The sequence below is a fragment of the Paracoccus angustae genome, assembly GCF_042648745.1.
GTDB classification, from domain to species: Bacteria; Pseudomonadota; Alphaproteobacteria; order Rhodobacterales; family Rhodobacteraceae; genus Paracoccus; species Paracoccus angustae.
The window spans coordinates 55,705-111,859 of record NZ_JBHRXY010000007.1; the positions used below are offsets into that span (position 1 = coordinate 55,705).

The 56,155-nt window shown below is 67.9% G+C and carries 51 protein-coding genes and 2 tRNA genes (2 of these 53 running past the window's edge); 22 read left to right on the top strand and 31 right to left on the bottom strand.

Going from position 1 to position 56,155, the window contains the following annotated elements:
* Positions 1–1,532, top strand: partial view of a cytochrome c oxidase subunit I gene (ctaD, locus tag ACFOM8_RS10755; protein WP_377761356.1) — the 3' portion only. The gene continues 145 nt to the left of window position 1, outside the view; 1,532 of the gene's 1,677 nt are visible here — the last part of the coding sequence; its start codon lies beyond the left edge, outside the window; it ends in the stop codon at positions 1,530–1,532.
* Entirely contained in the window at positions 1,532–2,026 is a 495-nt protein-coding gene (locus tag ACFOM8_RS10760) for a DUF2244 domain-containing protein (RefSeq protein ID WP_377761357.1), read from the top strand. Before ctaD ends, ACFOM8_RS10760 begins: the two co-directional genes overlap by 1 nt.
* Here the strand turns inward: ACFOM8_RS10760 and ACFOM8_RS10765 are convergent, their stop codons facing one another.
* Entirely contained in the window at positions 2,027–2,215 is a 189-nt protein-coding gene (locus ACFOM8_RS10765; RefSeq protein WP_377761358.1) for a DUF3008 family protein, read from the bottom strand.
* Between the two features lie 41 nt (positions 2,216–2,256).
* The gene (locus ACFOM8_RS10770) at positions 2,257–2,718 is read right to left on the bottom strand and encodes a GatB/YqeY domain-containing protein (protein WP_377761359.1); all 462 of its coding nucleotides are present in this window, start codon (positions 2,716–2,718) and stop codon (positions 2,257–2,259) included.
* A 132-nt stretch (positions 2,719–2,850) separates the two neighbouring features.
* Here ACFOM8_RS10770 and carA point away from each other — a divergent pair, with 132 nt between their 5' ends.
* Entirely contained in the window at positions 2,851–4,005 is a 1,155-nt protein-coding gene (carA, locus tag ACFOM8_RS10775; protein WP_377761360.1) for a glutamine-hydrolyzing carbamoyl-phosphate synthase small subunit, read from the top strand.
* A 54-nt stretch (positions 4,006–4,059) separates the two neighbouring features.
* Complete coding sequence (locus ACFOM8_RS10780; RefSeq protein ID WP_377761361.1) at positions 4,060–6,114, top strand: glycosyltransferase; 2,055 nt, start codon at positions 4,060–4,062, stop codon at positions 6,112–6,114.
* Here the strand turns inward: ACFOM8_RS10780 and ACFOM8_RS10785 are convergent.
* The gene (locus ACFOM8_RS10785) at positions 6,111–8,903 is read right to left on the bottom strand and encodes a [protein-PII] uridylyltransferase family protein (protein WP_377761362.1); all 2,793 of its coding nucleotides are present in this window, start codon (positions 8,901–8,903) and stop codon (positions 6,111–6,113) included. The genes ACFOM8_RS10780 and ACFOM8_RS10785 overlap by 4 nt on opposite strands.
* 206 nt (positions 8,904–9,109) lie before the next feature.
* On the opposite strand from ACFOM8_RS10785, the gene ACFOM8_RS10790 reads away from it, so the two are divergent.
* The 3 genes from ACFOM8_RS10790 (at position 9,110) to ilvN (ending at position 12,466) form a co-directional block, all read left to right on the top strand.
* A complete protein-coding gene (locus ACFOM8_RS10790) occupies positions 9,110–9,949 on the top strand; it encodes an arginyltransferase (protein ID WP_377761363.1) in 840 nt (279 codons plus the stop codon).
* Between the two features lie 144 nt (positions 9,950–10,093).
* Positions 10,094–11,848 (top strand): acetolactate synthase 3 large subunit, encoded by a 1,755-nt coding sequence (locus ACFOM8_RS10795; protein WP_377761364.1) that lies wholly within the window; start codon positions 10,094–10,096, stop codon positions 11,846–11,848.
* A gap of 57 nt (positions 11,849–11,905) precedes the next feature.
* Positions 11,906–12,466 carry an acetolactate synthase small subunit gene (gene ilvN, locus ACFOM8_RS10800; protein ID WP_377761365.1) on the top strand — a complete coding sequence of 187 codons (561 nt, stop codon included), beginning with the start codon at positions 11,906–11,908 and terminating at the stop codon, positions 12,464–12,466.
* Between the two features lie 34 nt (positions 12,467–12,500).
* Here the strand turns inward: ilvN and ACFOM8_RS10805 are convergent, their stop codons facing one another.
* Both ACFOM8_RS10805 and ACFOM8_RS10810 read right to left on the bottom strand, forming a co-directional pair.
* Positions 12,501–12,824 (bottom strand): hypothetical protein, encoded by a 324-nt coding sequence (locus tag ACFOM8_RS10805; protein WP_377761366.1) that lies wholly within the window; start codon positions 12,822–12,824, stop codon positions 12,501–12,503.
* Between the two features lie 322 nt (positions 12,825–13,146).
* Positions 13,147–13,899, bottom strand: coding sequence for a M48 family metallopeptidase (locus tag ACFOM8_RS10810; protein ID WP_377761367.1), 753 nt, complete (start codon positions 13,897–13,899; stop codon positions 13,147–13,149).
* Between the two features lie 154 nt (positions 13,900–14,053).
* Between ACFOM8_RS10810 and ACFOM8_RS10815 the strand changes: the two genes are divergently transcribed.
* Genes ACFOM8_RS10815 through ACFOM8_RS10825 form a run of 3 tightly spaced genes read left to right on the top strand, consistent with a single transcriptional unit; the run spans position 14,054 to position 15,628 of the window.
* Complete coding sequence (locus ACFOM8_RS10815; protein ID WP_377761368.1) at positions 14,054–14,293, top strand: hypothetical protein; 240 nt, start codon at positions 14,054–14,056, stop codon at positions 14,291–14,293.
* Positions 14,294–14,342: 49 nt separating this feature from the next.
* Entirely contained in the window at positions 14,343–14,915 is a 573-nt protein-coding gene (locus ACFOM8_RS10820; protein ID WP_377761369.1) for a nitroreductase family protein, read from the top strand.
* Positions 14,912–15,628 carry an EI24 domain-containing protein gene (locus tag ACFOM8_RS10825; protein WP_377761370.1) on the top strand — a complete coding sequence of 239 codons (717 nt, stop codon included), beginning with the start codon at positions 14,912–14,914 and terminating at the stop codon, positions 15,626–15,628. Before ACFOM8_RS10820 ends, ACFOM8_RS10825 begins: the two co-directional genes overlap by 4 nt.
* Here ACFOM8_RS10825 and ACFOM8_RS10830 read toward each other — a convergent pair.
* A complete protein-coding gene (locus ACFOM8_RS10830; protein ID WP_377761371.1) occupies positions 15,585–15,854 on the bottom strand; it encodes a DUF1467 family protein in 270 nt (89 codons plus the stop codon). The genes ACFOM8_RS10825 and ACFOM8_RS10830 overlap by 44 nt on opposite strands.
* Entirely contained in the window at positions 15,854–16,258 is a 405-nt protein-coding gene (mce, locus tag ACFOM8_RS10835; protein WP_377761372.1) for a methylmalonyl-CoA epimerase, read from the bottom strand. Before mce ends, ACFOM8_RS10830 begins: the two co-directional genes overlap by 1 nt.
* A gap of 126 nt (positions 16,259–16,384) precedes the next feature.
* Here mce and ACFOM8_RS10840 point away from each other — a divergent pair, with 126 nt between their 5' ends.
* On the top strand, positions 16,385–17,119 hold the full coding sequence (locus ACFOM8_RS10840; RefSeq protein ID WP_377761373.1) for a response regulator: 735 nt from the start codon (positions 16,385–16,387) through the stop codon (positions 17,117–17,119).
* Here the strand turns inward: ACFOM8_RS10840 and ACFOM8_RS10845 are convergent.
* From ACFOM8_RS10845 to ACFOM8_RS10880, 8 genes are all read right to left on the bottom strand, one after another.
* Positions 17,116–17,820 (bottom strand): GNAT family N-acetyltransferase, encoded by a 705-nt coding sequence (locus tag ACFOM8_RS10845; RefSeq protein WP_377761374.1) that lies wholly within the window; start codon positions 17,818–17,820, stop codon positions 17,116–17,118. The two genes, ACFOM8_RS10840 and ACFOM8_RS10845, sit on opposite strands and share 4 nt — an antisense overlap.
* Before the next feature lie 19 nt (positions 17,821–17,839).
* Positions 17,840–19,018 carry a DUF1501 domain-containing protein gene (locus ACFOM8_RS10850; RefSeq protein ID WP_377761375.1) on the bottom strand — a complete coding sequence of 393 codons (1,179 nt, stop codon included), beginning with the start codon at positions 19,016–19,018 and terminating at the stop codon, positions 17,840–17,842.
* Between the two features lie 4 nt (positions 19,019–19,022).
* Positions 19,023–20,366: a DUF1800 domain-containing protein gene (locus ACFOM8_RS10855; protein WP_377761376.1), complete on the bottom strand. Its 1,344-nt coding sequence runs from the start codon at positions 20,364–20,366 to the stop codon at positions 19,023–19,025.
* 63 nt (positions 20,367–20,429) lie between these two features.
* The gene (gene aspS, locus ACFOM8_RS10860; protein ID WP_377761377.1) at positions 20,430–22,205 is read right to left on the bottom strand and encodes an aspartate--tRNA ligase; all 1,776 of its coding nucleotides are present in this window, start codon (positions 22,203–22,205) and stop codon (positions 20,430–20,432) included.
* Between the two features lie 59 nt (positions 22,206–22,264).
* Positions 22,265–22,921, bottom strand: a complete 657-nt coding sequence (locus ACFOM8_RS10865) for a CPBP family glutamic-type intramembrane protease (RefSeq protein WP_377761378.1) — start codon at positions 22,919–22,921, stop codon at positions 22,265–22,267.
* On the bottom strand, positions 22,894–23,685 hold the full coding sequence (locus ACFOM8_RS10870; protein WP_377761379.1) for a glycoside hydrolase family 25 protein: 792 nt from the start codon (positions 23,683–23,685) through the stop codon (positions 22,894–22,896). Before ACFOM8_RS10870 ends, ACFOM8_RS10865 begins: the two co-directional genes overlap by 28 nt.
* A gap of 104 nt (positions 23,686–23,789) precedes the next feature.
* Positions 23,790–24,068 carry a hypothetical protein gene (locus ACFOM8_RS10875; RefSeq protein WP_377761380.1) on the bottom strand — a complete coding sequence of 93 codons (279 nt, stop codon included), beginning with the start codon at positions 24,066–24,068 and terminating at the stop codon, positions 23,790–23,792.
* Positions 24,069–24,113: 45 nt separating this feature from the next.
* Positions 24,114–25,493, bottom strand: a complete 1,380-nt coding sequence (locus ACFOM8_RS10880; RefSeq protein WP_377761381.1) for an FAD-binding oxidoreductase — start codon at positions 25,491–25,493, stop codon at positions 24,114–24,116.
* A gap of 145 nt (positions 25,494–25,638) precedes the next feature.
* Here ACFOM8_RS10880 and ACFOM8_RS10885 point away from each other — a divergent pair, with 145 nt between their 5' ends.
* Both ACFOM8_RS10885 and ACFOM8_RS10890 read left to right on the top strand, forming a co-directional pair.
* A complete protein-coding gene (locus tag ACFOM8_RS10885) occupies positions 25,639–26,532 on the top strand; it encodes a glycosyltransferase (protein WP_377761382.1) in 894 nt (297 codons plus the stop codon).
* Positions 26,532–27,362, top strand: coding sequence for an NAD-dependent epimerase/dehydratase family protein (locus ACFOM8_RS10890; protein ID WP_377761383.1), 831 nt, complete (start codon positions 26,532–26,534; stop codon positions 27,360–27,362). Before ACFOM8_RS10885 ends, ACFOM8_RS10890 begins: the two co-directional genes overlap by 1 nt.
* A 55-nt stretch (positions 27,363–27,417) precedes the next feature.
* Here the strand turns inward: ACFOM8_RS10890 and cobT are convergent, their stop codons facing one another.
* A complete protein-coding gene (cobT, locus tag ACFOM8_RS10895; RefSeq protein ID WP_377761384.1) occupies positions 27,418–29,283 on the bottom strand; it encodes a cobaltochelatase subunit CobT in 1,866 nt (621 codons plus the stop codon).
* 156 nt (positions 29,284–29,439) lie between these two features.
* Between cobT and ACFOM8_RS10900 the strand changes: the two genes are divergently transcribed.
* A complete protein-coding gene (locus ACFOM8_RS10900) occupies positions 29,440–30,021 on the top strand; it encodes an NADPH-dependent FMN reductase (protein WP_377761385.1) in 582 nt (193 codons plus the stop codon).
* Between the two features lie 45 nt (positions 30,022–30,066).
* Here the strand turns inward: ACFOM8_RS10900 and ACFOM8_RS10905 are convergent, their stop codons facing one another.
* Genes ACFOM8_RS10905 through ACFOM8_RS10915 form a run of 3 tightly spaced genes read right to left on the bottom strand, consistent with a single transcriptional unit; the run spans position 30,067 to position 33,028 of the window.
* Positions 30,067–30,948, bottom strand: coding sequence for a hypothetical protein (locus ACFOM8_RS10905; protein ID WP_377761386.1), 882 nt, complete (start codon positions 30,946–30,948; stop codon positions 30,067–30,069).
* A gap of 23 nt (positions 30,949–30,971) precedes the next feature.
* Positions 30,972–32,378 (bottom strand): TolC family outer membrane protein, encoded by a 1,407-nt coding sequence (locus tag ACFOM8_RS10910; RefSeq protein WP_377761387.1) that lies wholly within the window; start codon positions 32,376–32,378, stop codon positions 30,972–30,974.
* Positions 32,375–33,028: a protein-L-isoaspartate O-methyltransferase family protein gene (locus ACFOM8_RS10915; protein ID WP_377761388.1), complete on the bottom strand. Its 654-nt coding sequence runs from the start codon at positions 33,026–33,028 to the stop codon at positions 32,375–32,377. Before ACFOM8_RS10915 ends, ACFOM8_RS10910 begins: the two co-directional genes overlap by 4 nt.
* Positions 33,029–33,152: 124 nt before the next feature.
* Between ACFOM8_RS10915 and ACFOM8_RS10920 the strand changes: the two genes are divergently transcribed.
* A tRNA-Cys gene (locus ACFOM8_RS10920) sits at positions 33,153–33,226 on the top strand.
* Positions 33,227–33,250: 24 nt separating this feature from the next.
* Here ACFOM8_RS10920 and opgC read toward each other — a convergent pair.
* The 12 genes from opgC to ACFOM8_RS10980 form a co-directional block, all read right to left on the bottom strand.
* Positions 33,251–34,384: an OpgC domain-containing protein gene (opgC, locus tag ACFOM8_RS10925; RefSeq protein ID WP_377761389.1), complete on the bottom strand. Its 1,134-nt coding sequence runs from the start codon at positions 34,382–34,384 to the stop codon at positions 33,251–33,253.
* The gene (gene mdoH / locus ACFOM8_RS10930) at positions 34,381–36,480 is read right to left on the bottom strand and encodes a glucans biosynthesis glucosyltransferase MdoH (protein WP_377761390.1); all 2,100 of its coding nucleotides are present in this window, start codon (positions 36,478–36,480) and stop codon (positions 34,381–34,383) included. Before mdoH ends, opgC begins: the two co-directional genes overlap by 4 nt.
* On the bottom strand, positions 36,477–38,054 hold the full coding sequence (locus ACFOM8_RS10935; protein WP_377761391.1) for a glucan biosynthesis protein: 1,578 nt from the start codon (positions 38,052–38,054) through the stop codon (positions 36,477–36,479). Before ACFOM8_RS10935 ends, mdoH begins: the two co-directional genes overlap by 4 nt.
* A 157-nt stretch (positions 38,055–38,211) precedes the next feature.
* Positions 38,212–40,458 carry a phosphoenolpyruvate--protein phosphotransferase gene (gene ptsP, locus ACFOM8_RS10940; RefSeq protein ID WP_377761392.1) on the bottom strand — a complete coding sequence of 749 codons (2,247 nt, stop codon included), beginning with the start codon at positions 40,456–40,458 and terminating at the stop codon, positions 38,212–38,214.
* A gap of 64 nt (positions 40,459–40,522) precedes the next feature.
* Complete coding sequence (locus tag ACFOM8_RS10945) at positions 40,523–41,779, bottom strand: aspartate kinase (RefSeq protein WP_377761393.1); 1,257 nt, start codon at positions 41,777–41,779, stop codon at positions 40,523–40,525.
* Between the two features lie 299 nt (positions 41,780–42,078).
* On the bottom strand, positions 42,079–42,486 hold the full coding sequence (locus tag ACFOM8_RS10950; protein WP_377761394.1) for a DUF1178 family protein: 408 nt from the start codon (positions 42,484–42,486) through the stop codon (positions 42,079–42,081).
* Between the two features lie 39 nt (positions 42,487–42,525).
* Positions 42,526–43,716: a 3-deoxy-D-manno-octulosonic acid transferase gene (locus ACFOM8_RS10955; RefSeq protein ID WP_377761395.1), complete on the bottom strand. Its 1,191-nt coding sequence runs from the start codon at positions 43,714–43,716 to the stop codon at positions 42,526–42,528.
* Between the two features lie 366 nt (positions 43,717–44,082).
* A complete protein-coding gene (locus ACFOM8_RS10960; protein ID WP_377761396.1) occupies positions 44,083–47,367 on the bottom strand; it encodes an error-prone DNA polymerase in 3,285 nt (1,094 codons plus the stop codon).
* A complete protein-coding gene (locus ACFOM8_RS10965; protein WP_377761397.1) occupies positions 47,367–48,896 on the bottom strand; it encodes a Y-family DNA polymerase in 1,530 nt (509 codons plus the stop codon). Before ACFOM8_RS10965 ends, ACFOM8_RS10960 begins: the two co-directional genes overlap by 1 nt.
* Positions 48,787–49,419: an ImuA family protein gene (locus tag ACFOM8_RS10970; RefSeq protein ID WP_377761398.1), complete on the bottom strand. Its 633-nt coding sequence runs from the start codon at positions 49,417–49,419 to the stop codon at positions 48,787–48,789. Before ACFOM8_RS10970 ends, ACFOM8_RS10965 begins: the two co-directional genes overlap by 110 nt.
* Positions 49,420–49,882: 463 nt before the next feature.
* Positions 49,883–49,959, bottom strand: a tRNA-Arg gene (locus tag ACFOM8_RS10975).
* 77 nt (positions 49,960–50,036) lie between these two features.
* Positions 50,037–51,455, bottom strand: coding sequence for a sensor histidine kinase (locus ACFOM8_RS10980; protein ID WP_377761399.1), 1,419 nt, complete (start codon positions 51,453–51,455; stop codon positions 50,037–50,039).
* A gap of 265 nt (positions 51,456–51,720) precedes the next feature.
* Between ACFOM8_RS10980 and rpmH the strand changes: the two genes are divergently transcribed.
* The 7 genes from rpmH to yihA all read left to right on the top strand — a co-directional run.
* On the top strand, positions 51,721–51,855 hold the full coding sequence (gene rpmH, locus ACFOM8_RS10985; RefSeq protein WP_089386361.1) for a 50S ribosomal protein L34: 135 nt from the start codon (positions 51,721–51,723) through the stop codon (positions 51,853–51,855).
* A 44-nt stretch (positions 51,856–51,899) separates the two neighbouring features.
* Positions 51,900–52,301, top strand: a complete 402-nt coding sequence (rnpA, locus tag ACFOM8_RS10990) for a ribonuclease P protein component (RefSeq protein ID WP_377761400.1) — start codon at positions 51,900–51,902, stop codon at positions 52,299–52,301.
* Complete coding sequence (gene yidD, locus ACFOM8_RS10995; RefSeq protein ID WP_377761401.1) at positions 52,298–52,561, top strand: membrane protein insertion efficiency factor YidD; 264 nt, start codon at positions 52,298–52,300, stop codon at positions 52,559–52,561. Before rnpA ends, yidD begins: the two co-directional genes overlap by 4 nt.
* Complete coding sequence (ttcA, locus tag ACFOM8_RS11000) at positions 52,545–53,417, top strand: tRNA 2-thiocytidine(32) synthetase TtcA (RefSeq protein ID WP_377761402.1); 873 nt, start codon at positions 52,545–52,547, stop codon at positions 53,415–53,417. Before yidD ends, ttcA begins: the two co-directional genes overlap by 17 nt.
* Before the next feature lie 109 nt (positions 53,418–53,526).
* Positions 53,527–55,365 carry a membrane protein insertase YidC gene (gene yidC / locus ACFOM8_RS11005; protein ID WP_377761403.1) on the top strand — a complete coding sequence of 613 codons (1,839 nt, stop codon included), beginning with the start codon at positions 53,527–53,529 and terminating at the stop codon, positions 55,363–55,365.
* Complete coding sequence (locus ACFOM8_RS11010) at positions 55,362–56,123, top strand: MOSC domain-containing protein (protein WP_377761404.1); 762 nt, start codon at positions 55,362–55,364, stop codon at positions 56,121–56,123. Before yidC ends, ACFOM8_RS11010 begins: the two co-directional genes overlap by 4 nt.
* On the top strand, positions 56,120–56,155 hold the beginning of the coding sequence (gene yihA, locus ACFOM8_RS11015; protein ID WP_377761405.1) for a ribosome biogenesis GTP-binding protein YihA/YsxC. Its footprint extends 615 nt past the window's final position; the window shows 36 of its 651 coding nt (coding positions 1–36); its start codon is at positions 56,120–56,122; the stop codon falls past the right edge of the window. Before ACFOM8_RS11010 ends, yihA begins: the two co-directional genes overlap by 4 nt.

The window sequence follows — 56,155 nt, forward strand, 5'->3', positions numbered from 1 at the left end:
TCACCGTCTACATGCGGATGGAGCTGCAAAATCCCGGGGTGCAATACATGTGCCTGGAAGGCGCGCGCTTCATCGCCGACGCGACCGCCGAATGCACCCCGAACGGGCATCTGTGGAACGTGATGATCACCTATCACGGCGTCCTGATGATGTTCTTCGTGGTGATTCCCGCGCTGTTCGGCGGCTTCGGCAACTATTTCATGCCGCTGCACATCGGCGCCCCGGACATGAGCTTTCCGCGCCTGAACAACCTGTCCTACTGGATGTATGTGGCGGGCGTGGCGCTTGGCGTGGCGTCGCTTTTGTCGCCGGGCGGGTCCGACCAGCTGGGCTCGGGCGTCGGCTGGGTCCTGTATCCGCCGCTTTCGACGACCGAGGCCGGCTATTCCATGGACCTGGCGATCTTCGCGGTTCACGTGTCGGGCGCGTCCTCGATCCTGGGCGCCATCAACATCATCACCACCTTCCTGAACATGCGCGCCCCCGGCATGACGCTGTTCAAGGTGCCGCTGTTCGCCTGGTCGGTCTTTATCACCGCCTGGCTGATCCTGCTGGCCCTGCCGGTGCTGGCCGGCGCCATCACCATGCTGCTGATGGACCGCAACTTCGGCACCAACTTCTTCAACCCGGCCGGCGGCGGCGACCCGGTGCTGTACCAGCACATCCTGTGGTTCTTCGGCCACCCCGAGGTCTACATCATCATCCTGCCGGGCTTCGGCATCATCAGCCACGTGATCTCGACCTTCGCCAAGAAGCCGATCTTCGGCTATCTGCCGATGGTTCTGGCAATGGCCGCGATCGGCGTGCTGGGCTTCGTTGTCTGGGCGCACCACATGTACACCGCGGGCATGTCGCTGACCCAGCAAAGCTACTTCATGCTGGCCACCATGACCATCGCCGTGCCCACGGGCATCAAGGTCTTCTCGTGGATCGCGACGATGTGGGGCGGCTCGGTCGAGTTCAAGACGCCCATGCTCTGGGCCTTCGGCTTCCTGTTCCTGTTCACCGTGGGCGGCGTGACCGGCGTCGTGCTGTCGCAGGCGCCGCTGGACCGCGTTTACCATGACACCTACTATGTCGTGGCGCACTTCCACTACGTGATGTCGTTGGGCGCGGTTTTCGGGATCTTCGCGGGCGTGTATTACTGGATCGGCAAGATGTCGGGCCGCCAGTATCCCGAATGGGCGGGCAAGCTGCATTTCTGGATGATGTTCATCGGCGCGAACCTGACCTTCTTCCCGCAGCACTTCCTGGGCCGCCAGGGGATGCCGCGCCGCTACATCGACTATCCGGTCGAGTTCGCCTATTGGAACTACATCAGTTCTCTGGGCGCCTACCTGTCCTTCGCGTCGTTCCTGTTCTTCATCGGCGTCGTGTTCTACACCTTGTTCGCAGGCAAGCGCGTGACCCAGAACAACTACTGGAACGAGTACGCCGACACGCTGGAATGGACCCTGCCCTCGCCCCCGCCGGAGCACACCTTCGAGCAGCTTCCCCGGCGCGAGGACTGGGATCACAGCCACGCCCACTGATGCCCTATGAATGGATCGACACGGCCCCGGATCACACCGGGGCCTTATCATATCGGCTGAGGCTCTGGCCCTATCAGTCGCTGCCCCGCCGCGGCTTTGTCTGGTTCATCGGGGTAACGGCGGGCTTCATGGCGCTGCCGGTGGTGGCGATGCTGGGCACCGCCGTTCTTTGGGGCCTTCTGCCCTTTGTGCTGCTGGTGATCGGCGGGGTGTGGCATGCGATCCAGCGCAGCTATGCCCGGGGCGACATGGCCGAGGAGCTGGTGCTGGACCGCAGGACCGCCCGGGTCTCGCGCCGCGATCCGGGCGGGCGGCTGCGGGAATGGACAACGAACAGCTATTGGCTGCGCCCGACGCTGCGGCGCGGGCCGGTCGAATCCTACCTGACGCTTACCGACGGGCAACGAGAGATCGAACTGGGCGCCTTCCTCACGCCCGAGGAACGCCGCAGCCTGCACGACGACCTGCAACGGCGGCTGGCCAGCCTGCGCTGATCAGTCCTTCTTCACATGCTCGGGCTTGCCCTTGCGCGCGGTTTGCGCAAGATCCTTCAGCTGAGCCTCGCTCATGCTGTCATGCATGTCCTTGGACGCGCCCTGGAGGTCCGCCACCTTTGTGTCGCCACGCTTGGCGGACAGGGCGGCCCCCGCGGCTTTCTGCTGGGCTTTCGACTTGGCTGGCATCGCTGTCGCCTCCTGCCGCGTTCAACGCCCTGCCACCCTTTTCAGTTCAACAGCCGCGCCTTGACCAGCGGCCCCACGGTGCCGAAATCCATCTGCCCCGCATGGCGGTCGCGCAGTTCCGCCATGACGCGGCCCATGTCGCGGATCCCGGTCGCCCCCAGATCGGCGATGGCCGCGTCGATGGCGGCGGCGGTTTCCGCCTCGGACAGCTGCCGGGGCAGGAACTCCTGAATGACGGCGATCTCGTCCTCCTCCTTCTGGGCCAGCTCCAGCCGGCCGCCTTCCTCGTAGGCCTTGGCCGATTCCTGGCGTTGCTTGACCATCTTGGACAGGATGGCGATCAGATCGGCGTCGCCCAGCGTGCCGTCGCCGTCGCCCGTGCGGGCGGCGATCTCGCGGTCCTTGATGGCGGCGGTGATCAGCCGCAGCGTGGACAGCCGCGCGCTGTTCTTGGCCTTCATGGCTTCCTTTGTGGCGGCTTGCAGGGTGGCGCGCAGGTCCATTGTCGTCTCCCGGGGACGCGAAAACCTGGCGTTTAGGCCAGCCCCCCGCGCAAATCAAGATGGGGCGATGTCCTTGACCTTGCCAGCCCCGGCCCTTATTGACCGGCAGATTTCACGCAAAGGGTGCTTGCCATGGCCAACAAACCGACCGCCTGCCTTGCGCTTGCCGACGGGACCGTCTTCTACGGCCAGGGCTTCGGCGCCCCCGGGGAAGTCGTGGCCGAGCTGGTCTTCAACACCGCGATGACCGGCTATCAGGAGATCATGACCGATCCCTCCTATGCCAGCCAGATCGTCACCTTCACCTTTCCCCATATCGGCAACACCGGCATCACGCCCGAAGACGACGAGGCCCCCGATCCCGTCGCCAGCGGCATCGTTGTCCGCTGGGATCCGACCGAGCCGTCGAACTGGCGCGCCGCGGGCGATCTGGCGGACTGGATGGCCCGGCGCGGCCGCATCGGCATCGGCGGCGTGGACACCCGCCGCCTGACCCGCGCGATCCGTCAGCAGGGCGCGCCGCATGTGGTGCTGTCCCATGACCCCCAGGGCAATTTCGACATCGCCGCCATGGTCGCCAAGGCCCGCGACTGGACCGGCCTTGTGGGTCTCGATCTGGCGCGCGACGTGACCTGCCGCCAAAGCTATCGCTGGGACCAGGGCGCTTGGGAATGGGGCAAGGGCTTTGGCACCTCGCCCGAGCCCAAGCCCTTCAAGGTCGTGGCGCTGGACTACGGCGCGAAGCGCAACATCCTGCGCTCGCTGGTGGCCTTCGGGGCCGACGTGACTGTGCTGCCCGCCACCGCCACCGCCGAGGAGGTTCTGGCCCATGACCCCGAGGGCGTGTTCCTGTCGAACGGCCCCGGCGATCCGGCGGCGACCGGCGCCTATGCCGTGCCGATGATCCAGGGGCTGCTGAACCGCGACATGCCGATCTTCGGCATCTGCCTGGGCCACCAGATGCTGGCGCTGGCGCTTGGCGCGAAGACCGTGAAGATGGGCCACGGCCACCATGGCGCGAACCATCCCGTGCGCGACACGGAAACCGGCAAGGTCGAGATCACCTCGATGAACCACGGCTTCGCGGTGGACAGCCAGACCCTGCCCCGCGGCGTGATCGAGACCCATGTCAGCCTGTTCGACGGCAGCAATTGCGGCATCCGGGTCCAGGACAAGCCGGTCTTTTCCGTGCAATATCACCCCGAGGCCGCGCCCGGCCCTCAGGACAGCCTGTATCTGTTCCAGCGTTTCGCCGACGCGATGCGCAGCCGCCGATCTGGGGCTTAACCCCTTCTTAACCGCTTTCATGCCACCCATGGGCGATCCAGAAGGGAATCGCCCATGGCCAGTCCGCAAACCTCAGCCGTTCCGCCCGCCGACGCGGCGGCGCCGACCATGGCGCCCCGCAATCAGGCGCCGTTGGGACAGCTGCTTCTGGAAGACGGCGCCGTCGATCCCGGCAACCTGCTAAAGGCCAGCGTGATGCGCGGGCGGCAGGACAGCCGCCTGGGTCAGATCCTTCTGTCGCAAGGCTGGGTCACGCCCGAGGCGCTGCTGCGCGCCTTGTGCCGCCAATGGCGCACAACGGCCCTCGATCCCGCGAAAACGCCGGGCGATCCGCGCCTTATCGACGCCCTGGGGACCGAGTTCTGCCTGGCGAACGCCGTCCTGCCCTGGCGGCGCATCGGCGGCGTCACCTGGATCGCCACCGCCCGCCCCGAGGCTTTCGCCGCGCTGATCCCCTCCTTTCCCGCAGGCTTCGGGCAGGTGCGGATGCTGCTGTGCAGCGAGGATCAGGTCCAGGCCGCCGTTCTGGCCGTCCGCCGCATCGCCATGATCCGCCAGGCCGAGATGCGCGTCCCCGCCGCTGAAAGCTGCCGGTCCCGGAACGAGGCGCGCACCGGCCGCATCGCCCTGGGCGCGATGGCGGCCCTGGCCCTTGGCCTGTGGCTTGTGCCCGTGACGGTTCTGTCGGTCCTGACGCTGTGGGCCACGGTGTCGCTGCTGGCGCAAAGCGGGCTGAAGCTGCTGTCCCTTCTGGCGACCCGCCGCGTCCATGCCGAGGAACGCGCCCTGGCCGAGGACCTGGCCCGGGGCAAGGCCGCGCGGGCGGAAATGACCGGGCCGCTGCCGGTGATCTCGGTCATGGTGCCGCTGTTTCGGGAAAGCGATGTCGCGGGCAAGCTGGTGGGCCGCCTGTCGCGGCTGGACTACCCGCGCGAACTGACCGACATCCTGCTGGTGATCGAGGCCAGCGACCAGGTGACGCGCAACGCCCTGCAAGGGGTGCGCCTGCCCGGCTGGATCCGCGTGGTCGAGGTGCCGAACGGCCCCGTGCAGACCAAGCCGCGCGCGCTGAACTATGCGCTGAACTTCTGCCGGGGCGCGATCATCGGGGTCTGGGATGCCGAGGACCGGCCCGACCCCGACCAGTTGCACACCGTGGCCCGCCGCTTCCATTTCGCGCCTGCCGACGTGGCCTGCCTGCAAGGCGCGCTTGACTACTACAACCCGCGCACCAACTGGCTGGCGCGCTGCTTCACCATCGAATACGCGGCCTGGTTCCGGGTGATCCTTCCCGGCGTCGCCCGCCTCGGGCTGGTGGTCCCCCTGGGCGGCACCACCCTGTTCTTCCGCCGCGACGCGCTTGAACAGGTCGGTGCCTGGGACGCCTGGAACGTGACCGAGGACGCCGATCTGGGCGTGCGCCTGGCCCGGCGCGGCTGGCGAACCGCCATCATCGACACAACCACCGACGAGGAGGCGAACTGCCGCGCCCTGCCCTGGATCAAGCAGCGGTCCCGCTGGCTGAAAGGCTATGCGATGACCTGGGGGGTCCACATGCGCGATCCCCGCGCCTTGTGGCGGGAACTGGGGCCGCGCCGCTTTATCGGCTTCCAGATCCAATTCCTGGGCAGCCTGTCGCAATACCTGCTGGCCCCCGTCCTGTGGAGCTTCTGGCTGCTGAGCCTGGGCCTGCCACATCCGCTGCGCGAGCCGCTGGCGGGGGTCTGGGGCGGCTATGCCATCCCGGCGCTGTTCGGAACTTTTGTCGCCTCGGAACTGCTGTCCATCGGGGTCGGCATGTGGGCGGTCCGGGGCGACAAGCACCGCCACCTGATGTATTGGGTGCCCAGCCTGCACCTGTATTTCCCGCTGGGCTGCCTTGCCGGGTGGAAGGCGATCTACGAGGTGGTCGTGAAGCCCTTTTACTGGGACAAGACCGCGCATGGAATCTATGACGCCGACGCCGCTGCCGCGGCAGTCCCCGAAGGCACGGTTTCGGTTCCGCTGCTGGGCACCATCGGCGAGCGCCGGCCCGACGTCGGGCCGGCGGCTCAGGCGATCGACGAAGGTCTTGCCGCCGCCGCGGCGCCGGCCCGGAAAAGCGCCTAGCCCGCTTCGACCGGCAGGGCCGCGTCGATCAGCGCGGCGGCTTCGGCGCAGAAATCGCGCAGGCGGCCGGCAAGGTCCGCGATCGACCTGGCGCCGCTTTCCCGCAGCAGGAATTCCTGCCCGCCGAGGCCGATTTCATCCATGTCCAGGGGCTTGGCCGTCAGCAGACGCCCCGAGGCGTGAAGCCGCCACAGGAAGCGCCAGATCGAGGCCAGCCGGTCCGCATCCTCCGCGGCGATCAGCCCCGCCCGCCGCCCGGCGCGCAGTTGCGCCAGCGTCCCGCGCGCCGGATCGCCCGCCCGCAGCGCCAGCGATTGCGCCAGCAGGTCGATGTCCTGCAACCGGCCGGGACCGACCTTGGCCTCCCACGCGCCATCCAGGGGACGGGCCGCGAAGATCCGTTCGCGCATGTCGGCCAGGTCGGGCATCACGCGCGGATCGGCGCCGCGCCCGCGCAGCACCGCCAGCCGCAGCGCCTCGACATCGTTCGCCAGCTCCTCGGCCCCCTCGCCCGCAAACGCCACCACGCGGGCGCGGGTCAGGGCCAGATGCTCCCATGTCCAGGCCTCGGTCATCTGGTAGCTTTCGAAGCTCTGGATGGCGGTCGCCACCGGCCCCTGCCGCCCCGAGGGGCGCAGCCGCATGTCCACCTCGTATAACCGCCCCTCGGCCGTGGGGGCCGAGGCCGCGGTGATCATCGCCTGCGTCAGCCGCGCGTAATAGGGACGCGCCGCCAGCGGGCGCGGCCCGTCCGAACCGTCCGCCCCGTCCGCGTCATAGATCACGATCAGGTCCAGGTCCGATCCCGCGTTCAGCGTCCGAGCGCCCAGCGAACCCATGCCCAGCACCACCGCCCCCCGCCCCGGAGGGGCGCCATGCTTGCGGGCGAAATCCCCGGCGGTGACGGGAAACAGCGCGCCCACGCAGGCGTCCGCGATGTCGGCATACTGGCGCGCCGCCTCGTCCGCGTCGATCAGGCCGCGGAGGTGGTGGACGCCCACGCGGAAATGCCATTCATGCGCCCAGCGGCGCGCGCCGTCCAGCGCGGCCTCGTATCCGCCGCCCGGTCCGGTCAGCGCCCCTTGCAGCAAACGCTCCGCATCCGCTCGCAGCCCCTGAACGCCCGGCCAGGGCGAGAAGAAGCTGCCGCCCAGCACCGCGTCCAGCACCGCGGGGTGGCGCGTCAGATAGGCGGCAAGCCCCGGCGCGCTGCCGCAGATGTCGACCAACAGGTCGATCAGCGTCGGATTGGCCTCGAACAGGGAAAAGATCTGCACGCCGGCGGGCAGGCCAGACAGAAAGGCGTCGAAACGGCGCAGCGCCTCGGTCGGGTGGCCGGTCCGGGCCATGCGGGACAGCAGTTCGGGTTCGACCCGCTTGAAGATCTGCTGGGCGCGGGTGGAGCGCAGGGCCGGATAAGCGTGCCACCCGTCGATCACCGTCTGCGATTCGGGCGAGATCGACGGACGCTCGGCGGCCCCGCCGGGGGCGAAAAAGCTTTCGGTCAGTTCGTGCACATGCTCCAGCCGCGCGCGCAGGCGAGCGGACCAGGCGTCCGCATCCGCCTCGCCCATCATCGCGGCGATCAGCGCCACGCCAGCCGCGTCCTTGGGCAGGCTGTGGGTCTGGGCGTCGTTGACCATCTGGATGCGGTGTTCGATGTCGCGATGCGCGCGGTAATGGTCGATCAGCTGCCCCGCGACATCGGAGGGAATCCAGCCCTTGTCCGCCAGCGCGGCAAGCCCGCCCACGGTGTCGCGCTGGCGCAGGCCGGGGTCGCGCCCGCCCGCGATCAGCTGGCGGGTCTGAGTGAAGAACTCGATCTCGCGGATGCCGCCCCGGCCCAGCTTCATGTTGTGGCCCGGAATCTCCAGCCGCCCGCCAAGGCCCTTGTGGTCGCGGATGCGCAGGCGCATGTCGTGGGCGTCCTGGATCGCCGCGAAATCCAGGTGCTTGCGCCAGACGAAGGGCCGCAGTTCGCGCAGGAAACGTTCGCCCGCCGCGATGTCGCCCGCCGCCGCCCGCGCCTTGATAAAGGCCGCGCGTTCCCAGGTCCGCCCCTCGGCCTCGTAATAGGCCAGCGCGGCCGCGGTCGAGATGCAGACCGGCGTGACCGCCGCGTCGGGGCGCAACCGCAGGTCGGTGCGGAAAACATAGCCGTGGGCCGTCACCTCGGACAGCAGGGCGGCCGTCTTGCGGGTGGCGCGGATCAGCGCCGCGCGCGCCTCTGTCTGGTCCTGGCTGTCATAGGCCGTCTCATCGAACAGCACGATCAGGTCGATGTCGGAACTGTAGTTCAGTTCCCGCGCGCCGCCCTTGCCCATGGCCAGCGCGAAGATCCCGCCCGCATCGGCATCGGTCCGGGGCAGCTTGCCGCGGCGGCGTTCCTGCGCGACATGGACCCGCAGGGCCAGATCGACGGCGCGGTCGGCCAGGTCGGACAAGGCGCCCGTCACCTGCTCCAGCGGCCAGACGCCGCCCAGGTCGGCCAGTGCGGCATAGAGGGCGACCCGGCGCTTGGCCCGGCGCAGGGCAACCGCCAGATCCTCGGGGGACAGGCCGTCGAAACCCGCCGTTTCGCGGGCGACGACATCGTCCCGGCCAAGCGCGCCGGGCAGCCAGTCGGCCTCCTTTTGCAGCAGGCCCGCCAGATAGGGGCTGCATCCGGCCGCGCCGCCGACCAGCGCGGCCAGCGCGGGATCCAACGTCGGGAACAGCGACAGGACGTGCCGCGCCCGGTCGGGATCGGCGGCAAGGGGATGGCGGGTGATGCGGGCGGCGAAATCCATGCGCGGCATGGTCAGGCAAAGGCCCGGCCCGGTCAATGTCCCCCGCGCCCCCCCCCCGGGGGTCCGTTCAAGCTTTAAGTCTTTCCCGGCTTGGCGCGTCACGCAATCATTGCTAGGCTTTCGCGCAAATCCACAATCGGCCAGACGGATCCTTTTCGGCGCATGATCAGTTCAGGAACGACAACCCGCCACAAGGGCCGCACCTGATGCGCCATACCCTTCCGCATGCGCCGCAATTCTATGTCACGGCTCCGCAGCCCTGCCCTTACCTGCACGGGCGGGCGGAACGCAAGCTGTTCACGGCGCTGCATGGCGACAACGCGGCCGAACTGAACAACGCGCTGTCGCGCCAGGGTTTCCGGCGGTCGCAGAACGTCCTTTACCGGCCCAGTTGCGAAAGCTGCGTGGCCTGCATGTCGGCCCGCATCCGGGTGGCCGACTTCCAGCCCTCGCGCACGCAGCGCCGCCTGCTGCGCCGCAACGCGGGCCTGAAGCGCCTCGCCACCAGTGCCTGGGCGACCGAGGAGCAGTTCGAGCTGTTCCGCCGATACCTGGACAGCCGCCATGCCGATGGCGGGATGGCCGACATGGACATCTTCGAATTCGCCGCCATGATCGAGGAAACGCCGGTCAAGACCCGCGTGATCGAATACCGTTGCAGCGGGGACCGGCCCGAGCGGCTGGCGCCCGGCGACGATTTCCTGGCGGCGGTCTGCCTGACCGACGTTCTGGATGACGGCCTGTCCCTGGTTTACAGCTTCTACCACCCGATCCTGCAACCGGCGAGCTTGGGGACATACCTGATCCTGGATCACATCGAGATCGCGCGGGCCGCCAAGCTGCCCTACATCTACCTGGGCTACTGGGTGCCGGGCAGCCGCAAGATGGACTACAAGGCGCGCTTTTCCGCGCTCGAGATATACAAGGGCGGGGTCTGGCAGAACATCGGCGATCCGCAGGACCATTCGAACGAGGCGCACCCCCTGTCGGTCGATCCGATCGTCGAACAGGTCGCGCGGATCGCCTTGCCGCAATTCGACCGCTGAAAAGAGCGAAAGAAAATTACAAAAATCCTGTGATCGGCGTCATTTTATCCGCGGCGACCCATTGACCCTGCCGGGTGTCCTCCATAGTTTGCGCCGACTCGCGGGCGGGAAGCCGCCGCGTGCCTTGACCTGATGGAGGAAGCGATGTCCCGAACGATGACGGGTGCAAGAATGGTTGTCGAAGCCCTGCGCGATCAGGGCGTCGATACGGTATTCGGCTATCCGGGCGGGGCGGTGCTACCCATCTACGACGAGATTTTCCAGCAGAACGACATCACCCATGTCCTGGTGCGCCACGAACAGGGCGCGGTCCACATGGCCGAGGGCTATGCCCGGTCCACGGGCAAGCCAGGGGTGGTGCTGGTCACGTCGGGTCCGGGGGCCACGAACGCCGTCACGGGGCTGACCGACGCGCTGCTCGATTCGATCCCGCTGGTTGTGCTGTCGGGCCAGGTTCCGACCTTTATGATCGGCACGGACGGCTTCCAGGAGGCCGATACCGTCGGCATCACCCGGCCTTGCACCAAGCACAACTGGCTGGTCAAGGACACCGACAAGCTGTCCGAAACGATCCACAAGGCCTTCCAGGTCGCGACCTCGGGCCGTCCGGGGCCGGTGCTGGTCGATATTCCGAAGGACGTGCAGTTCGCGACCGGCACCTATGTCGGCCCCAGGCAGGTCGAACCGGGCCGCTATCAGCCGGTCCGCAAGGGCGACATCGCCGCCATCACCCGCCTGGTCGAACTGATCGAGGCGGCGGAACGTCCGGTCCTTTACACCGGCGGCGGCGTCATCAACTCGGGCCCCGGCGCCAGCCAGTTGCTGCGGGAACTGGCCGATGCGACGGGCTTTCCCGTCACCTCGACCCTGATGGGGCTTGGCGCCTATCCGGCATCCGGCAGGAACTGGCTGGGAATGTTGGGAATGCACGGCCTTTACGAGGCGAACCTGGCGATGCACGGCTGCGATCTGATGATCAACATCGGCGCGCGCTTTGACGACCGCATCACCGGCCGCGTCGCGGATTTCAGCCCGCACTCGATCAAGGCGCATATCGACATCGACCCGTCCTCCATCAACAAGGTCATCCATGTGGACATCCCCATCGTCGGCGATGTCGGCCATGTGCTGGAGGATTTGCTGAAGGTCTGGAAATCGCGCGGCCGCAAGACCAACGGCGCCGCGCTGGCCCGGTGGCGGCAGCAGATCGAGGAATGGAAGGCGAAGAACTGCCTGTCCTATCGGAACAGCGACACGATCATCAAGCCTCAATACGCCCTGGAACGGCTGGAGGCGCTGACCAAGGGCCGCGACCGCTACATCACGACCGAGGTTGGCCAGCATCAGATGTGGGCCGCGCAATACCTGCATTTCGAGGGGCCGAATCGCTGGATGACCTCGGGCGGGTTGGGAACGATGGGCTATGGCCTGCCGGCCAGCATCGGCGTGCAGATGGCCCATCCCGAGGCGCTGGTGATCAACGTCGCGGGCGACGCAAGCTGGCTGATGAACATGCAGGAAATGGGCACGGCGGTGCAGTTCCGCCTGCCGGTCAAGCAGTTCATCCTGAACAACGAACGGCTTGGCATGGTCCGCCAATGGCAGCAGCTTCTGCATGGCGAACGCTACAGCCAGAGCTGGTCGGACAGCCTGCCCGATTTCGTCAAGCTGGCCGAAGCCTTTGGCTGCAAGGGCGCGCTGGTCAAGGATCCCAAGGATCTGGACGACGCGATCCAGCAGATGCTGGATTACGACGGCCCCTTCATCCTGGATGTCCTGGTCGAGAAGCACGAGAACTGCTTCCCGATGATCCCGTCCGGCAAGCCCCACAACGAGATGCTGCTGGGCGAGGCTGCGACCTTCGGGGTGATCGAGGTCGATGGCGCCGTGCTGGTGTGATCATGTGGGGCGCTGCCCCACACCCCGGGATATTTACACGAAGATGAAGGCGGAGCCATGAACGCTTTGAACATCCAGAAGGGCGCGTCCAGCCATTCGGCCTATGACCTGCGCGATCCGAATTCCCAGGTCGAGGAAAGCCACACCCTGGCCGTGCTGGTCGAGAACGAACCGGGCGTCCTGGCCCGCGTAATCGGGTTGTTTTCCGGGCGCGGCTACAACATCGACAGCCTAACCGTGGCCGAGGTGGATCACACCGGCCACCGGTCGCGCATCACGCTGGTGACGCGTGGCACGCCCGCCGTGATCGCTCAGGTCAAGACGCAGCTGGGGCGGATCGTGCCCGTGCACGAGGTTCACGACCTGACGGTCGAGGGTCCGGCGGTGGAACGCGAACTGGGCCTGTTCAAGGTGCGCGGCCAGGGCGAAAAGCGGGTCGAGGCGCTGCGGATCGCTGAAATCTTCCGCGCCAACGTGGTCGATTCGACGCTGGAAAGCTTTGTCTTCGAACTGGTCGGCACGCCCACCAAGCTGGACGCCTTTGCCGATCTGATGCGGCCCCTGGGATTGGCCGACCTGGCCCGCACCGGCGTCGCCGCCCTGTCGCGCGGGATCTGAGCCCGGTCAGCTTGGTCCAGTCAGCTTGGTCCGGTCAGCTTGCGGCCGCCGCCCTCAGGGCCGGGCCCGCCGCGAGCTGGTCTCTCGACTCGGGCTGCGGGGTCGAGGAAACGATGCGCAGATGCGGCTCGGCCGGAGGGGCGCTGGCGCGCAGCATTCCCGGAAGATGGGCAAATTCCTGTTCCGAAAGCAGGCTGACCCGACGGGCGTTGCGAAGCGCGCCGACGATCTCGCTTTCCAGTTCCACCAGATCCCCCGGCTGGGGCCAACTGGCCGGGCTGGCGAGGTTCTCGCGGCCCTGTAGATAGGCCAAGGCGGCATGATCCTCGCACCAGATCACCGCCTTTTCCTTGTCCACGCTGCTCCAAACTACGACGCCGATCATCCCGCAACTCCAAACGGACGCCCATTGGCATCGCGCTACCACGTCAAATCACATGCATTTTATGTGCATGGTAATGGTGACGAAAGCAGATTTCCGCCGATCGGTCAGCTTTTTTTTGCCAGTTGCGCGAAGATTGTCAGTCTCCCTGCTTCTTTGAAACACAAGATGGCGCAACACCTTGTTTAGGCGTTAGGTTCCAGAACGGTTATGAATTGTCCCATTGCGGCCGCCGCAGCCGCGGCGGTGTTCCGGCGCGAATCGTGGCATATTTGCCGCAGGTGAAATCCTGCGGCGGCTACCGGATGCGTCCGCTGACCACGTCATCGACCGCCCGGCGGACCTGGGCAAGGCGCGCCGCCCGCGAGGGGTGGGTGCCCAGGACATGATCGCCCGGATCGGGGATTCGCTCGAAGAACCGCGACCCGTTGATGGGATCGAAGCCCGCGTTCATGGTCATGATCGCGCCCAGATAGTCCGCCTGAAGCTCCCAATCGCGGGAATAATAGCGCGAACCGACCGAGGCGCCGATGCGCTGCGCGGTTTCGATGGCTTCCTGGTTGTTGCCGTAAACCGAGGCGATGCTGCCCAGGATCACCGCCCCTGCCGCCGCCGCCCCGGCCTTGCGGTCCAGGTGGTTCAGGACATGGTGGCTGGCTTCGTGGCCCACGACAAAGGCGATCTCGTCCCCGTTGCGGGCCAGCGCGATCAGCGACAAGGTGAAACCGATGATCGGGCGTCCCGTGGCGTCGATGGTCTGAAAGGCGTTCGGCTCCTGCCCCGGGCGGTCGTCCACGACGAACTGGAAGTCGCAGTTGATGGGCTGCGTGCGCCGTTGCAGGCATTCGCGTTCCACCGCGGGTTCCATCCGGCGCATGACGGCCACGAACATCCGGGCGGTCGATTGCGGGCTGCCGTCGTTGGTCAGAACCGGCGCAGGCACGGGCGCGGCGTAAGGGCCGACCGGCGACGGCGCGGTGTCCATCGGCAGGGGCGCGCAGGCCGCCATGCCCAGAAGCCCCGCACCCAGGATCGCCGCGACTTGCCTCATCACTCTGCCCCTTGCCCTTCGCCGCATTTCGCCGTCACGCGGTCTTACCCTTGATCCGCGCCGATCTTATCCTTTCGTCAGAAGCCGCGCAAACCCTGCCCGCTTGCCGAAGGGCGCTCATCACGCGAATGTCGGCCGAACCAAGGAGACAGCGATGTTCACCATCGAGCATGATTTCGACGCCACCGTCATCACCCTGATCGACGAGGCCGATCCCGACACCGGCCCCCTGAACGAGGACGTGGTGATCCTGTCCTTCGACGACCGGGTGGTGGTGGAACAGGTCGGCCCCGACGACGAGGTGGTGCGCGTCACCCTGTCGATGCACCAGCTGGCCGAATTGCGGCTGGCGCTGAACCTGCCCGAAGGCAACTACCGGATCGAGCGCGGCTAGGTTGCGCAACCCGCCGCTTTCGGAAACAACGGGCGCGAAGGAGACTGCCATGACCTATCGCAACGATGCCGCGCTGGATTTCCTGGCGACCCGCAGGTCGCATCCGCCCAAGATGCTGCGCGAGCCCGCCCCCGACCGGGCCGAGATCCTGCGCCTGCTGACGCTGGCCGCCCGCACCCCCGACCACGGCAAGCTGGAACCCTGGCGATTCGTGGTTCTGGAACGCGCCGCCCTTGACCGGCTGGCCCCGATCCTGCGCGATCAGGTGCTGGCGGCGGGCCAGGGCGAGGCGGCGGCGGACAAGGCGGCGGCGGCCTTCGCCTCTCCGGCGATCGTGGCGGTGATCTCCGCCCCCGTCGCCAGCGAGAAGGTGCCGGGATGGGAACAGTTCCTGTCGGCGGGCGCGGTCTGCCTGGGGCTGGTCAACGCGGCGCTGGCCTCGGGGTGGGGCGCGGCCTGGCTGACGGGGCCCGCGGTTCTGGACGAGACCTTCGGGCGCACCCACCTGGGCCTGTCCGAGAACGAGCGCATCGTCGGGCTGGTCCACCTGGGCAGCCGGGGCGAGACGCCGCCCGAGCGCCCGCGTCCCGATGTCGCGGCCAAGACAAGCTGGCTGGAATGACCGTTCTTCGCGCCCTGGCGTTGGCCTGGCTGGATCTGCTGCGCCCCCGCATCCTGCGGCTGGCGCTGATGGGCGCCGGGCTGACGATCCTGCTGTTCGTTGCCCTGCAATCGGCGGTTTTCTGGGCCGTCCGCAGCTTCGTTCCGGGGAACTGGTCGCTGCCCTGGATCGGCTCGCTGGATGTCGGATCGGCCTTGTCCTGGGGGTCGCTGGCGCTGTTCCCGCTGATGGGCTTTTTCCTGATGGCCCCGGTTGCGGCGGGTTTCGCGGGGCTGTTCGCCGAACGGGTCGCCGACGCGGTCGAGGAGATCCATTATCCCGCCCGTCGCGGAAGCTCGCTGGACTTCATGGACGGGCTGCTGGAATCACTGGCGGTTGTCGCGGCCGTTCTGTTGGTTGCGGTGGTGTCGCTGGTGCTGACGCCCTTTCTGGGGCCGCTGGCGCCCGTGCTGCTGTTCGGCGCGAACGGCTGGCTGCTGGGACGGGAATTCTTCCAGATGGCCGCGCGCCGCCACATGGACGAACCGCAGGCGACGGCGTTGCGCAAGGCCAACGGGGCGCGGGTCACGCTGGCGGGCGTCCTGGTCGCGGTGGCGCTGGCCGTTCCGGTGGTGAACATCGCGGTGCCGCTGCTGGCCGCGGCGGCCTTCACGCATCTGTTCCACCTTCTCAGCGGACCAGCCGGTCCAGGTTCGCGATATCCGCGCGGGTGACGAAGCCGCCCAGGATCACGGCGGCGATGGCGGCCCAGATCACCAAGGCGATGGCCGTGGTCCAGATCAGCTTGCGTTTCAGTCGCAGGTCGGCGGGCGCCCCCGCGGGGGTGCCCGGCACGATGGCGCCCGCGTCCTGCTGGCTGCGCTGGCCGATCAGCACCACGATGAACAGGGTCAGGAACCACAAGACGGCGAACAGGACGATGCCTCCGGTCAGGTTCATCAGACCTGCTCCAGTTCGATGAGGCAGCCGTTGAAGTCCTTGGGATGCAGGAACAGCACCGGCTTGCCATGCGCGCCGATCCTGGGTTCCCCGTCGCCCAGCACGCGCGCGCCTTCGGACTTCAGCCGGTCGCGGGCCGCCAGGATGTCCTCCACCTCGAAGCACATGTGATGGATCCCGCCCGAGGGGTTCTTGTCCAAAAACCCCTTGATCGGGCTGTCCTCGCCCAGGGGATGAAGCAGTTCGACCTTGGTGTTGGGCAGTTCGATAAAGACCACCGTGACGCCGTGGTCGGGTTCGTCCTGCGGCGCGCCCACCTTGGCGCCCAGCGTGTTGGCGTATTGGGCCTGCGCCGCGGCCAGGTCGGGAACCGCGATGGCGACGTGGTTGAGGCGTCCAATCATCTTTTCCTCCGTTTTCACCGCTTCTAGGGCCTTCGGACGGGCGGCGAAAGGAAAACCCGGCGGCGTTAACCGCTTCTTAGCGAATCGGCCGCTAACTGGAACGGCGACATTGGTAGGGACACTGACATGCAGAAAGACATTGCGTCCGACGTGGTCGAAGCTTTGCCCATGTGGCGGGCCTCGTTGCCGAACCGCCCGCTGACCGGGCTGACCGTTCTTGTGGTCGAGGATTCGCGCTTCGCCAGCGAGGCCGTGCGGCTGTTGTGCCTGCGCTCGGGCGCGCGGATCCGGCGGGCCGATTGCCTGCGGTCCGCCGCGCGGCATCTGCAAACCTATCGCCCCGCGGTGGTCATCGTGGATCTGGGCCTGCCCGACGGCGACGGCGCGGGGCTGATCCGCCAGGTCGCCACGACCGAGCCCCGGGTGCCGGTGCTGCTGGGCATCTCGGGCGATCCGGGCTTGGGCGACGTGGCGCTGGCTGCCGGGGCGGACGGCTTTCTGGCAAAGCCCATCGAAAGCCTGGCGGTCTTTCAGCAGACGATCCTGTCGGCCCTGCCGGTCGAGGCGCGGGGCCACGGGTTGCGCGTGCTGCCGGACGAGGTGATCCAGCCCGACCCTTCGGGCCTGCGCGACGACCTGGCCCATGTGGCCGAAATCCTGGCCAGCGCGCAGGACACCACGGCGGTCGATTACATCGCCCATTTCCTGGCGGGCATCGCCCGGTCGGCCCATGACCCGGTGCTGGAGGCGGCGGCCACGGCCTTGCAGCGCGACCGCGAGGCGGGCCATGCCCTGGCCAGCGATCTGGCCCGGATCAGCGGGCTGGTGCAGGAACGCCTGGCCAGGGTCGCAAGCCTTTAGCCCGCGCCGCCGCGTCCCGGCAGCGCCCTGCCCGTCAGTTCCGACAGGCTTTGACGCTGCCGGTTGTCCTCGTCGAAATTCTCCGCGTCCAGCCAGGCGGCATAGGCCGGCGCCAAGACCCGCCAGTCTCCATCGGTGATCGAAAACCAGGCCGTGTCGCGGTTCTCGCCCTTGACGATCATGTGGTTGCGGAACGTCCCTTCATGGGTAAAGCCCAGCCGCAGCGCCGCCCGGCGGGAAGGTTCGTTCAGCGCGTTGCATTTCCATTCCACCCGGCGATAGCCGTGATCCATGGCCCAGCCGATCATCGCCATCAGCGCCGCGCTGGCCGTCCGGCCGCGTTGCAGGACCGGCGTCAGCAGGATATGCCCGATCTCGATCACGCCATAGGCTTGCTCGATCCGCAGGAAAGAGGCCTGGCCCGCCGCCCGCCCCGTCCGGGGATCAAGGATCGCCAGGAAAAAGGGATCCGCCAGGGCCTCGATCCGCGCCGTCCAGGCCTGATGGTCGCTTCGGGATGGAAAGGGGCCATAGGGCATGTAGGTCCACAGCGCGTCATGGCCTGCCTGCGCGTCGAACAGGTCGGCGGCATGGCGGTCAGCCGACAAGGGTCGCAGGATGTCGCTGCAAATCGGCTGCGCCGCCGGATGCGGGGGCGGCACGAAATCCGCCAAGGACGCCTTTTCCCCGTCGACCCGCATTCCGAACCCCCTGGCCTGATCATGCCAGAATGCGCGGATTGTCCCCCATGTCGAGACCGGGAAACACGCCGCGCTCCAGCACGTCGGGGGCGATGCCGAACAGGTCGCGCAGCGCCCAGGCGGCATGGGCGCGGATGTCGCGCAGCGGCATCAGGTCGCGCCCGGCGTAAAGGTCGCCCTCGGCCAGGCCCGGCCAGCCGCCGATGGCCCGCCCGCCCCGGATGTTGCCGCCCGCCACCAGCAGCGCCCCGCCGGTGCCGTGGTCGGTTCCGCCGGTCCCGTTCTCTCGCACGGTGCGGCCGAATTCGGTCATGGCCAGCACCGTTGTCCGCGTCCAGTTCGCGCCCAGATCCGCGCGCAGGGTCAGGATCGCGGCGCCCAGGCGTTGCAGGGCGCGGCCGATGACCTGGGGCTGACGGGCATGGCTGTCCCAGCCGGAGATCGAGAAGGTGGCGATCCGCGTCTCGCCGTTCAGGCGGTCGGCGGCGAATCGCGCCAAGGCCTGCGCGTCGCGGGTCGGTCCCGCCTCGGTCTCGATGGCGGCAAGGCCGTCGTTGATGATCTCCACCGCCTGTTCGCCCGCCGGGCGGAACAGCGGATCGTCGTGCCAGACATGGGTCAGCAGCCGCTGGCCCTGCGCGGACAGGCGAAAGCGCGTCTGCGGCGCCCAGCTTTTGGCGGGCGCCGCGCCGTCCAGGATGCGCATGTCGTCCAGGCCCACCGAATAGGCCGTTTCCGACCGCACCCCCGGCATCGCCTGCAACAGGCGGTTCAGCCAGCCGTCGCGCTGGCGGACGGCCTCGACATCGGTGCCCGTCCCGGCCTCCAGCACGTCCTGGCCGTCGAAATGGCTGCGCTTGTCGCGGTATGGGGTGGAAACGGCGGGGGCAAAGCCCAGCTCGCCCGCGCGCCACAAGGGCATCAGGTCCGCCAGCGCGGGATGCAGCGCGAAAAAGCCGTCGAGATCCTGCGCCCCGCCCTCGGGTCCGACCGACAGCGTCTTGCGCAAGGTCCGCAGGGCCGGGTCGCCATAGGGCTGGAACGCGTCCAGCCCGTCCATCGCCCCGCGCAGGATGATGACAACCAGGCGGTTCTCGCCCGGCGCGCTGGCAAAGGCGATCGAGGACAGCAGCGGATGGGCGGCGGCCGAGCAGCCGGCAAGGGCGCTGGATTTCAGGAACAGGCGGCGGGACAGCATCGCGTCATCTCCGGTTGAAATCGGGCGAGGCCAGGATCACGGCCATCCCTTCGGCCGGGCTTTCGGCCTTGGGCACCGCCCAGCGAAGCGCCTCGGACGCGCTGTCGCCCAGGGACGCCCGCATGAAGGCGCGCGGATCGGGCTGATCCGGCAGCAGCTTGGGCAACATGCGCATGGCCCAGTCGATGCGCCCCGCCAGCCCCTGCGCCGTGGCCCAGGCGTCCGCATCCTCGGGCCAGCCGTCGGGGCCGCGCGGAACGCCCCAGCGTTGCCCCATCACGAACATGCCGTTCAGCAGCAGCCTGATGAAGGCGCGATCCTCCAGCGCCATGATGTCGGCGTGCGCGAAGCCGCATCCGCGCAGCGCCGCCACGATGAAGTCGAAGGGCTGGCGCACCTTGTGGCGGAAACAGTCGCGCAGTTCCGGCGCCTCGGCCAGCGCCAGATAAAGCGTCGGCAGGTCGCCGCCGCTGCCGCGAAAGGCTTGGGTCAGCCGCCGGACCAGGCCGTCGGGCGGATCGTCGGACACGAAATGCACCGCCAGCTTGCGCGAGATATGACGCGCGGTCGCGTCGTGGGCGGCCAGGTCCTCGATGACCCCGCGCACCACCCCCCGCCCCTTGCCCCGCGTGTAGGTTTTGCCCAGCACCTCGAAGGGGCCGGGTTCCGCCCAGTTCCTGTTGAAGAAGCTGGCTGCGTCCCGGTTGGGGCGAAAGGTCAGCCCGGTCAGCAGCAGGGCCAGCTGGCGCACGTCGCGCTGGCCATAGCCCGATCCGGCACCCAGGCTGTGCAGCTCGATCATCTCGCGGGCGAGGTTTTCGTTCACGCCCCGCCCGGCCTTTCCCGCGCGCGAGTTCGGCCCGACCGAAACCGCCTGGTCCAGATAGGTGATCATCCGCGGATGCGTTTCGGCCGCGAACATCAGGTCCGCGAAGCGCCCGCCGATATGGGGCCGGATCGCCTCGTCCACGAAAGCCGCCGCGGTGACCACGTCGAAGACGCTGCCGTTCGTCACGGTGAAATGATCGGCCCAGAACTGGACCAGCCGCTCGCCGAAGCCGCCGGCATCGCCCACCGCGCGGGCCATCCTGATCCGGGGCGCGCGCCGCCCGATGTCGCGCACATGGTCGCGCAGCGCCTGTATCTGCGGTTTCGGCGCCTTCTGGCGGTTCAGGTCGGCAAAGCGCGCCCGGTGGGGCAGATGGTCCCGGGCCACCGAAAAGGCATCCCCGTCCGGCCCGGCGGTCCTGATCGCCTCGACCAGCGCCGCCGGATCGGCTGGCGGGCTGGACAGGGGCGAAAGCCCAAAGCCCAGCCGGATCGCGGCAAGTTCGGGATAGGACAGCATCCGCGCCCCCCTTGCGTCATGAATTCCTTCACAAAGCTAGAGACATGGGGCCGGAATGTCCCATCACTCTTTCGGCAGGACGCGCAGGCGCAGTTCGCGCAGCTGTTCGTTGGTGGGCTCCGACGGGGCGCCCATCATCAGATCCTCGGCCCGCTGGTTCATCGGGAACATGATGACCTGGCGGATGTTCGCCTCGTCCGCCAGCAGCATCACGATCCGGTCGATGCCCGCAGCACAACCGCCGTGCGGCGGCGCGCCATAGCGGAAGGCCTTGACCATGCCGCCGAACCGCTTTTCCACCTCACTGGCCGGATAGCCCGCCAGCTCGAAGGCCTTGAACATGATCTCGGGCTTGTGGTTGCGGATCGCGCCGCTGATCAGCTCGTAGCCGTTGCAGGCGAGGTCGTACTGATAGCCCTTCACCTGCAAGGGATCGCCGTTCAATGCGTCCAGGCCGCCTTGCGGCATTGAGAACGGGTTGTGGCTGAAGTCGATCTTTCCGTCGTCGGTCTTTTCGTACATCGGGAAATCGACGATCCAGGCGAACTTGAACTGGTTTTCCTGGGTCAGGCCCAGCTCGCGCCCGATCTCGTTGCGGGCGCGGCCCGCGACAGCCTCGAACTGCTCGGGACGGCCGCCCAGGAAGAACACGGCATCGCCCTCGCCCAGGCCAAGCTGGGCGCGGATGGCTTCGGTCTTTTCGGGGCCAAGAGCCTTGGCGATGGGACCGGCGGCCTCGGTCGAGCCGTCCTCGGCCTTGCGCCAGAAGATGTAGCCCATGCCGGGCAGCCCTTCGCGCTGCGCAAAGGCGTTCATGCGGTCAGCGAACTTGCGGCTGCCCCCCGTGGGCGCGGGAATGGCGCGGATCTCGGTCCCTTCCTGCTCCAGCAGCTTGGCGAAGATGCCGAAGCCCGAGCCGCGGAAATGGTCGGAAACCACCTGCATCTCGATCGGGTTGCGCAGGTCGGGCTTGTCGCTGCCGTATTTCAGCAGCGATTCCGCATAAGGGATGCGCGGCCAGTTCGGATCGACCGGGCGGCCGCCCCCGAATTCCTCGAACAGGCCCTGGATGACCGGCTGGATCGCGGCAAAGACATCCTCCTGATCCACAAAGGACATCTCCAGATCAAGCTGGTAAAAGTCGGTGGGGCTGCGGTCGGCGCGCGGATCCTCGTCGCGGAAGCAGGGCGCGATCTGGAAATAGCGGTCGAAGCCCGCGACCATGATCAGCTGCTTGAACTGCTGAGGGGCCTGCGGCAAGGCGTAGAACTTGCCCGGATGCAGGCGCGAGGGCACCAGGAAGTCGCGCGCGCCTTCGGGAGAGGACGCGGTGATGATGGGCGTCTGGAATTCGGTGAAGCCGCCGTCCCACATGCGGTTGCGGATCGACCGGATCACCTTGGACCGCAGCATGATGTTGTTGTGCAGGCTTTCGCGGCGCAGGTCCAAAAAGCGATAGGCCAGCCGCGTTTCCTCGGGGTATTCCTGGTCTCCGAAAACCGGCAAGGGCAGTTCGTCGGCGGGGCCGAGCACCTCGAGGTCGGTGGCATAGACCTCGATGGCGCCGGTGGGCAGCTTGGGGTTGACCAGCGACGCGTCGCGCAGCTTCACGCGGCCGTCGATGCGGATCACGGTTTCCGCGCGCAAGCGGTCCATGGCGGCGAAGGCCGGGCTGTCGCTGTCGGCCAGGACCTGCGTCATGCCGTAATGGTCGCGCAGGTCCACGAACAGCACGCCGCCATGGTCGCGGACCCGGTGGACCCAGCCCGACAGGCGGACGGTTTCCCCGGCATGGGCGGCAGTCAGATCGCCGCAGGTGTGGCTGCGATAGGCGTGCATGGTCGTTCCCCGAATAATCCGCCCCGCATCAAGCGCGGCGGGGGCGGGAAGTCAACCGGTCAGAACGGACGCACCACGTTGCCGGTATAGAAATAGGCCCCCATGCCGACCGTGAACAGGATGTTGCCGGCCAGCGCGTGCAGCACCCAGGCGGCGGGAAAGCCGTGGCGCAGATAGGCGCGGGCGAAAATCCAGCCGCCCACGAAGGTCATCACCGCCACGACCGAAGACCAGTACATCAGGTGGGCAAAGGAAAAGACCGCCGCGTTGACGGCGATGGCCCCCTGCCCCGTCGGCAACAGCGCGCCGTAGCGATGGAAGAACAGCGGACGGAAGATCAGTTCCTGGGGCAGCGCGGACAGGATCGGGTAGAAGACCCAGATCACCGGCAGCATCCCCGACCGGAGCATGGCGAACAGCCGTTCGGGATAGCTGACATACAGGATCGCCGTTCCGGCAAGAAGGGTGGCGGCCGACAGCAGCAGCACCTCGCGCCGGGGTATCCGGCTCCACCCCCGGACCAGCGAGCGGAAGCCGAAGCCGCCGGTGCGCCACAGCAGCAGCATCCCGATGACGGAAAAGACCGCCAGGGCCTCGAACAGGTGGCGGCCCGGCATGAACAGCGCAATGGCCAGCGGCGCCCCGATATAGAGCGCCGCGAACTCGATCCCCAGCCAAAGCCGCGATCTTACCGTGTCAGACGTGTTTGCAACCATCGTACCCAATCCGCGCGGGTTCCGGCAAAGGCGTTCAGGTCGGTGTTGCCACGGATGCCTGGAACGATGCCGGTTCCGGTATATTGCCAAAAGGCCCACCGCTGCCCGGGATAGGGAACGCTGGGATGATTGGCGACCGAGCGCAGCCAGAATTCCGCGCGCATGTCGCCCAGCCGGTTGTCGCGATAGAAATCGACCGTCGTGTAGATGATCGGACGCTGGCCGTAATGGCGGCCCACGATGTCCATGAAGATCGAGGCCTGCTGCTTGATCTGTTGCGGCGAGGGCCGGAAAGGACAGGTCTGGGAACGGGTCCATTCCAGGTCGATGACCGGCGGCAGGGATCCGATTTCGCGCGGCACCTGGCGGATGAACCACGCCGCCTGCTCGGCCCCCGAACGGCAGAAGTAGTAATAGTGATAGGCGCCGCGCGGAATCCGGGCTTCGGCGGCCTCGCGCCAATAGCGGTGAAAGGCCGGATCGTAATGGTCGCCTCCCTCGGTCGCCTTGATGAAGGCAAAGCTGATGCCCGCGTTGCGGACACGGTTCCAGTCGATGTCCCCCTGCCAGCGCGACACGTCGATGCCGTGGACCGCATGGCCGTAAGGATGCCGCCCGCCCCAGTCATGCGGCGCCGAATCGCCCAGTTGCGCATTCGCCCCCGGCCCCGGTGCCGCGCGATAGCCACCCCTTTCGGGCGTCCGCGCGCAGGCAACCGCCAGCACCAGCATCAGCCCCATCAATATCCTGTTGAAACGCCGCATTCTGCCCCTTCGACTTTGCATGGGCACTTGCCGCGCCCTTTTCGGTGCTTATCGCAAGGTCGTGAAGGAAAGTCACCGGGCCGTGACGGTCACGAGTGTGTCAGCTAGTTCGAATCCGTGGGTGTCGCGCCCTCGTCCACCGAAGGCCCGGGCAGCCCGCCGGCGGAAACGGGGGGCGAGGTGTTGCCGTCGGTTCCCTCGGCGTTGGTGATCGGGGTTTCGGCGGGCGGGGGGGTCGTCGCCAGGCCCTGGTTCTGCTCGTTGGTCCCCGGGCGGAACACCACAAAGGCCAGAAAGGCCGCCAGCAAGGCGATGGCGATGGCGATCAGCGCGGGCTTGTGACGGCTGGCCGATCGCTGCGGGTTGTCGTCATTGTGGGACATGGGATTTCCTCCGGTAGCTTGACAAGGAAACTGCCGAAGGTTGGCCTAGTTCCTGTCCGGCACCAGCTTTCCGGGGTTGAGGATGCCGCGGGGATCCAGCGCCGCCTTGATCTGGCCCATCAGCTGCCAGCCCTCGCCGTGCTGGGCGCCCATCAGCCCGCGCTTGCCGATGCCGATGCCATGTTCGCCGCTGATCGTGCCGCCCACGGCAAGCGCCCGTTCGGCCATGCGCGTGGCGATGCGCTTGGCCGCCGCGATCTCGTCGGGGCTGGCCGGATCGACCAGCAGCAGCGAATGGAAATTGCCGTCGCCGACATGGCCCAGGATGGGGCCGATCAGCCCCTCGGAGGCGATGTCGGCGGCCGCGGCATGAACGGCGGCGGGCAGGTGCGACATCGGCACGCAGACATCGGTGATCAGCCCCGAGGCGCCGGGCCGCAGCGCCAGGCAGGCGTGATAGGCCCCGTGCCGCATCCGCCACAGCCTTGCCCGATCCTCGGGCGTGGTGGCCCAATCGAAGCCCTGGGCGCCGAACTCGGCCGCGATTTCCCAAAAGCGGGCCGCGTCCTCGCGCACGGCGCCGGGACTGCCGTGGAACTCGATCATCAGGTGCGGCCGTTCCGGCAGGGCGCTGCCGGAGTGGAGGTTGAAGGCCCGCGCGCTGGCCGCGTCGACGAATTCGATCCGCGCCATCGGGATCCCTGACTGGATGGTCGCGCTGACGCATTCCACGGCGTGATCCAAGCTGTCGAAGGCGCAAACGGCGGCCGCCACCTCCTCGGGCTGGCCATGCAGGCGCAGCGTCAGTTCGGTGATGACGCCCAGCGTGCCCTCGGATCCCACGAACAATCCCGTCAGGTCGTAACCGGCGCTGGATTTCGCCGCCCGCGTGCCGGTGCGGATGATCCGCCCGTCGGCCAGCACCACCTGCAAGGCCAGAACATTGTCGCGCATCGTGCCGTAACGCACGGCGGTTGTTCCGCTGGCCCGCGTCGCGGCCATCCCGCCAAGGCTGGCATTGGCCCCGGGATCGACCGGAAAGAACAGCCCCGTCGCGCGCAGTTCGGTGTTCAGCGCCTCGCGCGTGACGCCGGGCTGAACGCAGGCCTGCATGTCCTCGGCCCGGACCTCGACCACCCTGTCCATCCGCGACAGGTCAAGGGAAAGGCCGCCCCGAACCGGCAGCGCGTGCCCCTCGAGCGAGGTGCCGGTGCCCCAGGCGATCACCGGAACGCGGGCCTCGTCGCAGGCCCGCAGGATCGCCGCGACCTCCTCGGCGCTTTCGGGCCAGGCCACGGCATCGGGCGGTGGCGAGCGGTGGAAGGCCTCGGACTGGGCGTGGTGGTCGCGGTCCGCCGCCGTCTGGGACAGGCGTGTTCCCAAGATGCCACGCAGACGGTCGGAAAGGTCGAGGGGCAGGCTCATGATCGTTTCCTTGCTTGTCGCGGGCAGGTTAGCGTTCGGGTGAACCTTGGCAAAGCCCATGGCGTTCTGTCATCAACGGTTCATAAAAACGCCATAACGTCGCGCCAAACCGCCGCCAGACTTTCTTGACTGCCCAGGATACCCGATGGACACCACCCGGATCTCGCCGCTGTACCCCACCGCTACGCGCGGCAGCGGTCGCGCCCTGCCCGACGGCCTGCGGGCTGAAACCCCCGCCAGATCCGACCATGCCTATGTCACGCTGGTCACCAATCCCGACTATCTGCCGGGGGCCGAGGCGCTGCTGCGCTCGCTGAAGCTGACGGGCACGCGCGCCGATCTGGTGGTGATGCATCGCGGACTTGGCCCGGCCCATCTGGCTCGGCTGCGCGTCCACGGCGCCCGGCTGATCGCGGCCGACCTGCTGCCCACGACCGAAGCCTTCGACCGCACCCATGCCCGCGACGCTCTGCACGCCCGCGCGGCCTTCACCCGGGGCGGCAAGCCCGATTTCCACACGCCGCTGGACAATTTCGTCAAGCTGCGGTTGTGGCAGCTGGATTACGACCGCTGCGTCTTCATCGACGCCGACGCCGTGGTGCTGCGTTCCGTCGAGAAGCTGTTCGATCTGCCGGAATTCTGCGCCGCCCCCAATGTCTATGACGGGCTGGACGGCTTCCACCGCATGAACTCGGGCGTTTTCACCGCGCGTCCCGACATCCGCACCTATCATGCGATGATGGCGCATCTGGACCGCCCCGGCGTCTTCTGGCGGCGCACCGACCAGACCTTTCTGCAAGATTACTTCCCCGACTGGCACGGCCTCTCGATCCACCACAACATGCTGCAATATGTCTGGATGAACATGCCGGAACTGTGGAGCTGGGAAGACATCCGCATCCTGCATTTCCAGTACGAGAAGCCCTGGCAGGACCACGACAAGGTCCATCTGCTGCGCCCCCTGATCGATCTGTGGCGCGCCATCGCCGAAGGCCACCCGGTTCCCGACCTGGCCGCGCAAGCCCGCCCCGCCGCCTGATGCGCATCGCCCTGACCGGCGCCTCGGGCATCGTCGGCGGCTTTGTCCTGCGCGCGGCCCGGGCGGCGGGGCACTCCGTCAAGCGGCTTGACCGAAGCACCGGCTTCCGACTGGGCGATGCGCCCGCCTTGTCGGGCCACGATGCGCTGATCCATTGCGCCTTCGCCCATGCCCCCGGGCGCTATCGCGGGGGCGAGGGCGACGATCCCGAAACCTTTTTGCGCCTGAACCGCGACGGAACGGCCCGCCTGTTCGACGCCGCCGTGCGCGACGGCGTGGACCGGATCGTCTTTCTGTCCTCGCGCGCGGTTCATGACGGCTATCCGCCCGGAACCGCACTGCCAGACGACCTGCCCGCCCGCCCCGCGAACCTTTACGGCCAGGTCAAGGCCGATGCCGAGGCCCGCCTCGCCAGCCTCCCCGTCAAGGGCACCGCGATCCGCGCCACCGGCGTTTACGGCCTGCCCGGCAAGTGGCGCGGCCTGTTCGACGACTACCTGGCAGGCCGCCCCGTCCCGCCTCACGTCGCGACCGAGGTTCACGGCGAAGACCTGGCCGCCGCGGTCCTGCTGCTGCTGGATCGGCCGAACCCGCCCCCTCAGGTGAATTGCAGCGACCTGATCCTGGATCGCCGCGACCTTCTGGCGCAGGTGCGGGCGCTGACCGGCTGCCCCCATCCCCTGCCCGCCCGCGCCGACCCGTCCCCGCTGCGCGTCCAATGCTGCGACCGCCTGGGCGCAATGGGATGGCGACCCGGGGGCACGGCCAGGCTGCGCGCCACCCTGCCTGCACTTCTGGCCTCTTCTTTGCCCAAATACCCTCGGGGGTAGGACGCCCCCGGGCGTCCGCAGGGGGCGGAAGGCCCCCTGCCTTCGCGGGACGCAATCAGGGGCGACGGCTCGCCAGACCCAGGGCGCGGGCCCGTTTGCGCGGATCGGCGTCGAACAGCGCCGCCAGTTGCTCGGTGATCGCCCCGGCCAACTGGTCGGCGTCCGTGATCGTCACCGCGCGTTCATAGTACCGCGTCACGTCATGGCCGATGCCGATCGCCAGCAGTTCCACCATGCGCTTCTTTTCCACCATGGCGATCACGTCGCGCAGGTGCTTTTCTAGATAGTTCGCCGGATTGACCGACAGGGTCGAATCATCGACCGGAGCCCCGTCCGAGATCACCATCAGGATCTTGCGCGCCTCGGTCCGGCGGACCAGACGCTTGTGCGCCCATTCCAGCGCCTCGCCGTCGATGTTTTCCTTGAGCAACCCTTCTTTCATCATCAGCCCCAGGTTCGGCCGCACCCGCCGCCAGGGCGCGTCGGCGGGCTTGTAGATGATGTGGCGCAGATCGTTCAGCCGCCCCGGCTGGGCGGGACGGCCCGCCTGCAACCAGGCCTCGCGCGACTGCCCGCCCTTCCAGGCGCGGGTCGTGAAGCCCAGGATTTCCACCTTGACGCTGCACCGTTCCAGCGTGCGGGCCAGAACGTCGGCGCAGATCGCCGCGATGGAAATCGGACGGCCGCGCATCGAGCCCGAATTGTCGATCAGCAGCGTCACCACCGTGTCCCGGAACTCGGTGTCCTTTTCGACCTTGAAGGACAGCGGAGTCGTCGGGTTCGCCACCACCCGGGCCAGGCGGCCCGCGTCCAGCACGCCTTCCTCCTTGTCGAATTCCCAGCTGCGGTTCTGCTGGGCCTGCAAGCGGCGCTGCAATTTGTTGGCCAGCCGCGACACCGCCCCGCGCAGCGGCTCCAGCTGCTTGTCCAGATAGGCGCGCAACCGCTCCAGCTCCGCGGGATCGGCCAGATCCTCGGCGCGGATTTCCTCGTCCCAGGTTTGCGCGAAGACCTTGTAATCCGCGCTGGCCTCGCTGACCGGGGGGGGCAGGTCGGGCGGCGTTTCCGATTCGGGCATCTCGGCCTCGTCGGTCAGCTGCTCGTCGGACTGGTCGTCCATGCTGACCTGGGCCTGCCGCTCGTCCTGCTGCTGTTCCTGCGACCGCTCGGGCGAGGCCTCGGCATCCTCGCTGTCGTCCTGGTCGCGGGACTGGTTGTCGCCGGCTTCCTCGTCCTGCTCGGCGTTGTCCTCGGCGTCGTCGTCGTCGGGCTGGTCGGGATCGTCGCCCAGCTGGTCGCCATAGCCCAGGTCGCTGATCACCTGCCGCGACAGGCGCGCGAAGGCCGCCTGGTCGGCCAAAACGTCGTTCACATGCGACAGCGACCCGCCCGCCTGCTGTTCCACGAAGGGACGCCACAGATCGGCCACATGCTGCGCCCCGCCCGGCAGCGCGCGCCCCGTCGCGGCCTGGCGCACGATATAGCCCGCAGCCACCGGCAGCGGCGCGTCGGCGGGGGCCTTGATCTGGCCATAGCCCTTCTTGTCGGCATCCGCCCCGATCCGGGCGTCGATATTGGACAAAGCGCCCGGCATGTCGCGCGCGCCAAGCGCCTCGCAGCGGGCGGTTTCCATCGCCTCGTAAAGCTCGCGCGCCATCGGGCCGGCGGGGGCGAAGCGGGCATGGGTGCCCACATCGTGGTGGCGCATCCGCATCGCCAAGGCGTCGGCCGTGCCGCGAGCCAGCAGGATCTCGTCCCGGGCCATGCGGCGGCTGACCTGCGGCAGGCGCATCGTGTCGCCCGCCACGCCCGAGGGATCGGCGCTGAAGGTCACGTTCAATTCCCGGTCGTCGGCCAGGGCGCGCGTCGCCTCGGACAAGGCCTTCTTGAAAGGATCGGCGGGGTTGTCGGACTTTTTCATGGGAATTTATAGACCACCGCCGCGTCCCGCAGGCAAGGGCCGTTGTGCGAAAGCGCAAGCCTCGCTGTGCGCGCCTGCCTGCCGATTGGCCGAACCGCGCGACCGGCTTTGCGTTAGGCTGGCTGTTCCCACCCCACCTGGAAAGGACCAGCAGACATGACCAAGCCCCGTATCGGCGTCATCATCAGCTCTACCCGCGACACCCGCTTTGCCGACAAGCCGGCGGCCTGGCTGATGGACAAGGTCAAGGACCATCCCGACCTGGACTTCGAACTGATCGACCTGCGCGACCAGAACCTGCCCTTCTTCAACGAACCGGCGTCGAACCTTTGGATGCCGTCCAGCGATCCGAACGCGGTGGCCTGGCAGGAAAAGCTGGCGGGCTTCGACGGCTTCGTGTTTGTCGTCGCGGAATACAACCGCTCCATCACCGGGGCGCTGAAGAACGCGCTGGACCAGGCCTACAAGGAGTGGAACCGCAAGCCCTTCGCGGCCCTGGCCTATGGCAGCCTGGGCGGCGCCCGGGCCCTGGAACACCTGCGCCTGATCGGGATCGAGCTTCAGATGGTGCCCCTGCGCAATGCCGTCCATATCGGCGGGGGCGATTTCTTCAAGGTCTCGCCGCTTGGCGCCGATGCCCCCATGGCCGAGATCGAGGAGCATCTGGAAGGGTCGCTGAAGGCCATGCTGGACGAGCTGACCTGGTGGGCCCGGACGCTGCAAACCGCCCGCGCCTGAGAAGGCAGCCGGGCAGCGCCGCAACAGGCGCTGCCCGACGCCGCGTCAGAACCGATCCAGCTGCGCCTCGATGGCGGCGGCGACCTCGCGGCGGATCACCGCGCGCAGATTGGCCGAGAACCGCTGGCCCAGTTCTCCGTTCAGTTCTTCTTGCACCATCTCGCGCAGCATGTCGCGGATGTCCTGTTCGGTGCTGTCCCCATCGGCCTGCGCCTGCAATTCGGCATCGAACGCCGCGGCCGCGGCGGCCAGTTCGGCGACGGGATCGACCGCGGGCTCGGGCGGCAGGGTCCAGCCGGACAGGCGCTGTTCGACAGGCCGGGCGGCGACTGCCGGGGCCGGTTCCTCCAGTTCGGGACGCATCCGCGCCTTCCAGTCGAAAGCCTCGGCGAAGTCGTCAGAGTCGTCGGCGAAATCCTGGACCGCCTGTTCAAGGCTGACGGGCGCGGGCACCGGCTCAGGCGCCGGGGCATGGTCGGGCTGCGGGACGGTTTCGCGCACCTCTGGCCGCAGCCAGGCGCGCCAGCCGGAAGTCTTGGCCGGTTCGGGTTCGGCAACCCGGCGTTCGGCCCCCAGGCGAAGGGGCGCCACGTTGGCCGCAGGCTGGGTCGCGGTGCGCAGGATAAAGGCCGGAACCTGCGGGACATTCCCAGGCTCGGGCAAGGGCGCGGGATCGGCGGAAACCGCGGGCCGTACCGATTCGGCCCCCTCGACCATCTGGCGGGCCAGGGCGGCATTGCCGCCATAACGGCGTGCCAGGAATTCGCCCGCGTCGTCCTGCACCAAGTTCGTGCGACCTGAGCGGATCCCGTCGCGCGCGGTGCTGAGCGCGTCGTCATCGGCGATCATGCGGCGGATGGCTGACAGCACGTCCCCGATGTCTTCCGACAGGCGCGCGGCATTTTGCGAAACGCGGGGATCAGCCATGGAGACCCCCGCGGATCAGACGTTCAGTTGCGGCCGATGGCGCGAAGCACGCGGTCAAGGCTTTCGCCCTGCTTGCTGGTATAAGGCGCGTCGCGCACGGCGTTGTAGTATTGCGAAGGGTCATAGGTCGGAATCCCCAGGTTCAGGTGTTCTACCGTAAGACGACCCATAGCAGCCAGAAGTTGATAATGTGCTAATTGCAGGTTGGCTTCCGCCGTAATCTTGTCGGCCCGCGCCTCGAGCAGCGACTGTTCGGCGTCCAGCACGTCCAGCGTGGTGCGCGCGCCAAGCGCCGCTTCCTCGCGGACACCATTGTAGGCCTGCTGCGCCGCCGCGATCTGTTCGTCGATGGCGCCGATCTGGGCCCGGGCCACGGCGATGTTCGCCCATGATTCGCCAACCAGCTGGCTGATCTGGCGCGACACGTTCAGCAGGTTCGCGCGCGACTGGTCGCGCAGCGCCATGGCGCGGCGGTGCGCGGCGGGCAGGCGGCCGCCTGAATAGATGGTCTGGTTCAGCTCCAGCCCGACCGAGGCGCTGTTGCGGTTGTCGTAATCGCCCACGCCGGTCAGTTGCTGCTGCCGGCTGCGCGTGACGCCCGCCTGGACATTGGCCGACAGCGACGGGTTGCGTTCCGCCGCGGCCTGGGCCACGCCCAGCTCGGCGGCGGCCGCCTGACGCTGCGCCTGCGCGATCAGCGGGTGGTTGCGCTGGCCGATGGCCCGCGCCTCGTCCACGCTGGCGGGCAGCCGGGGCAGCGGCGGAGGGGCGTCCAGGCGGTCGGGGAAGCGCCCGGTCGCCGCCAGATAGGCTTCGCGCGCGATCTCCAGGTCCCCTTGGGCCGAGGCCAGCCCGGCCTGGGTTTCGGCCAGTTGCGCATCGGCCAGGGCCACGTCGGTCACGGTGATCTCGCCCACGTCGAAGCGGTCCTGGGCAGCCTGGCGTTCCTGCGTCAGCACCTCGACCGAGTTCTGCTGCAAGGCCACCCGTTCGGTCGCCTGCCGGATGTCGAAAAAGGCCACGGTCGCGTTCAGCAGAACGTCCTGTTCGACCGAGACAAGGCCCTGGCGCGTCGCCAGAACCTGTTCCTTGGCCGCGTCGATGGCCAGTTGCGACCTGCCCCAGTCATACAGCAGCATCTGCGCGCCGATCTGCAACGAGGTCGAGCGGGCGGTGAGATAGTCCGACGCGTTCTCGCTGCGCGAGACCTGATGGCTGGCGGTCCACTGGACAATGGGGCGCAACTCGGCCAGCGCGGCGGCCACGTCCTCGTCCGCGGCGCGCAGCACGGCGCGGTTCTGCTCGATCAGGGCGGAATGGCGATAGGCTGCGACCATCGTGTCGGCCAGGGATTCGGCCAGGGCGGCACGGCCGCCCAGGGCCACCAGCGCAATGGCCGCGACGCCGGCCAGATGACGGAAGCGGGTCATAGCGTGAATCCCCTTGCCCGCGCGAACCCCGGCAGCAACGGGGCCTGCGCGTTGAAGCCGTAGCGCCAGTTGACGCGGCCATGAAGACGGTGGCCGATGCGGACGACGCCCAGGGTTCCTTCCAGGAACGGCGCGACGACGCGCCCGCCTTCCTTCAGCTGGTCCAGGATCGCCTCGGGCACCTCCTCGACCCCGCCGCCGATCAGGATGGCGTCATAAGGGCCCTGCTTCGGCGCGCCCTGCGCCAGGGGGGCGTTCAGCACCGCGACATTGAAGACGCCCGCCTCGTTCAGGCGGCGCTCGGCCTCGGCGGCCATTTCGGCGTCCTCCTCGATGGCGACGACGGCCTGGACCATGCGCGCCACGACCGCCGAGGAATAGCCATAGCCGCAGGCCAGATCCAGAACCAGGTCGCCGGGTTGCAGGTCCAGCATGTCGATCATCTTGCCCAGCGTGCGGGGTTCCAGCAGGACACGGCCCCGGCCCAGATCCAGGTTTTCCCCCGAATAGGCCACCGCCCGGCGCGAGGCGGGCACGAAATCCTCCATCGGGACGGCCAGCATGGCCTCGATCACGGGGAATTTCGTGACATCATTGGGGCGGACCTGCGTGTCCACCATCATGGTGCGCCGCATGGCGAAATCGCTCATCTCGTGGAGCCTCTGCAAGTGCTTTCCAGCTTTATTGGCATGATTTCGTGGACCTCGCAACGCCGCACATTCCCGTCTTGCAAGCGGCGGGACGATCCTTTATGCCATGCCCACCTTGACCGGCGGCGGGTTGGCGGAGAGGTTACGCAGCGGATTGCAAATCCGTGAAGACCGGTTCGATTCCGGTACCCGCCTCCACTTTCCCGAACTGCCTGATCTCGATCAGCCCTTGGCCAGGCGCCGCAGCCGGATCGACAGCTGCCAGGGCGCGCCGTAGGTCAGCCACAGGGCGGAAATCCACCACAGCGCCAGCATCGCCCAAACATCGACGGCCATGCGGCGGGCGATGCCCTGGCCCGGGGGGTTCATCTGAAAGGCGTCGCCCAGAACCGACAGCAGCACGCAGGCCAGAAAGGAAAACAGCCCGCCCCGGCCGATCTGCTGCAAGGCCACGCCCAGGCGGCTGGCGGCGATCCGCTCCATGATGCTGGCCAGGGGCACCGCGACCAGCCAGCTTGCGCCCATGATCGCCATGTAGCGGGTGCCGTCCAGATCCCATTTGCCGATCTCTCCGCCATAGATCAGGCGCAGGGCGTCGCGAACGGGCAGCGCGGGTTCGCCGAACTTGGCGGCGATCACGATGGCGGTGCCGAACAGGAACATGCCCGTGGACAGGACCGTCAGAAGCCGCCTGTGCTGCATCAGCACCGGCATGGCCTGCTGGCGGTAAAGGCCCATGGCGATGCCGGAATAGAACAGCATCTGCCAGCCGAAGGGATTGAACAGCAGCCCGCCGATGCGGTGGTTGGGCACAAAGGCGTTCAGCACCGGGGCAAAGCACCACAGCGCGAAGGATCCCGCCGCGAAGCTGAGCGGGTGGCGCAGCAGCACCGGCACCAAGACCGGAACCGAGGCCAGCAGGATCACGTAAACCGCCAGCACGTCCAGCAGGTTCGGTTGCAGCCACATGCTGGCCAGCACGCCGAGAAAGCCCAGGGGGTTGTCCACCACCCAGACCGCGTATTGGTGCCAGATCGCCGTGTGGTCCATGTCCAGCGCCAGCAAGCCTGCGGATACCAGCGCCATGACCAGCCCGCCGAAAACCAGGGCGCGCCAGACCTCGAAAGCGCGGCGGGCAAAGCGCCATTGGGCGGCGCGCAGGCCGCTTTTGCGTTCGACCGACAGCCAGACCATGCCCACCAGGAAGCCCGACAACAGAACGAACAGCTCGGCCGCGTCGAAAATGGCGAAATTGGCCAGCGTGAACCAGCGCAGTTCCGAGAGCGGCATGTGGTCAAGCATGATGCAGACCAGCGCGTAGCCGCGCAGCATGTCCAGCGCGATCAGACGCTTCATGACGGAAGGACGCTCCATTGCCGCAACAGCGCGGGATCCGAGACCAGCGCGTCGGTTTCGTCGCGGGTCAGATAGTCCAGCGCCTCGGACCGGGTGGCGGCATGGGCGATCTTGGCGGCGGCGGTGATGCGGTGCAGGCGCTTGTCCACGGGCAGGTCGGGGTTTTCGGGCAGCAGCGCGACATGGCGCTCGATCATGTCGGGATGGCCGCCGAAGTGCAGCAGCCCCGCCCCGCCCTTCAGGGGCCGGGGCATGGACCGGACGGCGGCGCCTGCGTCCGACAGGATCGCGGGGGGATTGCGCTCCTCGGGCGTGACCAGAAGGCCGCGCATCCGCGCCCAGCGGCCGAAGACCGGACTGGCGGAATAGCGCGAGGTCACGGGCGACAGGATCAGCCCGGCCAGGATCGGCGACAGCCAGATCAGCTGCGCGGGGGAAAACTGCGCCAGCACGATCAGCGTGCCGATACCCAGGCCCACATGCACCCAGTGCCGCGCGATCACCACGTTCCAGTCGGGCATGGACCCGGCCCGGACCTGGGCGTTCCAGCCGCTGTCCCGGCCGCGCAGGATTTCGTAAATCTGGCGCGTCTGGATCAGCATCTGCACCGGCGCGATCAGGGCCGACAGCAGGATCTCGAACAGGGAACTGGCAAAGATGCGCACCGGCCCGCCCGAATTGCGCGCCAAGGGCCGCATCCAGGCGCGGAAGGTCGCGATCAGCTTGGGCAGCAGCAGCAGCGCCATCGCGGCCACGAACAGCCAGAACATCCGCCGCGCGTCGAAAACCGGCCAGTCGGGGAACAGTTGATAGGCTGTCGGGAAATATTCGGGCGTGGACAGCAGCACGGTGGCCGACAGGACCAGACCGACCAGGATCAGCGCCAGCCACAGCGGGCTCATCAGGAATCCCAGAATGCCGATGGTGAAGTGGGCCAGCGTGACGGCGCGCGCGCCGCGCATCCCGAACAGGCGGGAATGCTGCAAGTTGCCCTGCGCCCAGCGGCGTTCGCGCACGGCCATGTCCAGAAGCGTGGGCGGGCAGCCTTCGAAGCTGCCGCGCAGGTCGTGGTCCAGCCGCACCTTCCAGCCCGCCCGGCAAAGCGCCGCGGCCTCCACGAAATCGTGGGACAGGATGGTGCCGCCGAAGGGCGGGCTGCCGGGCAGCCGCGGCAGCCCGCAGGCGGACGCGAAGGCCGGCAGGCGGATGATGGCGTTGTGGCCCCAGAAGTTGCCGGTGTTGCCCGACCAGGCGGACACGCCCCGCGCGATCATCGGGCCATAAACGCGGCCCGCGAACTGCGTCAAACGGGCAAAGATCGTCTCGCCCCCCACCAGGATCGGCATGGTCTGGATCAGCGCCAGACGGGGATCGGCGTTCATGCGCGCGGACAAGGCGCGGATCGTGGCCCCCGTCATGATGCTGTCGGCGTCCAGCACCACCATCTGGTCGTAGCGTCCGCCCCAGCGGCGGATGAAGTCGCTGATGTTGCCGGTCTTGCGATCTTCGTTGGTGACGCGGCGGCGGTACCAGATCGGCAGGGGCGACATCTTGCGCGCCGCGTCGATCACCAGCGTCTCGTTCACGGCGATGACCGGGTCGCGGCTGTCGGACAGCACGAAGATCTCGGCCCGCTCGGCCATGCCCTCTCGGTCCAACTCGCGCGCGAGCGCGGTCAGCAGGCCGATGCTCTTGGCCGCGTCCTCGTGATAGATCGGCATGACCACGGCCACGCGGGCGTCGTTCGGGCCGTCGGGCGTGGTCAGGTCGGACGCGAACAGGCCCGCCAGAACGCCGCAAAAGGAAAAGCCCACCCAGGCGAAGGTCGGCACGAACAGAACCAGCAGCGCCCATTGCATCGGCGTCGGATCGTCGCCGAAGGACTGCAACATTTGCAGAAAGCCCACAACGGCGATGACTGCCGCGCCGCCGAAGGCCACCAGCCGGGCCGCCCAGACCCGCCAGCCGTTGCGCAGGCGCGGAAAGGCCTGGCGGGGGGGCGCGCCGAAATCCTGCACGGGCATGGCCAGCGGCGCTTCGGGCGGGGTGGCGGGACGCGTGGCCGCGGGGGCAAGGGGCCGGTCCATCAGCGTCATGCGGTCCAGCGGGCCAGCCAGGTTTCGCTTTGCACGACACCCTCGGGGCTGGTCAGCACGGCCTGGAGTTCGGCCAGGGTGGCGTCGCCCGGCTCGAACTCGAAAGCCAGGCGCAGCACGCCCTGGTGGGGCAGCGGTTTGAGATAGGCATGGGCGATGTTGCCGGCCGAGGTCGTGACCTTGGATTCGGGCAGGGCATCGGCGAACAGCGACAGGTCGAAATCGACGATGACGCTGCGCGCCACCTGCGAATTGACCGACCGGCCGGACCGCACCTGCACCACCCTGGCCAATGGCAGGTCGTTGGCGGGCAGCGGCGCGAAACCGAGCCGGTAGCGGTATTCGTGGCGCCGATCCCTGACCAGCGGATCCTTGGGCACCCAGCAGGTGACGATGTTGTCGTTGAACTCGTTCTCGACGGGGATCTCGACCAGGCGCACCTCGCCCTCGCCCCAGTTCTCCTCGGGCTGGATCCAGGCCGAAGGGCGCAGGTGATACAGCGCCTCGGAATCCTGATAGTCCTCGAAGGCGCGCTTGCGCTGGATCAGTCCGAAGCCGCGCGGGTTGTTGTCCACGAAGGACGAGATTTGCAGCGTCTTGTGCGCGCCAAGCGTGCGCCACAGCGCCTGCCCCGCCCCCGTGTGCATCTGCACGCCGTCGCTGTCATGGACGGCGGGGCGGTAGTCGTCCACCTCGCGCCGGCTGGCCGGGCTGAACCAGAACATCGAGGTCAAGGGCGCAAGCCCGGTGTTTTGCAGATCGACGCGGGGAAACAGCGCGACGCGCACCCGCACCATCGACACCGCGCCGGGATTGATGTCGAACTGATAGGCGCCCGCGACCGACTTGCTGTCCAGCACCGCATAGATGCGGACCCATTCCGACCCGTCAGACGGTTCCTGGATCCAGAAATCGGTGAACAGCGGGAATTCCTCGCCATCCGGGCTGCCGGTCTTGATGGCCAGCCCGCGCGCGGACAGGCCGTAGATCGTGCCCCGCGCCACGGCGCGGAAATAGGTGGCGCCCTGGAAGACCAGGAACTCGTCCAGCACGCCGGGGCGGTTCAGGATCGTCCGCATGCGGAAGCCGGACCAGCCCATCTCGCCCTTGTTTTGCAGATCCGCCCCGTCGGGAAATTGCGAGGGATCGAAATCCAGCATCGAAGGATCGAAGTCCAGCCGGTGCGGCACGCCGTCGCGGACCACGCTGATGTTCACCGGCTCGTAGAAGATCGAGCCCGGGGGCAGCAGATCCATGCCGAAGCGGGGATTGCCCGCAAAGGGATCGCGGTCGCGGCGGAAGCGGATCGCCCGGTACTGGTCATAGGTCAGGTTGGCGAAGCTGCCCACCAGATCGGCCACCGGCTGTTCATAAACGCGCGTCGCCCGTTCCGCCGCAAGCGCCGCCACCTCCTCGAATCCGAAGACGGTCGGCGCGGGCGCAGGGGGCGTGTCGCCCGCGGCGTCGGCAGGCGCCGCCTGATCCGTTGCGGTCTGCGCCTGCGCGGGCACGGCGGCAAACGAGCCTCCGGCGGCCAGGGCGGTGGCTGCGTTGAGAAATTGACGGCGTTTCATATCGGGTGATGGTTGCCAAAAACCGTTTCACTATAAGGGGGATGCCATGCCGCAGCAAGGCGCAAGCCGAACCCCCGCCTTCTTGGGAAGGTTGCAGGTTTACAAGGGGCAGCGGGGGGCAGCGGGGGGTCCGCCGCCCGTTTTCGCGCCTTTCCGCCTATTGGCTGGCCAGCCATTCCGTGACGGGCTGGCGCAGGTTGGGCAGGCCGCGGTCCAGCCCCTCGTCGATGACCTGGCGCAGGTCGGTGATCGACACGCGCCGGATCAGGTGCTTGACCGGTCCGATGGAGGCCGGGCGCATCGACAGCCGCCGGATCCCCAAGGCCGCGAAGGCCAGCGCCTCGACGGGGCGGCCCGCATCCTCGCCGCAAAAGGACAGCGGCACGCGCGCGTCCTCGCAGCGCTCGATGATCTGGCGCAACAGCAACAGGAAGGACGAGTTCAGCGTGTCGTAGCGCCGCCGCACCCGTTCGTTTTCCCGGTCGGCGGCGAAGAAGAACTGCTTCAGGTCGTTGCCGCCGATCGAGATGAAGTCGCACATCTCGAAGAACTTCCTGGGCGCGAAGGCCAGCGACGGCGTTTCCAGCATGGCGCCCACGCGGATGTCGGTGGGCATCGGATGGCCAAGGCGCTGTTCGCGCGACAGTTCCTGCATCAGGATGCGATAGGCGGCCTCGTATTCGGTAATGTCGGCGATGAACGGAAACATCACGTGCAGCGGCCGCCCGACCGAGGCACGGATCAGCGCCTGCAACTGCATCCGCAGGACGCCGCGCTTGTCCAGCCCCACCCGGATCGCGCGCCAGCCCATCGCGGGGTTCGGCTCGTCCTGCGGCTTCATGTAGGGCAGAACCTTGTCCGATCCGATGTCCAGCGTGCGGAACATCACCGGCTTGCCCTGCGCGTTGTCCATCACGCGGCGGTAAAGCTCGGCCAGTTCGCCCCGGCGGGGGACGTGGTTGCGGATCAGGAACTGCAATTCGGTGCGGAACAGGCCCACGCCCTCGGCCCCCGACCCGGCCAGCGACGGCAGGTCGGCCATCAGCCCCGCGTTCATGTAAAGCTGGATCGTGGTGCCGCAGGTGCCCGTCGCGGGCAGGGCGCGCAGGCTGGCATAGCGGTTCTGGGCCTCGGCCTGCATGGCGATCTTGTCCAGGAACGCCTTGTAGACGCTTTCCTCGGGGCGCAGATGGACGATGCCCTGGTCGCCGTCGATCAGGATCGTGTCGCCGTTCAGCGCCTCGGTCGTGATGCGGGCGGCGTGGATGACCAGCGGGATCGCCAGCGCGCGGGCCACGATGGCGGCGTGGCTGCCGACCGATCCGTCCTCCAGCACCACGCCGCGCAACCGGCGGCCGTATTCCAGCAGTTCCGCCGGGCCGATGTTGCGGGCGACCAGGATCGGATTGTCGGGCATCTCGGCCCCGGTGTCGGCGCCCTGCCCGGTCAGGATGCGCAGCAGCCGGTTCGACAGGTCGTCCAGGTCGTGCAGGCGGTCGCGCAGATAAGGATCGGCGGCCATCTCCAGCCGGGCGCGGGCGGCGGACTGTTCCTTTTCCACCGCGGCCTCGGCCGACAGGCCCAGGCGGATGTCCTCCTCCATCCGCTTCAGCCAGCTGCGCGAATGGGCGAACATGCGATAGGTTTCCAGCACGGCCTGGTGTTCGCCCTCGCCCCCCATGTCGGCGGCGGCGACCATCTTGTCCACGGTGCTGCGCAGCATCGCCACGCCTTCGTGCAGGCGCGCGAGTTCGCGGTCGGGATCGTCGCCCACGGGGTTGGTGACGACCACCCGGGCCTCGTGCAGCCAGACGCGGCCTTCGGCGGCACCTTCCTGCCCGGTGGATCCGCGGATCATCAGGGGAAAACGGTGCGCGGGCGGCAGGCTGTCGGCCTGGGTGCCCTGAAAGGCGCCCAGTTCGGTCATCTCGGCCAGCACCATGGCCACGACCTCCAGGCCGTAGATCTCGTCCTCGGAAAACAGCCGGGCCTCGCGGCACTGGACCACCAGCACGCCCAGCCGTTCGCCGACCCGCTGGATCGGCACGCCCAGAAACGAGGGAAACACCTCCTCGCCCGTTTCCGGCATGAAGCGGAAGCCGGGTTCGGACGGCGCGTCGGCGGTGTTGACATGCCGGCCCGTGCGGGCCACGCGGCCCACCAGCCCCTCGCCCAGGCGGAGCCGGGTGCGGTGGACGGATTCGGGGCGCAGGCCTTCGGTCGCGCACAGTTCCAGCGTGTTGGGATCGCGGAACAGGTAGATCGAGCAGACATCCGTTCCCATCGAATCGGCGATGTGATGGGTGATCTGGTCAAGCCGGTCCTGGCCGCCGCCGGGGGCAGCCAGAATCTCCTTCAACCGTTGCAGCAACTTGCGAGAGTCGCTGTCCTTGCGGTCTTGCATCGCCGGCCTGCCTTGCTTTGCGAGAACCCGCCGCCGCCGCAAAGGGGCGGGCCGTCAGAGAATGTCAGGCCGCTTCCAGGCCAAAGGCATCATGCAGCGCCTGCACGGCCAATTCCATATACTTGCGGTCGATCAGCACCGAAATCTTGATCTCGCTGGTGGCGATGACCTTGATGTTGACGTTTTCATCGGCAAGCGCCTTGAACATCTTGGCCGCGACGCCCGCATGGCTGCGCATTCCGATGCCCACCACCGACACCTTGGCGACCTCGGTGTCCACCACCAGCTCGTCATAGGCGATGGTGCCCGCGGCCTTGGCGTCCTCCATCGCGCGCTTGGCGCGTTCGACCTGGTTGATCGGGACCGAGAAGGTCATGTCCGTCACCGACCCGGGGTGATCCTCGTAGTCCTTTTCGGAAATGTTCTGGACGATCATGTCCACGTTCACGCCCGCCTCGGCCAGGGGGGCGAAGATGGCGGCGGAAATGCCGGGGCGGTCCTCGACCGTGACCAGGGTGATCTTGGCCTCGTCGCGCGAGGAGGCGACGCCATTGACGACTTTCGATTCCATGATTTCCTCCTCGGCACAGATCAGGGTGCCCGAATTCTCGTCCGTGTCCTCGAACGAGGATAACACGCGCAGCCGCACCTTGTAGCGCATCGCAAGCTCGACCGACCGGGTTTGCAGGACCTTGGCGCCCAGCGAGGCCAGTTCCAGCATCTCCTCGAAGGCGATCTTGTCCAGCTTGCGGGCCTTCGAGGTGATGCGCGGGTCGGTCGTGTAGACGCCGTCCACGTCGGTATAGATGTCGCAGCGTTCGGCCCCGAAGGCCGCGGCAAAGGCCACGGCGGTGGTGTCCGACCCGCCCCGGCCCAGCGTGGTGATCCGCCCGTCGGGGCCAAGCCCCTGGAAGCCCGCAACAACGGCCACCTTGAAGCCTTCGGCGAACTTCTGGTCGATGTTGGCGCGCGGGATGTCCACAAAGCGCGCCGCCGAATGCTGCGCGGTGGTGTTGATCGGCACCTGCCAGCCCTGCCAGCTGCGCGCGGGCACGCCCATTCCCTGCAAGGTCAGGGCCATCAGACCGGCGGTCACGTTCTCGCCGGAACTCACCACCGCGTCGTATTCGCGCGCATCGAACAAGGGCGAGGTTTGTTCGACCCATCCCACCAGTTCGTTCGTCTTGCCGGACATGGCGCTGACGATGACGATCACGTCATAGCCGCGCTCGACCTCGCGCTGCACCTTCAGGGCGGCATTCTTGATGCGGTCAAGGTCTGCAACCGAGGTGCCGCCGAATTTCATCACCAGAAGCGGCATCGCGGGCCTCCAGCCAAGGGTTTCTGCTGGCCGCGGCTTTTATGGGCGGGGGGGCGAAACCGCAAGGGCGGAAAGGGAATGGCGGGGGATGCCGATGCAGAAATCGTCGGACCTCGCCGGACAGGTCGGCGTCACGCGGCACAGGACATCCCCGTCCCGGGCGGATCGGGAAAACGCACCGGCGTTTCCCGCCCGCCGCGCAAGCGGCCAAAAGTCTTGGAATTCAACGGTCCCGGCAGGCCGGCGCGCCCGTGCCATTGCCGCCGACCGGCGCGGTCGTTTCGCGGATGCGGACCGCCCTAATTCGTCTTCTGGCGGGGGATAAAGGGCAAGGGGGCCACGGGCACGCCCTCCTCGATCAGCTTGCGGGCTTCCTCCAGCTTGGCCTCGCCGTGAATGGCGCGGGTGGGGGCGCGGCCTTCGTGCATGGCGCGGGCCTCGTCCGCGAACTTCAGGCCGACGTAATCGCTGTTTGCCTCGACTTGCCGGCGCAGGGCCTGCAACGCGGCCTCGGCCGGGTTCACGGCCGGTTCCGCCTGCCGGGCCGCCGCGACAACCGGGGCCATCAGCGATTTCTCGACCTTCGCGGAACCGCATTGCGTGCAGGCGACGTGACCGGCCGCCCGCGTCGTGTCGAACGCCTCGGACGAACGGAACCAGCCGTCGAAATCATGGCCCTGGTCGCAGCGCAAAGCATAGCGGATCATCGAACGCGAACCCTTTTCCTTTCCCTGCCTTATATCGGGTCAGCCATGCGTCCCTGCAAGTTCCCGCAGGCGTTTGATCAGGATGGCCGGATCGCCCGCGCGGTCGTCCAGCACCGCGCGGGCCGTCTGCCCCATCCGCCGGGCAGCCGAAGCGTCGCCCGCCAGCCGCGCCAGCTGATCCGCCAGCGACCCGGCATCGACCTGACGCGCGCCCCCTGCCGCATCCAGCGCCGCATAGGCGTCGGTGAAATTGCCGACATGGGGACCGTGCAGGATGGCGCTTGCATGGGCCGCGGGCTCCCACGGGGTATGGCCGCCGCGGTCCGTCAGGGAACCGCCCACAAAGCAGATCCCCGCCGCCGCGTACCAGCGGTCCATTTCCCCCAGCGTATCGGCCAGCAGCACCGCGCCGCCCGCGCCCCCGGCCGAACGGCGCTGAAAGGCGATCCCGAGCCCGGCCAGAAGGCTTGCCACCTCGTTCCCGCGCTGCGGATGGCGGATGGCCAGGATCAGCCGCAGGCCGGGATGCTGGCCGCGCGCGCGCATCCAGGCGTCCAGGATCGCGATTTCCTCGCCTTCATGCGTGGACGCGGCCAGCAGCGTCCGGTCGCGTTCGGCCCCCGGCGGCGGCGGCGTGATCCCGGCGGGGGTCAGCAGCTTCAGATCCAGCCGGGGAAGAACCGCGCCGTCCGGCAGGCCCAGGGCGCGCAGCCGCGATTCGCTGCCCGCATCCTGCGCCGACAGGGCGGCCAGACGGCCCAGGACCGGCGCGATCAGGCGCGGCAGCCGCCTCCAGCGCAAGGCCGAGCGTTCCGACATCCGCGCCCCGATCACCACCTGAGGAACGGCGCGACCGGCAAGCGCCTGCGACCGCAACGGCCAGAACTCGCCCTCGACCGTGACCTGAAGGCGGGGCCGCACCTGGTCCAGGAACCGCGCCAGGGCGCCCGGCACGTCCAAGGGCGCCAGCCGCGCGGGCAGGCCCCACCCCGCCGCCATGTCCCGCCCCGTCAGGCTGTTGGCCGTGACCAGCACCCGATGCGTCTGCGCCAGGGCCGCGATCACCGGCCGGGCCGAGGTCAGCTCGCCCACGGATGCGCCATGGAGCCAGATGTCGGCGGGACCGATCCGGTCCAGCGCCAGCCGCTCGCGCAGCGCATCCTGCCCGCCCCTTCCGGCGCGCAGGCGCAGTCCCCGTTCCAGAATGGCGGCAGCGGCGCGATAGATCATGACAGGCGCTATAGCCCACCTCGGCCGCCGCATGAAGGCCACGCCGAGCGGCGGAACCCAAGCGAACACCTGACGTTGGCTTGAGAAGCATGGATTATCAGGAGGTTTCCATGAAGGGTCTTGTTGCCTGGTGGCTGGGCGTGCCGGTCATCGTGATCATCATCCTGTATCTGATCGGCATCTTCTGATCGCATGACCGTGCTGTCGGCGCCCCGTTTTCTTACATCGCTGCCGGACCGCTTCCATTGACCTGTCCCGCCGTGCCGCGCCCGATCCTGCGGGCGGTGCCGGGCTGAGATGCGGCCTGGCAAATGCGGAACAGGCCGTGTTTCTTCCAGGAAGCCGAAGCCCCGACCAATCCGAGCGTCAATGGAAATCCCGCGATTTCGGGATCACCTCGGCATTGCGCGGATGCGATTGGCGGCTGGCAGGAAGAGAGCGGTTCGCCTCGTCGGCGCGGGACAGGGGCGGGGTCGGCGGTTCGCCAGACAGGCGCCGCAACACGTCGCTGCGGTCGGTCAGGCTGGCGGCGACGACATGGATCACCCCGTCGCCGCGCTGCACCCTGCCTTGAACGTCGATCACCCGCGCCGTCATGATGACCTTGCGGAACGCCTCGAACGCTTGGGGCCAGATCACCAGGTTCGCGGTTCCGGTCTCGTCCTCCAGGGTGATGAAGCACACGCCCTTGGCGCTGCCGGGCCGTTGGCGGATCAGAACCAGCCCCGCCAGCCGCACGGCCTGGCCTTGGCGTTTCTGATCCAGATCGGCGGCGGGGGTATAGCCCTGCGCGGCCATCGACCGCCGCAGAAACCGCACAGGATGCGCCTTCAAGGACAGCCGCAGGGTCTGGTAATCCGCCACCACCTGTTCGCAGACCGGCATCGCCGGAAAGGCAACGGCGGTTTCCGCCCCCTCGTCCCCGGCCTGCGCGAACAGCGGCAGGTCGGGCGCGTCGCGCAGGGCCTTGGCATCCCACAGGGCCGCGCGCCGGTCCAGTCCGGCGGATCGGAACGCATCCGCAGCGGCCAGCCGTCGTATCCACGCCGTGTCCAGCCGCGCCCGCCCTTGCAGATCGGCAAGACCTGAAAAGGGCGCATCCCTTGCCGCCGTCAGCCGGGCCGCCATGGTCTTTGCCAGCCCTTCGATCTGGCGCAGCCCCAGCCGCAGGGCCGGGCCGCCGGCGGCCGGTTCCAGCGTATTGTCCCATTCCGAATAATTCACATCGACCGTCCGAAGCGGAACCCCGTGGTCGCGGGCATCGCGGACGATCTGCGCGGGGGCATAGAACCCCATCGGCTGGCTGTTCAGCAATGCGGCGGCAAAGGCCGCGGGATGGTAATGCTTCAGCCAGGCCGAGACATAGACCAGATGCGCGAATGCCGCCGCATGGCTTTCGGGAAAGCCGTATTCGCCGAACCCCTTGATCTGGTCGAAACAGCGGCGCGCGAAAACCGGATCATAGCCGCGCCGGGTCATTCCTTCGATCATGTCGTTCTGAAGCGCCTCGATGGTGCCGCGCGACCGGAAGGTCGCCATTGCCTTGCGCAATTCGTTGGCTTTCTGCGAATCGAACTCGGCCGCGACCATGGCGATCTTCATGGCCTGTTCCTGAAAGATCGGCACGCCCAGGGTGCGTTCCAGGATGTCCTTCAGTTCGTTCGGCGGATGCGGCGGGCCGGGACGGGGATAATCCTCTTCTTCCTGTCCGTTCCGGCGGCGCAGATAGGGGTGGACCATGTCGCCCTGGATCGGGCCGGGACGGACGATGGCGACCTCGATCACCAGGTCGTAGAACCGGCGCGGCTTCAGGCGCGGCAGCATGTTCATCTGCGCCCGGCTTTCGACCTGGAACACGCCGATGCTGTCGCCCCGGCACAGCATGTCGAACACGGGGGCGGCGTCGGGCGCGTCGGGGACGAGGTCCGCCAGCGTCAGCCGCCGGCCGTGATGCGCGGCGATCAGGTCGAAGCACTTGCGGATGCAGGTCAGCATTCCCAGGGCCAGCACATCGACCTTGAGGATGCCCAGCGCGTCGATGTCGTCCTTGTCCCATTCGATGAAGCTGCGGTCGGGCATGGCGCCGTTGCCGATGGGCACCGTCTCGGTCAGTTTCCCCTCGGTCAGGATGAAGCCGCCGACGTGCTGGGACAGGTGGCGGGGCATTCCGATCATCTGCTGGGCCAGCGTCAGGGTGCGGCGCAGGCGCAGGTCGGACAGGTCCAGGCCCGCCTCGGACGCCTCGCCCTCGCCCATGCTGGTGCCCCATGCCCCCCACACGGTCCGGGCCAAGGCGCCGGTGATGTCCTCGGACAGGCCCATGGCGCGGCCCACCTCGCGGATGGCGGAACGGGGGCGGTAATGGATCACCGTGGCGCAAAGCCCGGCACGGTCGCGGCCGTATCTCTGATAGATGTGCTGGATCACCTCCTCGCGGCGTTCGTGTTCGAAATCCACGTCGATGTCGGGCGGCTCGTCGCGATCCTCGCTGATGAAGCGTTCGAACAGCAGGTCGAACTGCGCGGGATCGACCGGAGTGATGCCCAGGACAAAGCAGACCGCCGAATTGGCCGCCGATCCGCGCCCCTGGCACAGGATGCCGCGCGACCGGGCAAAGTTCACGATTTCATGGATGGTCAGGAAATACGGGGCGATCTTCTTCTTGCCGATCAGGGCCAGTTCGTGTTCCAGCGCGGCGCGCACCTTGTCCGGCACACCGCCCGGATAGTGCGCGGCGGCCCCCGCCCAGGTCAGTTCGGCCAGGTATTCCTGCGGCTGGCGCCCCGGCGGGGCGGTTTCGCGCGGGTATTCGTAGGACAGTTCCCGCAGCGAAAAGGCCAGCCGGTCCGCCAGATCGCGGGCGGCGCGGATGGCATGGGGCCAGCGGGAAAACAGCCGCGCCATCTGGGCAGGGGATTTCAGGTGGCGTTCCGCGTTGGCGTGCAGCAGGAAACCGGCGCGGTCGATGGTGGTGCCGTGGCGGATGCAGGTCATCACGTCCTGCAACGGACGGCGGTCGGGGGCGTGATAATGCACGTCGTTGGTGGCCAGGATCGTCAGCCCGCAATCCCGCGCCGCCCGATCCAGCCGGTTGATCCGCGCCACGTCGTCGCCGCGATGCAGATACGAGGCCGCGACATGGCCCAGCCCCGGCAGGCGCGCGGCAAGGCCGGGCAACACCGACAGGTCGTCGCCCGGCAGCCAGATCAGCGCCAGTCCTTCGGCATGGGCGGCCAGATCGTCCAGCGTCAGGTCGCAAACGCCCTTTTTCTGCCACCGCCCTTCGGGGTCGCGCATCCGGCCCTTGGAAATCAGGGCGGACAGCCGGCCATAAGCGGCGCGGTCGCGGGGATAGGCCAGAAAGCCCGTGCCGCAGGTCAGCACGATCCGCGCGCCGACGATCGGGCGCAGCATGGCCCTTTCCGCCTCGACATGCAGGCGCACCGCCCCGGCAAGGCTGTTCAGGTCGGCGATGCCGATGGCGTCATAGCCCAGCCCGTGCGCCGTCTGGACCAGTTCGGTCGCATCGGATGCCCCGCGCAGGAACGAAAAGGCCGAGGTCACGCCCAGTTCAACGAAATCGGCGCGCGGGTTCGGGGCGAAATCGCCGCTCAGCGTCCGGCGCGGGGCTTGATGGTCGTTCTGCGGCATCAGGCGAACATCCCGTGGATGAACCAGCGGGGCAGCCCGCCCCGCCCGTCGCCCGCCAACCCTTCGCGATACAGCCACAAGCGGCGGCCGGTGGCGTCCTCGATGCGGAAATAGTCGCGCAGCCGCGTGCCGGGGCTGTCCCGCCACCATTCGGGCGCGAGACGTTCCGGCCCGGCATGGCGGGCGACGGCGATCTGCTGGCGGCGCCAGATGAACAGCGCGGGCGGGCCGTCGGGAACCGCGTAAAGGACGCGCACCTCCTCGGGCGGGTCGAACAGGCGGATGGGGCGGTCCGGACGGGCCGGGGGCGGCGGATCGGCCGGCAGGGGCTGCGCCCGCGCCTCGGCCCGTTCGGGAACGTGGCTTTCCAGCGGCGCCGGACGAAAGATCGCATCGGTCCCGAACCGGGCCACAAGACGATCGACCAGCCGCGACAGGTGCAGCGCCGCATCGGGTTGCCCGTCCAGGCCCACCTGCGCCGTGGGCAAGGGTTCGGTGGCCTCGGCCTCGAGGCGGATCAGGTCGAAGCCATATCCGGGGTCCAGACCGTCAAGCCGCCCGGCGAAAAGGCGCAACAGATGCGCGGCCTCTCGGCTGGGGGCGGCGGTCGCCACGCGGATGTCGCGGCGTTCGCCATCGACGCGGAACACCGAAAGGCACAGCCGTCGGCAGCCGCGATCCTGCCGGGCCAGGCTGGCGGTCAGATCGTCGATCAGCCCCGGCAGCCAGTCGGTTGGGTCGAACACCGGCTCGGCCAGCCGCGCCTCGGCCACGAAATCCGGGGGTGGATCGGGCGAGGCAAGCGGTTCCGCCAGACGGCCCATCGCCTGATCCAGCCGGGTCAGCGGATTGTCCCAGGCAGGCGCGCGGCCAAAGCGGCGCATCAGCGGCAGGCGCGGGATCGCCGCCAGATCGCCGATCCGCCGCAGCCCCAACCGGCGCAGCAGCAGCAGCGTATCTCCCGACAGCCGCAATGCCGCAACCGGCAACGGATACAGATCGGCAAGATCGCGGCACACATGCCGGCCGGTTCCGTATCGCGCCAGCCCCCAGGCCGCGCCCCAGGTCGGCGCCAGCGCCGCCCTTGCCGTCAGCCCGGCGCGGGCAAGGCGCGCCTGCATGTCGGACAACAGCGCGTCTTCACCGCCGAACAGATGCGCGGCGCCGGTGGTGTCGATAACCAGCCCGTTATCGCCGTCCATCGCGGAAAACGGCCCCCAGCGCCGCGCCCAGAACATCAGCCGCGACAGCGCGGCCGCATCATTTTCAGGTTCGGCTTGGACTGCCTGAAGCGCCGGGCACATGGTGCGCATGTCCACGACGCGCGCGCCCCGCCGTATCCCCGCCCTCCGGGCGGCGTGGTTGAGATCATGCACAACCGGACCATGCGCGCCGTCTGCCCACAGCACGACCGGCGTTTCATCCGGCGCTTCCTTTCCCCTTCGCAGCCGATGGTTCCGCCAGAGTTCGACAGGCAGCGATGGCAGAAAAATGCAGGCGATCCGCCTTTCCTTGCTGATCCCGCTCATGGCGCACCAGCCATTCGCCCGGCGGCGACAAGCGCGACTTGAACAACTCGACCCGCCAGCACGGATCGCCCGGCGCGGCGGGATCGTCCGCCAGCGGGTCCGAAGGGCAAGCCGCTACCCGCCACCGCATCCGCGCCGCCGACGCCTGGACAGACGCGGCCCGCCGCAGCAGCCAGCACGGGCGCCCGGCCGCCTCGGCCCGCATGGCCAGCCGTCGCGTGGCGGTGAAATCCAGCGCCGCCGGATCGCCCCATATCTCGCCCACCACTGCCGCAAAGGCGGGGCTGGACAGCGCATCCTCCATCCCCGTCAAGACATCGGCGGCGCGGGACAGATCGGCGCGCAACAGCGCCCGTCCGATGCCAGGCAGGAATGGCGCCCCTGCCTCGCGCCTGGTCAGCCGGTCCTGTGCCCACAGCACCGGCCCCTCGGGCAGTGCCGCCAAAAGAAATCCCGAACCCGCCCCGTCCAGCGGCGAGGCGCAAATGATCTCGGCCAGGGTTGCAGCACGCAGGTCCGGCACCCGCCTTATAGGCGCCAGAGGCCGCAAGGCATGAACAGACATACATATCATCAGCAAGACAGATGTTTCTGTTTTGTTCTAATCCTTGCGAAGACGGGTCGTCAACTGTCTGCCACTTCCCAGATTGCGGGCTGAGGCAATCATGCCGGAACCGGCACCTTGAGGATTGCGGCAGCGCCAACCGGGCGCAGGCCTGACGGATCGGGGCGCGGGCGTCTGCCCGCCTCCGTCACCGCCGGCCGGTCCCACGGCACACCATCCCGTCCCGCCGTCCGCCGTGCCCGGTCCTGCTTGCGGCGCGGGGCTGCAAACCGGACGACGGAATTGCTTTCCCGCGCCACAACCGCAGCACGCGGGGCCGTGCAAGCCCATTTCCCAGGCGGGGAACACATTCGAAACCTGCCCGGTAACGGCACGCAAGAAAAAAGGGCCAAGGCAGCGATGCCTAAGCCCTTGTTTCAAATGGCGGACCCGGAGCGATTCGAACGCCCGACCCCCAGATTCGTAGTCTGGTGCTCTATCCAGCTGAGCTACGGGTCCGTCGTAGGGCGGTCATCTATCCCCCCGCTCCGGGGGATGCAAGAGGGGTTTCGCAAAAAACGCCTCCCGTCCCGTTTTTATCGCGACCCCACCGCCTGCCGCACCGGCAAGATCGCCATGTCGCGCGGGATATGGATCATGAATTCGCTGCCATCGGCATCGCTGCGCACCAGATCCAGCCGCCCGCCATGGCCGCGGACCAGATCGGCCGCGATGGTCAGCCCCAGGCCGGTGCCGCCCTTGCGAACGCTGCCTGAAAAGGGCTTGAACAGGTATTCCCGCGCCTTTTCCGGCAGGCCGGGGCCGGTATCGCCCACCCGGATCCACCAATCGTTGTCCGTTTCGCCCGCGCCGATCTCGACCGTGCCGGGCTGGCCGGTGCCCTCGATGGCCTGCCGGGCGTTGCGCGTCAGGTTCGCCAGCACCCTGTAAAGCTGGTCCCGGTCCGCGCGGATGCTCAGCGTGGGCGGGATGTCCATCAGGAAATCGACCTGGGCTGCGGGGCTGGCCAGGGATTCGGCCTCGATCACCTCGGCGGCAAGCTGCGCCAGGGGAAAGCGCGACAGCGTGGGGGCGGGCTCCTCGGCCTTGCCGAAGGCCAGGGTGGTTTCGCACAGGTTCACGGCCCGGCTGATCGAGTTGACGAGCTTTGGCGCCGCCCGCCGGACCTTGGGGTCGCCGCTGTCCTCCAGCCGGTCGGCGAAGATTTGCGCGGTGGTCAGGATGTTGCGCAGGTCGTGGCTGATCTTGGCCACCGCCTCGCCCAGCTGCGCCATCCGTTCGCGCTGCTTCAGCGACGAGGTGACGGTCTTCTGCATCGATTCCATCGCGGTTTCGGCCGCGCGCAATTCCGTCAGCCGGGCATCGGGGGTGATGATGTGGCGCGGATCCTCGGGGGCCTCGGCATAGGACACCATGTGGCTGATCACGCGCCGGATCGGCACCAGCACCAGCCGCTGCACGGCCAGGTTCAGCAGGATCGCCGTCAGGATCGAGAAGGCCGCCGACAACAACAGCAGGCGGAAGCCGAATTCGATCATCGCCGCGCGCAGGGGCGCGGTTTCCATGGTGATCTCGATCAGCTGGCCCGCCCGGTTGACGGGGGCGCCGATAACGCGGATCACCTCGTTCCGGCGGTTGAACAGCGTGCCCAGCGCGTCGTCGATGCTTTTGACCACGCCGTCCTCGCGCAGGTCGTAGGTCTGGGCGACGGGGCCGGGAATGGGCGAGGACAGGACAAGCTGGCGGATGTCGTCGCGGCGCAAAACGACGTTGAACACCCCGGCATTCTGCAACAGTTCCGATTCCAGGTCGCTGGCCAGCGATTCGTCGGTCGCAAGCAAGGCAAGGCTGGCGATCTGCGCCCGTTCCAGCCGCGACTCGAGGTAGTCCAGCCGAAAGCTGGCCAATGCCGGCAGCAGGATGAACAATTCGGCCAACATCACGAAGATGATCGTCAGCGCGGCGAATCGGCCAGTGATCGTATTCAGTCGCATGGATTCTTGATTGTCGTCGCGTCGAATACGCGTGTTTCGGCCCGGCGGCCCCGGTTTGCACATCAAACGAATGTGATCATGAGCCGGTTCCTGCCCGCAAGGAAAAGGACAATGTGTCACGGGCCATGCCTTATGCGGTTGACGGCAGGGGCCGCGTGATCTATCCAGCGGGCTTCGAACAACCGGCGCGTTCGCGCGCAGGGCGGAATTTGCCGTTCCGCCGCTGCCACGCCGCCACCCGCAGACACGATCCCGGAGACTGACCATGAAGCGCACCTTTCAACCTTCGAACCTCGTTCGTGCGCGCCGTCACGGCTTTCGCGCCCGCATGGCGACCAAAGGCGGCCAGCTGGTGCTGAACCGCCGCCGCGCCAAGGGCCGCAAGCGCCTGTCGGCCTGATTCCTTTGCGGCGGGCCAGCCCCGCCGGTCCAAAGGCTTTCGCCATGCCGCCCCTGCCCCATCCCGTTGCCCCCGCGCGACCACAGGATGACGGCACGGCGGCATTTCGCATGTCCATGCCGCCGGTGATCGCCAAGCGCGCCGATTTCCTGGCCGCCTCGCGCGCGCTGCGGCAGGGCACACCCGGTTTCCTGCTGCAAGCCCGCGACAGGGGCGACAACGGCCCGTTCCGCGTGGGTTTCACCTGTTCCAAGAAGATCGGCAACGCGGTGGCGCGCAACCGCGCCAAGCGGCGGTTGCGAGAGGTCGCCCGGCTGCATCTGCCGCAAGGCGCACGGCCAGGCTGGGATTACGTGCTGGTCGGGCGCCCCGACGCGACGGTCAGCCGCGACTTCGCCGATCTTTGCCGCGATCTGGCCCACGCGCTGCGGAAGATCCATCCATGAGCCCGCTGGCCCATCTGCTGGCGATGCCGGTACGGGCTTATCGGCTGGTGGCCTCGCCCTGGGTGGGCCATGGCTGCCGCTTCCAGCCGACCTGCTCGGCCTATGCGCTGGAGGCGCTGTCCCGCCACGGCGCCCTGCGCGGCGCCTGGCTGGCCGCGCGCCGCATCGGGCGCTGTCATCCCTGGGGCGGCGCGGGCTATGATCCGGTGCCGGGTTCCGATCCTGACCACGAAAGGCAGTCCCATGCTGGACGACACTGACGAGTCGGCCGAGATCCACCCGCTGTTCGCGGGCGCGCCCTCCTCGACCGAGTTCCGCAAGCTGCGCAAACGGCTGGTCCGCGAAACCCGCGCCGCCATCGAGAATTACGGCATGATCCGGCCCGGCGATCGCTGGCTGGTCTGCCTGTCGGGCGGCAAGGACAGCTATACCCTTCTGGCCGTTCTGCACGAGCTGAAATGGCGCGGGCTGCTGCCGGTGGACCTGCTGGCCTGCAACCTGGACCAGGGCCAGCCGAACTTTCCGGCCACCGTGCTGCCCCGGTTCCTGACGGAACGCGGCGTGGCGCACCGGATCGAATACCAGGACACCTATTCCATCGTCACCGACAAGATCGCGCCGGGCGGCACGATGTGTTCGCTGTGTTCGCGCCTGCGCCGGGGGAACCTGTACCGCATCGCGCGCGAGGAAGGCTGTTCCGCCGTCGTTCTGGGCCATCACCGCGACGACATCCTGGAAACCTTCTTCATGAACCTGTTCCACGGCGGCAGGCTGGCGACCATGCCGCCCAAGCTGCTGAACGAGGACGGCGACCTTCTTGTCCTGCGCCCGCTGGCCTATGTGGCCGAGGCCGATTGCGAGCGGTTTTCCCGCGCGATGGATTATCCGATCATCCCCTGCGGCCTGTGCGGCAGTCAGGAAGGCTTGCAGCGCGTCCAGGTGAAACGCCTGCTGGACGAATGGGAGGCGCGCACGCCGGGCCGCCGCCAGGTGATGTTCCGCGCGCTGATGAACGCGCGCCCCTCGCATCTGCTGGATCCGACGCTGTTCGACTTTGCCGCGCTGTTCCCAGAGAACGCCGCGGCACCCGTGGACGACATCCCGCGCCTTCGATAGGCGCCTGCGAACCCGCGCGGAGGCTGGCCCCCGGCCAAATCCGCTTGACCTTTAAGCGCCCCTTCTGTTGAAGCGGCGCGACTGACGCGCGCAAAGGCTTGGTGACGGCATGGAAGACAACAACCGCAATCTGATCCTGGCGACGGTGCTGTCGTTCCTGGTGATCCTGGTTTGGTACACGGTCTTCGCGCCCGAGCCGCCCGCCCCTGCGACCGATCAGCCGGTCGCGGTCGAAACCCGGACCCAGGACGTGCCGCTGGCGAACCCCGAAAGCAGCACCCTGCCCGCCGACCTGGCCGCCGCGCCCGCCGACGCCGCCGCGCCCCAGGCGGGCCGCGTCCAGATCCGGACGCCCTCGCTGTCGGGGTCGATCTCTCTGGCCGGCGGACGCATCGACGACCTGCTGCTGACCAGATACCGCGAAACGCTGGACGAGGGCTCGCCCAACGTCCGCCTGCTGTCGCCTTCGTCCGCCACCGCAACCGACGCCATCCAGACGGGCGAGGCAAAGCCCTATTATGCCGTCTATGGCTGGACCCCCGGACCCGGCGTCGATCCGGCCCTGGTGCCCAACCCCTCGACGGTGTGGACGGTGGAATCGGGCGATGTCCTGGCCCCCGGCCAGCCCGTCACGCTGGCCTGGAACAACGGCGCGGGCCAGATCTTCCGCCGGACCTTCTCGGTCGATGAGAACTATCTGTTCACCGTCAGCCATGCCTTGCAGAACAACGGCGACGCGGCCTTCACCGCCGCGCCCTACGGCATCATCGCCCGCCACGGCCGCCCCGATACGCAGAACTTCTTTGTGCTGCACGAAGGCGCGGTCGGCATGAACGACGGCAAGCTGCTGGAGCTGAAATACGACAACATCGCCGAACTGGATCCCGTTGCCCGCGAGGGCCGGGCCGAAGTGACCGAGGTCGCCAGCAACGGCTGGATCGGCTTCACCGACAAGTACTGGATGACGACCCTGGCCCCGGCGCCGGGCCAGGCCTTCACCTCGGTCGTGAAGTATGCCGAAGGCGCGGGCATCTTCCAGACAGAAGCCCGCTATCCGATGCAGACCGTCCAGCCGGGCACCCAGGTCAATGCCGACAGCTACCTGTTCGCGGGCGCGAAGGTCTGGGAAACCATCAACGCCTATCAGGAAAACCCCGGCATCCAGCGGTTCGTCGATTCGATCGACTGGGGCTGGTTCTATTTCCTGACCAAGCCCATCTTCCGCCTGCTGCACTGGCTGAACGGCATGATCGGCAACATGGGCTGGTCGATCATCGCGCTGACTTTCATCCTCAAGACCCTGGTCTTCCCGCTGGCGCGCAAATCCTACATCTCGATGGCCAAGATGAAGGAGTTGCAGCCGCAGATGGAGGCGCTGAAGGAGCGCACCGGCGACGACCGCATGAAGTTCCAGAAAGAGATGATGGAGCTTTACAAGCGCGAAAAGGTGAACCCCGCCGCGGGCTGCCTGCCCGTGCTGCTGCAAATCCCGATCTTCTTCGCGCTCTACAAGGTGATCTTCGTCACCATCGAATTGCGCCACGCCCCCTGGGTCGGCTGGATCCGCGACCTTGCCGCGCCCGATCCGTCCTCGCTTCTGAACCTGTTCGGGCTGCTGCCCTTCGCGCCGCCCGCGCAAGGCACGCTGCTGCATTCGCTGTCGCTGCCCGCGCTGGCGATCGTGCTGGGCATCAGCATGTGGATCCAGCAGCGCCTGAATCCGGCCCCGGCCGATCCGGCGCAGAAGATGATCTTTGCCTGGATGCCGTGGATCTTCATGTTCATGCTGGGCGGATTCGCCTCGGGCCTGGTGCTCTACTGGATCACGAACAACCTGATCACCTGCGTCCAGCAATACACGATCATGTCGATGCACGGCCATCGGCCCGACCTGTTCGGCAACATCAAGTCCTCGCTGCCCTCGCGGCCACGCAAGGACAGCAAGTGACGGCAACCCTGGCCCATATCCGCCGCCATCCGATCAAGTCGGTCGGCGGCGAGGGGCTGGACCGCGTGACGCTGGCCCCTGCCCGCCGCCTGCCGGGCGACCGCGAATGGGCGGTGCTGACCGAGGCGGGCGAGCGGAACGCCCAGGCCAGCCAGACGGGCGGCGAACCCGACCGCTGGCTGCCCAAGTCCTGCTTCGTGCGCGGCGTCCAGTCGCCGCGGATCCAGGCGATCAGCGGCGGCTGGTCGGATGGGCGTCTGGTGCTGCGTCAGCCGACCCGGGCCGACCTGGTGATCGACCCCGAGACCCAGGGCGACCGGCTGGTCGACTGGCTGCGCCCGCTTTGGCCTGCGGATGCCCCGGCGCCCACGCGGCTGGTGCGGGGCGCCGCGATCTGGACCGACCAGAAATGGCCCTGGATCTCTCTCCTGTCGCTGGCGAGCCTGGCCGATCTGGAAGCCCGCGCGGGCCGGTCCCTGGGCATCCACCGCTGGCGGGGGAACCTGTGGGTGGACGGCTGGACCCCTTGGGCCGAACGCGAGCTGATCGGCCAGATCATCCGCATCGGCGACGTGGAGCTGCGCGTCACCGGTCATGTGGGCCGCTGCGACGCAACCAGCGCCAACACCGACACCGGAGAACGGGACATCGACATGCTGGCGACGCTGGACCGCCTTTACGGCCATACCGATTTCGGCATCTTCGCCGAGGTCGTCACCGGCGGCGGGATCGCCCTGGGCGACGAGGTGACGGCATGAAGGTCGCCTTTCCCGTCGCCCCCGAACCGGAC

Coding starts and splice junctions, on each gene's coding strand:
- ACFOM8_RS10950 (WP_377761394.1), bottom strand. CDS start 42,486: ATGATCCGCTATGCTTTGCGCTGCGACCAGGGCCATGATTTCGACGGC.
- ACFOM8_RS10880 (WP_377761381.1), bottom strand. CDS start 25,493: ATGAGCCTGCCCCTCGACCTTTCCGACCGTCTGCGTGGCATCTTGGGA.
- ACFOM8_RS10795 (WP_377761364.1), top strand. CDS start 10,094: ATGTCCCGAACGATGACGGGTGCAAGAATGGTTGTCGAAGCCCTGCGC.
- ACFOM8_RS10845 (WP_377761374.1), bottom strand. CDS start 17,820: ATGCGGGTCGACGGGGAAAAGGCGTCCTTGGCGGATTTCGTGCCGCCC.
- ACFOM8_RS10935 (WP_377761391.1), bottom strand. CDS start 38,054: ATGAAACGCCGTCAATTTCTCAACGCAGCCACCGCCCTGGCCGCCGGA.
- carA (WP_377761360.1), top strand. CDS start 2,851: ATGGCCAACAAACCGACCGCCTGCCTTGCGCTTGCCGACGGGACCGTC.
- rnpA (WP_377761400.1), top strand. CDS start 51,900: ATGCCGCCCCTGCCCCATCCCGTTGCCCCCGCGCGACCACAGGATGAC.
- ACFOM8_RS10810 (WP_377761367.1), bottom strand. CDS start 13,899: ATGAGGCAAGTCGCGGCGATCCTGGGTGCGGGGCTTCTGGGCATGGCG.
- mce (WP_377761372.1), bottom strand. CDS start 16,258: ATGATTGGACGCCTCAACCACGTCGCCATCGCGGTTCCCGACCTGGCC.
- ACFOM8_RS10765 (WP_377761358.1), bottom strand. CDS start 2,215: ATGCCAGCCAAGTCGAAAGCCCAGCAGAAAGCCGCGGGGGCCGCCCTG.
- ACFOM8_RS10905 (WP_377761386.1), bottom strand. CDS start 30,948: ATGGCTGATCCCCGCGTTTCGCAAAATGCCGCGCGCCTGTCGGAAGAC.
- ACFOM8_RS10885 (WP_377761382.1), top strand. CDS start 25,639: ATGGACACCACCCGGATCTCGCCGCTGTACCCCACCGCTACGCGCGGC.
- ACFOM8_RS10980 (WP_377761399.1), bottom strand. CDS start 51,455: ATGCGACTGAATACGATCACTGGCCGATTCGCCGCGCTGACGATCATC.
- ACFOM8_RS10825 (WP_377761370.1), top strand. CDS start 14,912: ATGACCGTTCTTCGCGCCCTGGCGTTGGCCTGGCTGGATCTGCTGCGC.
- ACFOM8_RS10785 (WP_377761362.1), bottom strand. CDS start 8,903: ATGGATTTCGCCGCCCGCATCACCCGCCATCCCCTTGCCGCCGATCCC.
- ACFOM8_RS10890 (WP_377761383.1), top strand. CDS start 26,532: ATGCGCATCGCCCTGACCGGCGCCTCGGGCATCGTCGGCGGCTTTGTC.
- ACFOM8_RS10770 (WP_377761359.1), bottom strand. CDS start 2,718: ATGGACCTGCGCGCCACCCTGCAAGCCGCCACAAAGGAAGCCATGAAG.
- ACFOM8_RS10780 (WP_377761361.1), top strand. CDS start 4,060: ATGGCCAGTCCGCAAACCTCAGCCGTTCCGCCCGCCGACGCGGCGGCG.
- ACFOM8_RS10960 (WP_377761396.1), bottom strand. CDS start 47,367: ATGCCGCAGAACGACCATCAAGCCCCGCGCCGGACGCTGAGCGGCGAT.
- ACFOM8_RS10870 (WP_377761379.1), bottom strand. CDS start 23,685: ATGCGGCGTTTCAACAGGATATTGATGGGGCTGATGCTGGTGCTGGCG.
- ACFOM8_RS10900 (WP_377761385.1), top strand. CDS start 29,440: ATGACCAAGCCCCGTATCGGCGTCATCATCAGCTCTACCCGCGACACC.
- ACFOM8_RS10820 (WP_377761369.1), top strand. CDS start 14,343: ATGACCTATCGCAACGATGCCGCGCTGGATTTCCTGGCGACCCGCAGG.
- ptsP (WP_377761392.1), bottom strand. CDS start 40,458: ATGCAAGACCGCAAGGACAGCGACTCTCGCAAGTTGCTGCAACGGTTG.
- yidD (WP_377761401.1), top strand. CDS start 52,298: ATGAGCCCGCTGGCCCATCTGCTGGCGATGCCGGTACGGGCTTATCGG.
- ACFOM8_RS10760 (WP_377761357.1), top strand. CDS start 1,532: ATGCCCTATGAATGGATCGACACGGCCCCGGATCACACCGGGGCCTTA.
- ilvN (WP_377761365.1), top strand. CDS start 11,906: ATGAACGCTTTGAACATCCAGAAGGGCGCGTCCAGCCATTCGGCCTAT.
- cobT (WP_377761384.1), bottom strand. CDS start 29,283: ATGAAAAAGTCCGACAACCCCGCCGATCCTTTCAAGAAGGCCTTGTCC.
- mdoH (WP_377761390.1), bottom strand. CDS start 36,480: ATGACGCTGATGGACCGGCCCCTTGCCCCCGCGGCCACGCGTCCCGCC.
- rpmH (WP_089386361.1), top strand. CDS start 51,721: ATGAAGCGCACCTTTCAACCTTCGAACCTCGTTCGTGCGCGCCGTCAC.
- ACFOM8_RS10865 (WP_377761378.1), bottom strand. CDS start 22,921: ATGGTTGCAAACACGTCTGACACGGTAAGATCGCGGCTTTGGCTGGGG.
- ACFOM8_RS10855 (WP_377761376.1), bottom strand. CDS start 20,366: ATGCTGTCCTATCCCGAACTTGCCGCGATCCGGCTGGGCTTTGGGCTT.
- yidC (WP_377761403.1), top strand. CDS start 53,527: ATGGAAGACAACAACCGCAATCTGATCCTGGCGACGGTGCTGTCGTTC.
- ACFOM8_RS10830 (WP_377761371.1), bottom strand. CDS start 15,854: ATGAACCTGACCGGAGGCATCGTCCTGTTCGCCGTCTTGTGGTTCCTG.
- ACFOM8_RS10915 (WP_377761388.1), bottom strand. CDS start 33,028: ATGAGCGATTTCGCCATGCGGCGCACCATGATGGTGGACACGCAGGTC.
- ACFOM8_RS10910 (WP_377761387.1), bottom strand. CDS start 32,378: ATGACCCGCTTCCGTCATCTGGCCGGCGTCGCGGCCATTGCGCTGGTG.
- ACFOM8_RS10850 (WP_377761375.1), bottom strand. CDS start 19,018: ATGCTGTCCCGCCGCCTGTTCCTGAAATCCAGCGCCCTTGCCGGCTGC.
- ACFOM8_RS10945 (WP_377761393.1), bottom strand. CDS start 41,779: ATGCCGCTTCTGGTGATGAAATTCGGCGGCACCTCGGTTGCAGACCTT.
- aspS (WP_377761377.1), bottom strand. CDS start 22,205: ATGCACGCCTATCGCAGCCACACCTGCGGCGATCTGACTGCCGCCCAT.
- opgC (WP_377761389.1), bottom strand. CDS start 34,384: ATGAAGCGTCTGATCGCGCTGGACATGCTGCGCGGCTACGCGCTGGTC.
- ACFOM8_RS10790 (WP_377761363.1), top strand. CDS start 9,110: ATGCGCCATACCCTTCCGCATGCGCCGCAATTCTATGTCACGGCTCCG.
- ACFOM8_RS10965 (WP_377761397.1), bottom strand. CDS start 48,896: ATGAGCGGGATCAGCAAGGAAAGGCGGATCGCCTGCATTTTTCTGCCA.
- ttcA (WP_377761402.1), top strand. CDS start 52,545: ATGCTGGACGACACTGACGAGTCGGCCGAGATCCACCCGCTGTTCGCG.
- ACFOM8_RS10875 (WP_377761380.1), bottom strand. CDS start 24,068: ATGTCCCACAATGACGACAACCCGCAGCGATCGGCCAGCCGTCACAAG.
- ACFOM8_RS10815 (WP_377761368.1), top strand. CDS start 14,054: ATGTTCACCATCGAGCATGATTTCGACGCCACCGTCATCACCCTGATC.
- ACFOM8_RS10955 (WP_377761395.1), bottom strand. CDS start 43,716: ATGATCTATCGCGCCGCTGCCGCCATTCTGGAACGGGGACTGCGCCTG.
- ACFOM8_RS10840 (WP_377761373.1), top strand. CDS start 16,385: ATGCAGAAAGACATTGCGTCCGACGTGGTCGAAGCTTTGCCCATGTGG.